The sequence below is a fragment of the Streptomyces sp. CB02261 genome (assembly GCF_001905665.1).
Taxonomy (GTDB): Bacteria; Actinomycetota; Actinomycetes; order Streptomycetales; family Streptomycetaceae; genus Streptomyces.
Window position 1 is genome coordinate 228,789 of sequence record NZ_LIVX01000012.1, and the last position, 55,030, is coordinate 283,818.

Annotated in this window: 59 protein-coding genes and 2 pseudogenes (1 of these 61 running past the window's edge); 35 read left to right on the forward strand and 26 right to left on the reverse strand. The window is 70.0% G+C overall.

The features are described 5' to 3' along the window. The 3 genes in view from AMK29_RS31920 to AMK29_RS31930 are tightly spaced (at most 26 nt apart) and all read right to left on the reverse strand, a layout consistent with a single transcriptional unit that may run on beyond the window. Positions 1-539, reverse strand: partial view of a PLP-dependent cysteine synthase family protein gene (locus tag AMK29_RS31920; RefSeq protein ID WP_073819525.1) — the 5' portion only. 397 nt of this gene lie to the left of the window's left edge; only the first 539 of its 936 coding nucleotides appear in the window; its start codon is at positions 537-539; its stop codon lies beyond the left edge, outside the window. A gap of 26 nt (positions 540-565) precedes the next feature. Beyond that, a complete protein-coding gene (locus tag AMK29_RS31925; RefSeq protein WP_443334089.1) occupies positions 566-1,390 on the reverse strand; it encodes an HpcH/HpaI aldolase family protein in 825 nt (274 codons plus the stop codon). Positions 1,391-1,395: 5 nt separating this feature from the next. Next, a complete protein-coding gene (locus tag AMK29_RS31930; protein ID WP_073819526.1) occupies positions 1,396-2,256 on the reverse strand; it encodes a TauD/TfdA dioxygenase family protein in 861 nt (286 codons plus the stop codon). 183 nt (positions 2,257-2,439) lie between these two features. On the opposite strand from AMK29_RS31930, the gene AMK29_RS37500 reads away from it, so the two are divergent. From AMK29_RS37500 to AMK29_RS31950, 4 genes are read left to right on the forward strand one after another with little or no spacing between them, the layout of a single operon-like run. Then, entirely contained in the window at positions 2,440-2,853 is a 414-nt protein-coding gene (locus AMK29_RS37500; protein WP_241845786.1) for a tautomerase family protein, read from the forward strand. After that, positions 2,850-4,160, forward strand: coding sequence for an MFS transporter (locus AMK29_RS31940; RefSeq protein WP_073819528.1), 1,311 nt, complete (start codon positions 2,850-2,852; stop codon positions 4,158-4,160). Before AMK29_RS37500 ends, AMK29_RS31940 begins: the two co-directional genes overlap by 4 nt. A 1-nt stretch (position 4,161) precedes the next feature. Then, a complete protein-coding gene (metK, locus tag AMK29_RS31945; RefSeq protein WP_073819529.1) occupies positions 4,162-5,385 on the forward strand; it encodes a methionine adenosyltransferase in 1,224 nt (407 codons plus the stop codon). A gap of 48 nt (positions 5,386-5,433) precedes the next feature. After that, positions 5,434-5,820: a hypothetical protein gene (locus tag AMK29_RS31950; RefSeq protein ID WP_073819530.1), complete on the forward strand. Its 387-nt coding sequence runs from the start codon at positions 5,434-5,436 to the stop codon at positions 5,818-5,820. Positions 5,821-5,888: 68 nt separating this feature from the next. Here AMK29_RS31950 and AMK29_RS31955 read toward each other — a convergent pair whose 3' ends face one another. The 5 genes from AMK29_RS31955 to AMK29_RS31975 all read right to left on the reverse strand — a co-directional run bounded on the left by AMK29_RS31955 (position 5,889) and on the right by AMK29_RS31975 (position 9,786). After that, entirely contained in the window at positions 5,889-6,899 is a 1,011-nt protein-coding gene (locus AMK29_RS31955; RefSeq protein WP_073819531.1) for a hypothetical protein, read from the reverse strand. A gap of 361 nt (positions 6,900-7,260) precedes the next feature. Next, positions 7,261-7,566 (reverse strand): hypothetical protein, encoded by a 306-nt coding sequence (locus AMK29_RS37505; RefSeq protein WP_241845787.1) that lies wholly within the window; start codon positions 7,564-7,566, stop codon positions 7,261-7,263. Next, a complete protein-coding gene (locus AMK29_RS31965; RefSeq protein WP_073819532.1) occupies positions 7,563-8,555 on the reverse strand; it encodes an oxidoreductase in 993 nt (330 codons plus the stop codon). Before AMK29_RS31965 ends, AMK29_RS37505 begins: the two co-directional genes overlap by 4 nt. Positions 8,556-8,660: 105 nt before the next feature. Further along, positions 8,661-9,212 carry a carboxymuconolactone decarboxylase family protein gene (locus tag AMK29_RS31970; RefSeq protein ID WP_073819533.1) on the reverse strand — a complete coding sequence of 184 codons (552 nt, stop codon included), beginning with the start codon at positions 9,210-9,212 and terminating at the stop codon, positions 8,661-8,663. 298 nt (positions 9,213-9,510) lie between these two features. Further along, the gene (locus AMK29_RS31975) at positions 9,511-9,786 is read right to left on the reverse strand and encodes a hypothetical protein (RefSeq protein ID WP_073819534.1); all 276 of its coding nucleotides are present in this window, start codon (positions 9,784-9,786) and stop codon (positions 9,511-9,513) included. A gap of 110 nt (positions 9,787-9,896) precedes the next feature. On the opposite strand from AMK29_RS31975, the gene AMK29_RS31980 reads away from it, so the two are divergent. Beyond that, positions 9,897-10,877, forward strand: a complete 981-nt coding sequence (locus tag AMK29_RS31980) for a hypothetical protein (protein WP_073819535.1) — start codon at positions 9,897-9,899, stop codon at positions 10,875-10,877. Positions 10,878-11,070: 193 nt separating this feature from the next. On the opposite strand, the gene AMK29_RS31985 is transcribed toward AMK29_RS31980, so the two are convergent. Then, a complete protein-coding gene (locus AMK29_RS31985) occupies positions 11,071-11,361 on the reverse strand; it encodes a hypothetical protein (protein WP_073819536.1) in 291 nt (96 codons plus the stop codon). Positions 11,362-11,468: 107 nt separating this feature from the next. Between AMK29_RS31985 and rsgA (AMK29_RS38030) the strand changes: the two genes are divergently transcribed. The 3 genes from rsgA (AMK29_RS38030) (at position 11,469) to AMK29_RS32000 (ending at position 14,096) form a co-directional block, all read left to right on the forward strand. After that, the gene (gene rsgA, locus AMK29_RS38030) at positions 11,469-12,041 is read left to right on the forward strand and encodes a GTPase RsgA (RefSeq protein WP_079197214.1); all 573 of its coding nucleotides are present in this window, start codon (positions 11,469-11,471) and stop codon (positions 12,039-12,041) included. A gap of 195 nt (positions 12,042-12,236) precedes the next feature. Beyond that, positions 12,237-12,773, forward strand: coding sequence for a carboxymuconolactone decarboxylase family protein (locus AMK29_RS31995; RefSeq protein WP_073819538.1), 537 nt, complete (start codon positions 12,237-12,239; stop codon positions 12,771-12,773). 24 nt (positions 12,774-12,797) lie between these two features. After that, positions 12,798-14,096 carry an MFS transporter gene (locus AMK29_RS32000; RefSeq protein ID WP_073819539.1) on the forward strand — a complete coding sequence of 433 codons (1,299 nt, stop codon included), beginning with the start codon at positions 12,798-12,800 and terminating at the stop codon, positions 14,094-14,096. 64 nt (positions 14,097-14,160) lie between these two features. On the opposite strand, the gene AMK29_RS32005 is transcribed toward AMK29_RS32000, so the two are convergent. Then, positions 14,161-15,777, reverse strand: coding sequence for a multicopper oxidase family protein (locus tag AMK29_RS32005; RefSeq protein WP_198942370.1), 1,617 nt, complete (start codon positions 15,775-15,777; stop codon positions 14,161-14,163). A 191-nt stretch (positions 15,778-15,968) separates the two neighbouring features. Between AMK29_RS32005 and AMK29_RS32010 the strand changes: the two genes are divergently transcribed. From AMK29_RS32010 to AMK29_RS32025, 3 genes and pseudogenes are all read left to right on the forward strand, one after another. After that, positions 15,969-16,265, forward strand: a complete 297-nt coding sequence (locus AMK29_RS32010; protein WP_073819541.1) for a hypothetical protein — start codon at positions 15,969-15,971, stop codon at positions 16,263-16,265. A 136-nt stretch (positions 16,266-16,401) separates the two neighbouring features. Continuing rightward, positions 16,402-16,989, forward strand: a pseudogene (locus AMK29_RS32015) (SOS response-associated peptidase); the annotation flags it as partial. A gap of 756 nt (positions 16,990-17,745) precedes the next feature. After that, positions 17,746-18,003, forward strand: a complete 258-nt coding sequence (locus AMK29_RS32025; protein ID WP_073819543.1) for a hypothetical protein — start codon at positions 17,746-17,748, stop codon at positions 18,001-18,003. Positions 18,004-18,146: 143 nt separating this feature from the next. On the opposite strand, the gene AMK29_RS36600 is transcribed toward AMK29_RS32025, so the two are convergent. After that, positions 18,147-18,305 (reverse strand): hypothetical protein, encoded by a 159-nt coding sequence (locus AMK29_RS36600; RefSeq protein WP_158071370.1) that lies wholly within the window; start codon positions 18,303-18,305, stop codon positions 18,147-18,149. A 193-nt stretch (positions 18,306-18,498) separates the two neighbouring features. Here AMK29_RS36600 and AMK29_RS32030 point away from each other — a divergent pair, with 193 nt between their 5' ends. Further along, positions 18,499-19,221, forward strand: a complete 723-nt coding sequence (locus AMK29_RS32030) for a hypothetical protein (protein WP_073819544.1) — start codon at positions 18,499-18,501, stop codon at positions 19,219-19,221. A 145-nt stretch (positions 19,222-19,366) separates the two neighbouring features. Beyond that, complete coding sequence (locus AMK29_RS32035; protein ID WP_073819545.1) at positions 19,367-19,564, forward strand: DUF6207 family protein; 198 nt, start codon at positions 19,367-19,369, stop codon at positions 19,562-19,564. Positions 19,565-20,437: 873 nt separating this feature from the next. Here the strand turns inward: AMK29_RS32035 and AMK29_RS32040 are convergent. Further along, positions 20,438-20,959, reverse strand: coding sequence for a pyridoxamine 5'-phosphate oxidase family protein (locus tag AMK29_RS32040; RefSeq protein WP_073819546.1), 522 nt, complete (start codon positions 20,957-20,959; stop codon positions 20,438-20,440). Between the two features lie 535 nt (positions 20,960-21,494). Here AMK29_RS32040 and AMK29_RS32045 point away from each other — a divergent pair. After that, positions 21,495-23,492, forward strand: coding sequence for a hypothetical protein (locus AMK29_RS32045; RefSeq protein WP_073819547.1), 1,998 nt, complete (start codon positions 21,495-21,497; stop codon positions 23,490-23,492). Between the two features lie 15 nt (positions 23,493-23,507). Here the strand turns inward: AMK29_RS32045 and AMK29_RS32050 are convergent. Together AMK29_RS32050 and AMK29_RS32060 are read right to left on the reverse strand one after the other, a co-directional pair. Next, a protein-coding gene (locus tag AMK29_RS32050) for an IS5 family transposase (RefSeq protein WP_443334090.1) occupies positions 23,508-24,358 on the reverse strand; the annotation gives its coding sequence in 2 pieces (ribosomal slippage) (positions 23,508-24,019 and positions 24,019-24,358; 852 coding nt in all). 428 nt (positions 24,359-24,786) lie between these two features. Beyond that, positions 24,787-25,254, reverse strand: a complete 468-nt coding sequence (locus tag AMK29_RS32060) for a hypothetical protein (protein WP_073819549.1) — start codon at positions 25,252-25,254, stop codon at positions 24,787-24,789. 346 nt (positions 25,255-25,600) lie between these two features. On the opposite strand from AMK29_RS32060, the gene AMK29_RS36605 reads away from it, so the two are divergent. The 4 genes from AMK29_RS36605 to AMK29_RS32075 all read left to right on the forward strand — a co-directional run bounded on the left by AMK29_RS36605 (position 25,601) and on the right by AMK29_RS32075 (position 28,872). Further along, positions 25,601-25,765 (forward strand): hypothetical protein, encoded by a 165-nt coding sequence (locus AMK29_RS36605; protein WP_158071371.1) that lies wholly within the window; start codon positions 25,601-25,603, stop codon positions 25,763-25,765. A 127-nt stretch (positions 25,766-25,892) separates the two neighbouring features. Further along, entirely contained in the window at positions 25,893-26,933 is a 1,041-nt protein-coding gene (gene rsgA / locus AMK29_RS32065) for a ribosome small subunit-dependent GTPase A (protein WP_073819550.1), read from the forward strand. A gap of 92 nt (positions 26,934-27,025) precedes the next feature. Continuing rightward, positions 27,026-27,565 (forward strand): carboxymuconolactone decarboxylase family protein, encoded by a 540-nt coding sequence (locus AMK29_RS32070; protein WP_073819551.1) that lies wholly within the window; start codon positions 27,026-27,028, stop codon positions 27,563-27,565. 17 nt (positions 27,566-27,582) lie between these two features. Further along, entirely contained in the window at positions 27,583-28,872 is a 1,290-nt protein-coding gene (locus tag AMK29_RS32075; protein WP_073819552.1) for an MFS transporter, read from the forward strand. Positions 28,873-28,938: 66 nt separating this feature from the next. Here the strand turns inward: AMK29_RS32075 and AMK29_RS32080 are convergent, their stop codons facing one another. The 3 genes from AMK29_RS32080 to AMK29_RS32090 form a co-directional block, all read right to left on the reverse strand. Next, positions 28,939-29,226 (reverse strand): DUF4287 domain-containing protein, encoded by a 288-nt coding sequence (locus AMK29_RS32080; protein WP_073819553.1) that lies wholly within the window; start codon positions 29,224-29,226, stop codon positions 28,939-28,941. 103 nt (positions 29,227-29,329) lie between these two features. Next, positions 29,330-29,893, reverse strand: a complete 564-nt coding sequence (locus tag AMK29_RS32085; protein WP_073819554.1) for a carboxymuconolactone decarboxylase family protein — start codon at positions 29,891-29,893, stop codon at positions 29,330-29,332. A gap of 17 nt (positions 29,894-29,910) precedes the next feature. Next, positions 29,911-30,906 (reverse strand): hypothetical protein, encoded by a 996-nt coding sequence (locus tag AMK29_RS32090; protein ID WP_073819555.1) that lies wholly within the window; start codon positions 30,904-30,906, stop codon positions 29,911-29,913. Between the two features lie 600 nt (positions 30,907-31,506). Here AMK29_RS32090 and AMK29_RS36610 point away from each other — a divergent pair. Together AMK29_RS36610 and AMK29_RS32100 are read left to right on the forward strand one after the other, a co-directional pair. After that, positions 31,507-31,680, forward strand: coding sequence for a hypothetical protein (locus AMK29_RS36610; RefSeq protein ID WP_158071372.1), 174 nt, complete (start codon positions 31,507-31,509; stop codon positions 31,678-31,680). A gap of 204 nt (positions 31,681-31,884) precedes the next feature. Continuing rightward, on the forward strand, positions 31,885-32,280 hold the full coding sequence (locus tag AMK29_RS32100) for a hypothetical protein (protein WP_073819557.1): 396 nt from the start codon (positions 31,885-31,887) through the stop codon (positions 32,278-32,280). A gap of 284 nt (positions 32,281-32,564) precedes the next feature. Here the strand turns inward: AMK29_RS32100 and AMK29_RS32105 are convergent, their stop codons facing one another. Then, a complete protein-coding gene (locus tag AMK29_RS32105) occupies positions 32,565-32,819 on the reverse strand; it encodes a hypothetical protein (protein ID WP_143202967.1) in 255 nt (84 codons plus the stop codon). Between the two features lie 161 nt (positions 32,820-32,980). Between AMK29_RS32105 and AMK29_RS32110 the strand changes: the two genes are divergently transcribed. From AMK29_RS32110 to AMK29_RS36900, 3 genes are all read left to right on the forward strand, one after another. Further along, positions 32,981-33,805, forward strand: coding sequence for a hypothetical protein (locus AMK29_RS32110; RefSeq protein WP_073819559.1), 825 nt, complete (start codon positions 32,981-32,983; stop codon positions 33,803-33,805). Then, positions 33,802-34,887 carry an integrase gene (locus tag AMK29_RS32115; RefSeq protein ID WP_241845789.1) on the forward strand — a complete coding sequence of 362 codons (1,086 nt, stop codon included), beginning with the start codon at positions 33,802-33,804 and terminating at the stop codon, positions 34,885-34,887. The genes AMK29_RS32110 and AMK29_RS32115 overlap by 4 nt, the downstream gene beginning before the upstream one ends. A 412-nt stretch (positions 34,888-35,299) precedes the next feature. After that, positions 35,300-35,512 (forward strand): hypothetical protein, encoded by a 213-nt coding sequence (locus tag AMK29_RS36900; protein ID WP_073819560.1) that lies wholly within the window; start codon positions 35,300-35,302, stop codon positions 35,510-35,512. A gap of 201 nt (positions 35,513-35,713) precedes the next feature. On the opposite strand, the gene AMK29_RS32125 is transcribed toward AMK29_RS36900, so the two are convergent. Then, on the reverse strand, positions 35,714-36,181 hold the full coding sequence (locus AMK29_RS32125) for a lamin tail domain-containing protein (RefSeq protein WP_073819561.1): 468 nt from the start codon (positions 36,179-36,181) through the stop codon (positions 35,714-35,716). A 563-nt stretch (positions 36,182-36,744) separates the two neighbouring features. Here AMK29_RS32125 and AMK29_RS32130 point away from each other — a divergent pair. Next, a complete protein-coding gene (locus tag AMK29_RS32130; protein WP_241845790.1) occupies positions 36,745-37,077 on the forward strand; it encodes a hypothetical protein in 333 nt (110 codons plus the stop codon). Between the two features lie 12 nt (positions 37,078-37,089). Here AMK29_RS32130 and AMK29_RS36865 read toward each other — a convergent pair whose 3' ends face one another. Further along, on the reverse strand, positions 37,090-37,395 hold the full coding sequence (locus tag AMK29_RS36865; RefSeq protein ID WP_241845791.1) for a hypothetical protein: 306 nt from the start codon (positions 37,393-37,395) through the stop codon (positions 37,090-37,092). 27 nt (positions 37,396-37,422) lie between these two features. Further along, positions 37,423-38,046: pseudogene (locus tag AMK29_RS37510) on the reverse strand (transposase); the annotation flags it as partial. 520 nt (positions 38,047-38,566) lie between these two features. Between AMK29_RS37510 and AMK29_RS32140 the strand changes: the two are divergent. Beyond that, the gene (locus AMK29_RS32140) at positions 38,567-39,613 is read left to right on the forward strand and encodes a hypothetical protein (protein ID WP_073819562.1); all 1,047 of its coding nucleotides are present in this window, start codon (positions 38,567-38,569) and stop codon (positions 39,611-39,613) included. A gap of 171 nt (positions 39,614-39,784) precedes the next feature. On the opposite strand, the gene AMK29_RS38035 is transcribed toward AMK29_RS32140, so the two are convergent. Then, on the reverse strand, positions 39,785-39,907 hold the full coding sequence (locus AMK29_RS38035; protein ID WP_443334086.1) for a hypothetical protein: 123 nt from the start codon (positions 39,905-39,907) through the stop codon (positions 39,785-39,787). A gap of 604 nt (positions 39,908-40,511) precedes the next feature. Between AMK29_RS38035 and ku the strand changes: the two genes are divergently transcribed. Then, entirely contained in the window at positions 40,512-41,438 is a 927-nt protein-coding gene (gene ku / locus AMK29_RS32150) for a non-homologous end joining protein Ku (RefSeq protein WP_073819563.1), read from the forward strand. Here ku and AMK29_RS32155 read toward each other — a convergent pair. Further along, positions 41,435-41,812 carry a DUF6233 domain-containing protein gene (locus tag AMK29_RS32155; protein ID WP_241845792.1) on the reverse strand — a complete coding sequence of 126 codons (378 nt, stop codon included), beginning with the start codon at positions 41,810-41,812 and terminating at the stop codon, positions 41,435-41,437. The two genes, ku and AMK29_RS32155, sit on opposite strands and share 4 nt — an antisense overlap. 396 nt (positions 41,813-42,208) lie before the next feature. After that, on the reverse strand, positions 42,209-42,604 hold the full coding sequence (locus AMK29_RS32165; RefSeq protein ID WP_073819565.1) for a hypothetical protein: 396 nt from the start codon (positions 42,602-42,604) through the stop codon (positions 42,209-42,211). 272 nt (positions 42,605-42,876) lie between these two features. On the opposite strand from AMK29_RS32165, the gene AMK29_RS32170 reads away from it, so the two are divergent. The 5 genes from AMK29_RS32170 (at position 42,877) to AMK29_RS32190 (ending at position 46,706) form a co-directional block, all read left to right on the forward strand. Then, positions 42,877-43,134 carry a hypothetical protein gene (locus AMK29_RS32170; RefSeq protein ID WP_073819566.1) on the forward strand — a complete coding sequence of 86 codons (258 nt, stop codon included), beginning with the start codon at positions 42,877-42,879 and terminating at the stop codon, positions 43,132-43,134. Between the two features lie 798 nt (positions 43,135-43,932). Continuing rightward, positions 43,933-44,148, forward strand: a complete 216-nt coding sequence (locus tag AMK29_RS32175) for a hypothetical protein (RefSeq protein ID WP_143202968.1) — start codon at positions 43,933-43,935, stop codon at positions 44,146-44,148. Positions 44,149-44,163: 15 nt separating this feature from the next. Beyond that, entirely contained in the window at positions 44,164-45,135 is a 972-nt protein-coding gene (locus AMK29_RS32180) for a helix-turn-helix domain-containing protein (protein WP_073819568.1), read from the forward strand. 187 nt (positions 45,136-45,322) lie between these two features. Beyond that, positions 45,323-45,856 (forward strand): hypothetical protein, encoded by a 534-nt coding sequence (locus AMK29_RS32185; protein ID WP_073819569.1) that lies wholly within the window; start codon positions 45,323-45,325, stop codon positions 45,854-45,856. Positions 45,857-46,010: 154 nt separating this feature from the next. After that, entirely contained in the window at positions 46,011-46,706 is a 696-nt protein-coding gene (locus AMK29_RS32190; RefSeq protein WP_073819570.1) for an HNH endonuclease family protein, read from the forward strand. A gap of 315 nt (positions 46,707-47,021) precedes the next feature. Here AMK29_RS32190 and AMK29_RS32195 read toward each other — a convergent pair whose 3' ends face one another. After that, complete coding sequence (locus AMK29_RS32195) at positions 47,022-47,276, reverse strand: hypothetical protein (RefSeq protein WP_241845793.1); 255 nt, start codon at positions 47,274-47,276, stop codon at positions 47,022-47,024. A 564-nt stretch (positions 47,277-47,840) separates the two neighbouring features. Here AMK29_RS32195 and AMK29_RS32200 point away from each other — a divergent pair. The 3 genes from AMK29_RS32200 (at position 47,841) to AMK29_RS32210 (ending at position 52,505) form a co-directional block, all read left to right on the forward strand. After that, entirely contained in the window at positions 47,841-48,527 is a 687-nt protein-coding gene (locus AMK29_RS32200) for a hypothetical protein (protein ID WP_073819571.1), read from the forward strand. Further along, positions 48,524-50,473, forward strand: coding sequence for a hypothetical protein (locus AMK29_RS32205; RefSeq protein WP_073819572.1), 1,950 nt, complete (start codon positions 48,524-48,526; stop codon positions 50,471-50,473). Before AMK29_RS32200 ends, AMK29_RS32205 begins: the two co-directional genes overlap by 4 nt. Before the next feature lie 61 nt (positions 50,474-50,534). After that, positions 50,535-52,505, forward strand: a complete 1,971-nt coding sequence (locus AMK29_RS32210; protein WP_073819573.1) for a hypothetical protein — start codon at positions 50,535-50,537, stop codon at positions 52,503-52,505. A 48-nt stretch (positions 52,506-52,553) separates the two neighbouring features. Here the strand turns inward: AMK29_RS32210 and AMK29_RS38040 are convergent, their stop codons facing one another. Then, positions 52,554-52,763: a helicase associated domain-containing protein gene (locus tag AMK29_RS38040; RefSeq protein ID WP_443334091.1), complete on the reverse strand. Its 210-nt coding sequence runs from the start codon at positions 52,761-52,763 to the stop codon at positions 52,554-52,556. Positions 52,764-53,498: 735 nt separating this feature from the next. Here AMK29_RS38040 and AMK29_RS32220 point away from each other — a divergent pair. Then, positions 53,499-54,764, forward strand: a complete 1,266-nt coding sequence (locus AMK29_RS32220) for a PIN domain-containing protein (protein ID WP_073819574.1) — start codon at positions 53,499-53,501, stop codon at positions 54,762-54,764. The last annotated feature ends 266 nt before the right edge of the window (positions 54,765-55,030 follow it).

Sequence of the window (55,030 nt, forward strand, 5' to 3'; positions counted from 1 at the left end):
ACGTCGATCCGGTCGCCGAGGGCCTGCCAGATCTCCGGTCCGGTGGTCGCGTAGTGCGCCGCCGGATTGGCCGGGTTGCGGTCCTGGTGCGGCACCCACGAGCCGGGCACGGTCCGCTGCAGCTCCTCGGCGTACGCCCAGGCGGCCATCAGCCCGTCCCCGGCCGGCACGAGGTGCACCTCGGCGCCCAACTCGCGCAGGATCAGGCGGCGCTCCTCGGTGGCGTTGTCGGGCATCACGATGACACAGCGGTGGCCGCGCCGGGCGCACAGCGCGGCCAGCGAGATGCCGGTGCTGCCCGACGAGCACTCGATGACGGTGCCGCCGGTCGGCGGCAGCAGCCCGGCCTCCTCCGCCGCCCGCATCATGAACAGCGCGGCCCGGTCCTTCACACTGGACAGAGGGTTGGCCGTCTCCAGTTTGGCCAACAGCCGCACCGACGCGCCGAGTCCGGGCAGCGGCACGTCGAGCAGCGGCGTCCGCCCGACCAGGTCGTCCACCGACCTGGCCGGTGTCCGCGTGCTGAGTTCTGTCGTCACGGTTTCCCCTCTCCGGTCCCGCGCGGTCAGACCGTGCCGAGGCCGCGGGCCGCGGCCAGATGCGTGGCGGCGGCCTGCTGAAGGTGGGTGATGTCGCTGGAGACGGTGGCGAAGGTGAACCCCTCGGCGAGCCGCTTCGCGGCGTTCTCGCCGTCCAGAACGTGGATGCCGCAGGCGATGCCGTTGCGCCGGGCCGCGTCCGTGATCCGCACCAGCGCCGCCTCCAACGCGTCCGCCGCCGCCGGGTCGCCGAAGAAGCGCGCGCCGAGCGCCGCCGACAGGTCGGCGGGACCGACGTACACCGCGTCCAGGCCCTCGGTGGCGCAGATGACTTCCAAGTCGTCCAGCGCGGCCGCCGTCTCGATCATCACGATGCAGGCGACCTGCTCGTCGATTCCGGCCGGCACAGAGCCGAGCCGCACCTCGGCCCGGACCGGACCGCCCAGGCTGCGGGTTCCCACTGGATGGTGCCGGCAGGCCCGGACCACGGTCCTGGTCTGCTCGGCGCTCTCCACCATGGGGACGATCACGGCACGCGCCCCGGTGTCCAGGGCGACGCCGATTGCGACCGGGTCGGGCGACGGCACCCGGATCACCCCGGCAGACCTGCCACGGGCGTCGACCGCCAGCATCGCCGACTGCCAGCCGGGCTGGTGCAGCACACCGTGCTGACCGTCGACGCCGATGTAGTCGTAGCCGAGACCGGCGATCCGCTCGGTCCCGGCAGGGTTGTCCAGGGCGATCCAGTAGCCGACCAGCGGCTCCCGGCGGCGCAGCCGCGCAGCGAACTCCTCGGGCCCGGGCGCGGACACGGGCGCGTCGCCGGGCCCGGCGGGTGCGGTCGCGAGCACGGTGCTCACTCGCCCTCCCGCAGGGCGTAGCTGCGCTTGCCGTCGAGACCGACCGGCACGTCACCGTCGATGGACACCCGGTGCAGCACCCGCGGGTGACGGTCGTAGTCGTTGACCGCGTAGTGCTGGGTGCTGCGGTTGTCGAAGATCAGCACGTCGCCGGGGCGCCAGGACCACCGCGCGGTGTTCTCCGGGCGCCGCACGTACGACTGCAGCACGTCGATGATCGGCCGCGACTCGCGAGGGGTCATCCCGACCAGCCACTGCGCGAAACCGCCGAGGAACAGGCTCGGTTCACCGGACTCCGGATGCACCCGCACCACCGGGTGCGCGCTCTCGAACCGGCGGGCCAAGAACGCCTCCCTGACCCTCTCACCGCGCTCGGTGCCGAGCCGCGGCTGCTCCGCGTGATTGGTGTGCACGGCCCACAGGCCGTCCGCTATCGCGCGCAGCTCCGCCGGCAGGTCCCGGTACCCGGCGGCCGCGTTCGCGACCATCGTGTCCCCGCCGTAGGGCGGCAGCACCACGCTGCGCAGGCTCGTGCCCAGCGACGGGGCAGTGGTGAAGCTGACGTCGGTGTGCCAGTGGTCGGCACGCTGGTCCTCCCCGTCGACCGGGATCACCTGAGGGGTGCCGTCGATTGTCCGCATCATCGGGTGCGGGGCGGTGAGCGGGCCGAACCTCGCTGCAAAGTCGAGCTGGTGGGCGTCGGTCATGTCCTGGTCACGGAAGAACAGGACCTTGTGCTCCAGGAACGCGTCGTGGATCTGCCGGAAGACGGCGTCCGACAGCTCGGTGGAGAGGTCGACGCCCATCACCTCCGCGCCGATCCGGCCGCCGATCCTGCGTAGGTCGAAGAGGGACACCAGCATTCCTTCCGAACGGGTCGGGAGCCCAGTGCTCCCGTGACGGGCGGGGCCGCGCGGGCACCGGGCGCGACAGGCCGTCCCGTCACGGGAGAACACCCGGCGGCGGTCGGACGGGACCGGCCGGGGCAGGACGGCGCTGATCACACCACGGCTGGAAATCGACGGCAAGACATCCTGGAATTGGACCGCGACTTCACCAACTCGATGTCTTCGACCACGGAAAAATGGCCCGGGAAAATCCACGACTTGTTCAAGTCGTTCCGCTTGTCCGGCCGCCGCTTGCCGACCCGCCGGCGACGGGAGATTCTCGAGCCGCCGCGCCTGTGCTCGCACCCTGGAAACGTATTCCGCGCTCTTTGCCTTCTTCTGCAGAAAAGGACCGCTGACATGCCGGTGATCACCGTCAACTGGTGGCAGGGCAACGACCGAGAGAGCCGCAGAGACCTGGTGGCCGGCATCACCGATGTCTTCACCCGGATCTCCGGATGCCCCGACGAAGCCGTCACCGTGATCATCCGGGACGTGGCCCCCGATCACTGGGGCAAGGGCGGCCAACTTGCCGACGAGATCCGCCCGCCGCGGAGCCTGCGATGAGTACGACAGAGGCGAAGAAGGCGACGGACGACGCGCGGACCGCCCTCACCCTGCGCTCCCTGCACCCCAACATTCGCCTCCGCCTCGGCGTCGGCTTCGTCCAGCGGCTGCTCTCGATCATGCTGATGCCGCTGCTCGTCATCCACCTCGCGGGCCTGTACGGCGCCGCCGTCGCGGGCGCCCTCACGGTCTGCGTGGCGGCGGCGGGCATCGCGGCCAACTTCCTCGGCGGCCACCTGGCCGACGTCCACGGCAGGCGCCCGGTCATGGTGGCCGGCGAACTCGGCGCCACCATCACCTTCGCCCTCCTCGCCCTCGCCAACTCGCCCTGGTGGAGCTCAGGTCTCGCGACCTTCGGACTGTTCCTGCTGAACACCTGCTGCTCGCAGCTGGCCACACCGGCGGCCGACGCGATGATGGTGGACGTCTCGACCCCCGAGAACCGCCCGCTCGTCTACACGATCAACTACTGGTCCATCAACCTGGCCTTTACTGTCGGCGCGCTGCTCGGCGGCTTCCTGTACGACGGGCACTTCCTCCAGCTGCTGACCGGCGCAGCCGCCCTCTGCCTGCTGACCACGGCGGTGATGTGGCGGTGCATCAGCGAGACCGCGCCCAGCACCGGCGCCCCCGGCGCGTCCGGCCCGGTCGCGATGGTCCGCGGCTACCTCGCCGTCGCCCGCGACCGGGTCTTCCTGCGGCAGCTGGCCGCCGCCACGCTGATCGCGGCCGTCGAGATGCAGATCGGCTACTACATCGCCGTCCGGCTCGCCGACGAGTTCCCCCGCCAGACCCTCCTCACCCTCGGGTCCTTCGGCCTCGACGTCGACGGCACGGCGATCCTCGGCGTCCTGCGCGCGGTCAACGCCGCCCTGGTCGTGGCCCTCATCCTCGCCGCCAAGACCCTCCTCGGGCGGGTCGGTGAACGCACCCGGCTGTACGGCGGTATCGCCGTCTTCATCGTCGGTTACATGACCTGGGCCGTCAGCAACTCCGGTTGGGTACTGATCGCCGCCGCCGTGCTGCTCACCGTCGGTGAGATCGCCAGCGTCCCGGTTCGCCAGGCCCTGCTGGCCGACCTCATCGACCCCGAGGCCCGCACCAAGTACATGGCCGCCTACGCCCTCAACGCACGCGTCGGCCTCCTCGTCGCCGCACTGTGCGTCACGCTCGGGGCCTTCGTCCCCGCCATCGGCATGAGCCTGCTCTACGCCACCGCGGGCGTCGCCGCGCTGCTCCTGTACCGGTCCCTCCTCGGGGTGCGCACCGCCCGCGAGGCCGAGACGAACCTTGTGAAGGCTGCCTGACATGACCCGCACTGCGACCAGACGTCTGTTCACCTCGGAGTCCGTCACCGAGGGCCATCCCGACAAGATCGCCGACCGGATCAGCGACACCATCCTCGACGCGCTGCTCGCCCAGGACCCGCAGGCCCGGGTGGCCGTCGAGACGCTGATCACCACCGGTCAGGTGCACATCGCGGGCGAGGTCACCACCACCGCGTACGCGCCGATCGCGCAGCTGGTGCGCGAGGCGATCCTGGAGATCGGCTACGACTCCTCCGTGAAGGGCTTCGACGGAGCGTCCTGCGGCGTCTCGGTCTCCATCGGCGCCCAGTCCCCGGACATCGCGCAGGGCGTCGACACCGCGCACGAGGCCCGCGTAGAGGGCGCCGAGGACGCGCTCGCATCCCAGGGCGCGGGCGACCAGGGTCTGATGTTCGGCTACGCGTCGGACGAGACCCTGAACCTTATGCCGCTCCCCATCGAGCTGGCCCACCGGCTCTCCCGACGGCTGACCGAGGTCCGCAAGAACGGCACCATCCCCTACCTGCGGCCCGACGGCAAGACCCAGGTCACCATCGAGTACGACGGCGACAAGGCCGTCCGCCTGGACACGGTGGTGGTCTCCTCGCAGCACGCCTCCGACATCGACCTCGACACGCTGCTCACCCCGGACATCCGCCGGTACGTGGTCGAACACGTCCTCGGAGAGCTCGCCGAGGACGGCATCAAGCTCGAGATCGAGGGCTACCGGCTGCTGGTGAACCCGACCGGCCGGTTCGAGATCGGTGGCCCGATGGGCGACGCCGGCCTGACCGGCCGCAAGATCATCATCGACACCTACGGCGGCATGGCCCGTCACGGTGGCGGCGCGTTCTCCGGCAAGGACCCGTCCAAGGTCGACCGCTCGGCCGCCTACGCGATGCGCTGGGTCGCCAAGAACGTGGTCGCCGCCGGCCTCGCCTCACGCTGCGAGGTCCAGGTCGCCTACGCGATCGGCAAGGCCGAGCCGGTGGGCCTCTTCGTCGAGACCTTCGGCACCGAGGAGGTCCCGCTTCACCTCATCGAACAGGCCATCACCAAGGTCTTCGACCTCCGCCCCGCCGCGATCGTCCGCGACCTCGACCTGCTCCGCCCGATCTACGCCCAGACCGCCGCCTACGGCCACTTCGGCCGCGAGCTGCCGGACTTCACCTGGGAGCGCACCGACCGCGCCGACGCCCTGCGCACCGTGGCCGGACTCGGCTGACACCCAGCCACGGCACCACCCGCCCACCCACCTCATGAGAGGACCATCATGGCCGCCCCTGTTCCCACCCACCTCAGCAACCCTTTCTTCCTGGAGCCCGCCGCCACCGACCGCGCCCGCGGCCACGTTGAGGCGCTCATCGCGGAATTCCGCACGGGCGCCTGGGCGCCGACCCCGATGGAGAGCAGGGTCGCCGAGCTGCTCCTCGCCTCCACCGAAGGCGACGGCATGCTCACCGCCCGCCGCGTCCGCGCCGCCCTGTGGGAGGGCAATCTGGCGATGACGTACGAGAACGACGGCCGCTTCGCCCAGCTCCTCGCGGACCTCGTGCCGGTCCTGGACGAGCCCGAGCTCACCTCGCTCGACATCGTCGACGCGGCGGGCGAACTGGTCGCCGCTATCGCCTCGACCAGCTCCGCGTCCCTCGCCGCCTGAGCGGGCGCGGTACGCGAAAGGCCCGGCCGGATTCCCCGGCCGGGCCTTTCGCGTGTCCGGCGGGCCGGTCAGGCCGCCCAGGGTGCCAGCGGATACCAGATCAGGTCGCGTCGGGCCAGCATCCGCACGTCCCAGTAGAGGATCATGAACACACCGGCCGCGATGAAGGCCGCCGCCATCAGCGCCGACGCCCGGCTCGGCCGCTGGGTCAGCCACCGGTGCAGCCGGTCCCCGAAGAAGCCGGTCACCAGCAGGAACACCAGTGCCATCACCAGGATGTTGCCGAGGCTCTGCAGCGCGAACTCCAGTCCTGCGTACAACGAGTTGTGGCTCGCGGCGGCATCCCGGAACAGCTGACGGAACAGCGGGAACGGCCGCCCGATGAGGAACGCGCCGATCAGTCCGCCCATGAACAGCATCGGGGCGTCCGGCAGCACCCGGGTCAGCCGCGCCAGCGGATCGCGCACCACACCAAGGGCGGCGAGGCCGAGGTACGTCATGACCGCGCCGAGCAGCCCGTAGACAATCATCGCCTGGATCAGCCGCCCGGAGAACCCGCCGCCCCCCTGGCTCTCGTCGAACTGCGGCATGCCCGTACCGAGCATGCCCACGAACATGCCATACACCGCCGACACCACGACCGCGCCGAGCGCGAGCCGGCTGAGCGGCCGCAGCGCGGCGGCCATCCGGCCCCGCCGGGAGGTGGCCTGGGCGCCGGTCAGCGGGGCGAGCGCGCTGAACACGGCCACGTTGCACGCGGTGAACGTCCCCGCGATCCCGGTTACCAGAGCGAACACGAGCCCGGCGAGCGCGCCCGCGATCGGGGTGCCCTTGGCGGGGTGCCCGAGCAGCGTGTCCGCGATGGTGTCGCCGATGGTCTTGTCGACGAACTTCGCCGACCACACCACGGTGAGCGCGAAGCCGAACAGTGCGCTGACGCCGATCACCAGGGCACGGCGACGCGGCACATGACCGTTGAAGAAGAACGAGGAGCTGCGAGTACCGGAGCCGGACTTCTCGGCCGGCCGCTCCTGCGGCCGGGACCGGACCGGAGCGGGCCGCTGCGCGGTCTGCGCCATGGCGGGTCGCCTTTCCAGACGTGGGGTGGGTGGGGTGTGTCGTGGCGTCACGCTAGGCCCACCTCACCCCCGCAAACCGTTCCGAAGACGTACGCGGCACGATGGAAGAGGCCGGATCCCGATTTAGGGAAGTCGCCCCGGATGAACGCGCTTTCGGCAGCAGGGAGGGTGCGTGGCGCCCCGGCCGGACGCAGGCCGGGGGGCACCCCGGGCCATCAGGCTGCGGCACCTCGTGCCATACACCGAGGAGAATCCGGCCCGCCGACCGAGGCCCGGCCAGCGGGCCACACCACCCGGCCACCTGCCGACCCGTTCGCTCCGCGTTCGGTAGCCGGTCCGCGGCGCCGCGCGCCCCGCCCTGCTACCAAGGCCCGTGAGCGGCGTACCGCGCGTACGCGGCGGCTTCGGCCGCGCGGGCCGAGGCGGCCTCCGTACTCGGCTCCACCCGCCACGCCGCGCCGGTGACATCCGGCAGCTCCATGTCGAAGCTGCGCCACATCCAGGCCCAGGCCGCCACCGGCCGGAACCGCTCGGGCCGTTCGATGCCCGCACCGACCCCGGCCGCGACACCGACCCCGGCCGCGACACCCACCTCGGCCGTCACGCTCTCCTCGGCCGCACGTCGGCTCTCCACGACCGTCGGAGCAACGCCCACGTTCGCGCTCATGCCCGCGCACCCGTCACCGGGCACACCGCGACGGCGGGCGCGGACGCCGTCTCCGCCGCTGAGGCGGGCGTTTCGAGGACCGCGGGTTCGCACACGTACCGAACCCCGGTCAGCTCCTCCGACAGCGTCCACAACCGCCCCCGCTCCGCCCCGCTCCGCGCCGCCCGGCTGGAGCGGGCGGGCTCGGGCGCGCCGCGGCCACCGAACCGCTCCGAGGGGCCGAGGTACGCGCCCCCGTGCACCGCTGGATCGACGGCTGCACGCAGCGACGGCAGGGCCGCCGCCTCGACCGGCTGGGCCAGCCACCGCATCCCAGCGGCGGCCAGCGGCCGTGCCAGGGCGGGCGGATCGCCGTGCCACAGGGCGGTCGGTGAGAGCCCGGGATGCGCGGCGACCGACACGGTGGCCGCGCCCGCCACGGCGAGCCGACGCTGCAACTCCCGCGCGAACATCAGATTCGCCAGCTTCGACCGCCCGTACGCGGCCATCGACCGACGCCCGGTCGAGGACCGGGCCGCCGCCTCGTCCAGGCGGCCGAAGCCGACCCGGTGGGCGAGGCTCGCGACCGTGACCACCCGGGATCCGGGCACCGAGGTCATCAGATCGAGCAACAGCCCGGTGAGCGCGAAGTGCCCGAGATGGTTGACGCCCAGGTGCGCCTCGAAGCCGTCCTTGGTACGCCGGTACGACGGGAACATCACCCCGGCGTTGTTGACCAGCAGGTCGAGCCGCCGGTGACGCCCGCGGACGAGCCCGGCCGCCTGCCGCACCGAGGTGAGCGACGCCAGGTCCAGCGGGACGACCTCGGTGCTGCCGTCAATGCGCTCGGCTGCAGAGCTGCCCCGCTCGGTGTCGCGACAGGCTAGGACGACATGCGCCCCGTGTGCCGCGAGAACCCGGGCGGTCTCGAAGCCGATGCCGGCGGAGGCACCGGTGACCAGCGCGGTCCTGCCGCTCTGGTCGGGAATGTGCGTGGTGGTCCACCCCATGACGCCTCCTCGGACGATGAACGAACAGGACAGGACGGGACATGACAGAACTGACCGGGACTGGGCCGGGCTGGGCCGGCTTGGGTGGGGAACAGCTCGCCTGGGTCACCCCGCCGAAGCGGCGGCCCCGTACCCGTGCTCGACGATCAGCTCAGCCGCGAAGTCGTAGTACGCCGGGTCCGCCGGAACATCGGTGGCGAGCCCGTTCACGTACCGGTTGAACATCGAGAACGCGGCGGTGATCAGCACTGTGTCGTGCAGATGAGTGTCGGTCGCGCCCTCCGCCCGGGCCGCCGCGATCGCCTCGTCGGAGACCGGCGCGGCCTTCGCCTGCACCTCGGCCGCGACCTTGAGCAGGGCCTTGAGCAGCGGAGAGACCGGTGCGGTAGTGACGTCGGCGAGCACCGCGGCGACGAGCTCTGCGCCGCCTTTGAGCTGCGCGGCGGCGAACGCGCTGTGCGAGTCGGCGCAGAAGTCGGTGCGGTTCAGGTGGGAGACATACGCGGCGATCAGCTCACGCTCGCCGCGGGAGAGCGGCGAGGGGCCGCTGCGCAGCAGCGTCTCGGCGACGGCGGACAGCACCCTGCCCGTATCGGGGCGCTGCGCCATCAGCCCGCTGATGCCGGGAAGGTCGTTTGTGATCTCGATGTGGGGCACTGGTGGGTCCTCGTTGTCTCGGCGGCGGCACGGAACGCCCCATCGTCGGGAGCGGCGGCCCGGGCGGCCAACTCCTGGCGTGCGGACCTCACCTCGCGCCGAGGTCCGTAGCTCCGCACACAGGGAGAGGCGTCCGGCCGTCCGCCAATCCAAGAATGAGGACGTGGCAAGGAACAGCTATCGCAACGCGGAGACTTCGGCAGGTGGTCGTACCGGTACGACCGCGCCGCGCCGCCCTGCCCCGGGGGCCCAGCCCCGCAAGGTCTGCCTCGGCCGGCCCGCCTCGTACCGCCCGCTCTCAGACGGCGGCGGGCTGCACCAGCCGCCAGCCATGCAGCACCGGAGAGCCCGCCAGGGCCCGCTGACACACCGCGCGGCACCGCCGGACGGCGTGCGCGCCGTCCGGGGCCAGCAGGAACGCCGCCCCCCGGGCACCGGCCCGACTGGTGTGCACCCGGACGTGCTCCACGCCGTCGTCAGGCTCGCACACTGCCCACAAGGCGGCCAGCAGAGCGTCGTGGGACGTCTCGGGCGCATCCGGCGACTTGGTGAACGCGAACTCGACGAGGTGCACGCACCGAGTGTGCCGCACCTACCCGGCCCGGTCCCAGGGCCCGGCCCGGCCACGAACATGCCGTGGCACACATGTGCCCGGCACCCACAGATGACTCAGGGGGGTCTCGGATGCTGGAGGTTCTCGGACTGGATCCGGGCACGGAGGCCGTCTACCGGCTGATGCTGGCGCACCCGGCCTGGGGCGTGGACCGGATGGCCGCGGCCCTGGACACTGACAGGTGCGCGGTCACCCAGTCCCTCGACACCCTCGCCGACCTCGCGCTGCTGCGTACGGCGACGGCGGACGACGCACCGGTCCAGGAACGGCTGGTGCCGCCCCGGGCCGGACTCGGCGCCCTGTTGGAACGCAGGCAGTCGGAACTCGCCCGTAGGCAATCGGAGATCGACGCGACCCGGGCCGCGGTCGCCGACCTGCTCACGGACTACACGGCGCTGGGTCGGGAGCCGCTGCCCGACGGCGGGACGGAGCGCTTCGCCGGTGCTGAGGCCGTCCGCAGGACACAGGCCGACCTCGCCGCCTGCGCGACCGACGAGTTCCTCGCCCTGGCACCCGCCCCGGCGGTGGACATCGACACCGACGACCCGTGGCGGCTCGATCTGCCCCTCCTGCAGGAGACGGCGACACGCGGGGTACGGGTACGGATCCTGGCCACGGGCCCCACCGAGGGCCTGCGGCGCCTGACTGCGGCGGGGGCGGAAATCCGGGTCCTGCCGTCGCTGCCGGTGCGGCTGAGCCTCGCGGACGGATCGGACGCGGCCTTGCCGCTCGACCCGACCGCACCGCGGGACGGCGTCGTGCTGCTGCGCGAACCGGGGGCGCTGGCCGGCCTGCGGGCGCTGTTCCAGCAGCTGTGGGACGCGGCCGAACCGCTATCGGGAACGCCCATGCCCGCCGCGACGGGCTGTACCCCCCAGGAACGGGCCCTGCTTCGCCACCTCGCGGACGGGCTGACCGACGGCGCAGCCGCCCGGTGCCTCGGCATCTCGCTGCGCAGCGAACGCCGGCTCATCTCCCAGCTGTCCGAGCGGTTCGGCGCCCGCAGCCGTTTCCAGCTCGGCCTCGAAGCCGCCCGCAGCGGCCTGGTCTGACACAACGATGCCAGGCAATTCTATGCCATCGAAAATTGCTGACAACACTCTTGAAGCCGTGCCAGAGTAATTTCCAGAACGGACCGGAAAGTAGAAGAATCCCTGCCGGACGGACCCGCTCAGTTCCAACTGAATTCCCCCTCTTGCCGCACCCGACTGCTGAGGGAACGGCTGCCCTGAGGATCCAAAGAAATCAAACGGAAAGGAAACGTCTTCCATAGAGAACGGCAAGAACCTGGTCATGGAGAACCTCGAGGGCGACAACTTCGACTTCGAGGCCGAGTTCGATCCGCGCCAGAGCGTCGGCCACTGATGCCCGCACCGTAACGCGGCCGGTAGCCCCGAGCGGGGGCACCGGCCGCGTCGGCCGTTTCCCCGAACGAGCAATGAGCTGGATGAGCATCGATACGAAGAGCTGGAAGGCGTTCTCGGCGGCCCACGCCCCGGACCTCACCCGCACCGCCTTCCTCCCCAGCCTGGTCACGGACCCCGAACACCTCGCCCGACTGACCGACGACAGCCTGCGCACGGCCACCCGGAACGCACCCGGCGAGCTGCGCCTGCGGGCCTTCCGCCCGGGCGCTTTCGACCATCCAAGAGCGCCACCGCCGACGACGGCGGAACGCGGAGCGCCGCCGCTGCCCCAGCCCCAGGACCCCCGTCCTACCCGGCAGCGTCCGCACCGGCGAAGGCCTCGACACCCTCCGCGCGCACCTCGGCCCCGGCACGACCGCCGTGATGCTCGGCCCGTCGGGCGCTGGCAAGGCCTCGCTGCTCAACGCCCCCGAAGGCACCAGCGAGACGGCCGCGAGCGTCGGCAGGTCCGGCGGCCGGCACACCACGACCACCCCCGCCTGCACCTGCTGGCCCCTGGCGGGGCCCTTCTGGACACCCCCGGGTATCCGCTCCCTCGAAGGCGCTGCGGACTGTTTGCTGTTGACGACGTGTTCACCGACATTGCCGCCCTCGCCCCGCACTGCCGCCACACCGACCGCGGCCACCACGGCGACCTGGGCTGCGCCAGCTAGGAGGCCGCCCGCACCGGCACGCTTGCCACCGCTCGGCCGGCCACCTGGCGCAAGCTCCAGGGCGAGATCGCCTACCGCAGACGCCGCGAGGACCCGGCGGAGATGGCCGACACCCGCCGCCAGCGGAAGGCCGTGAGCAAGCAGGCCCCCGCAACCGCCCCTGACCCCACCGGCCGACCCCACTCCACCCACACCCCGCCAGGCTCGGATCACCTCCCCCACCGACGGGGCCTCATCAACGCAGCTGCGCAAGCAGGAAGTTGGCGAGCACCGCCCCCCCTTGACCAGGATGAGGCCGCGACCTCTGTCCCGAGCAGCTAAGGACCCACCGGTGCCGCACATCACCCTCGCCAACGACCTCCCGGGCATCCGCGGTCTGATGACCGACCGTCCCGACACGGCCATCCCCCTCAACGACCTCGCGGACACCCTGCTGCGCGGCCCGTCGCCCCTCACCCGGGGCGAACGTGAACTGATCGCCGCATACGTCTCCGAGCTCAACGCCACCCGCTTCTGCGCCGACACCCATGGTGCGGCGGCCGCAGCCCAACTCGAAGGCGGCACGGCGCTAGTCAAGGCAGTGCAGCACGACCCCGACACCGCCGACATCACCCCCCTCGTAAGGGCGCTGCTCCGTGTCGCCGCCGAGGTCCAGGCCGAGGCCGTGCCGGTGACCGACGCGGCGATCGCCGCCGCCCGCGCCGCCGGTGCCACCGACACCCACCTGCACGACACGGTGCTCATCGCCGCCGCCTTCTGCATGTACAACCGCTACGTCAGCGGCCTGGCGACCGCCCTGCCAACCACCCCCGACTACTACGACGAGGCCGGTCGGCGCATCACCACCCACGGCTACGCCGCCGTCTGACCGCCGACCGAGAAACGGCCCACCATGTCTGCGAACCCTCCGAAGAAGGACCACCGCCGCGCGGTCGCCGCCACCGTCGTCGGCAACTTCATCGAATCCTTCGACTGGCTCGGCTACGGCCTGTTCGCGCCGCTGTTCGCCGCTCAGTTCTTCCCCTCTGACAACGCCCTCACCTCCCTCCTCGGCGTCTTCGCCGTCCTCGGCGTCGGCGTCCTCATGCGCCCGCTCGGTGGCATCCTCCTCGGCCGCTACGCCGACCGCCGCGGCCGCCGCCCCGCTCTCATGCTCGCCATCTCCCTCATGGCGGGCGGATCGCTCCTCATCGGCCTCACCCCGGGCCACGCCCACATAGGCCTGCTCGCTCCCGTAATGTTGCTCCTCGCCCGCATGGCGCAGGGCATCTCCCACGGCGGCGAATGGCCCGCGGCGACCACCTACCTCATGGAGGTCGCCCCCGATCACCGCAAGTCCACCTACGGCAGCCTGTTCTCGCTCACCACCTGCGCGGGCGCGTTCACCGCCTCCCTCCTCGGCGGCATCCTCACCGCCGCCCTCGGCCCGGCCACGATGGCCGACTGGGGCTGGCGGGTGCCGTTCCTCGTCGGCGGCCTGCTCGGCCTTGTCCTGCTCATCCTGCGCAGCCGCCTCGCCGAGACCGAGGTCTTCGAACGCGAAGTCCGCACCCGCCGCGACCGCGGCTCGCTGCGCCAGGTCCTGTCCACCCACCGCCGCCAGGTGCTGCTCGCCGTCCTGCTGGTCGCGGGCAGCGGCGCCGTCGGCGGCACCTGGCCGTCGGTCGTCCCCGCGCTCGGTGGCCGCCTCGCCGCGCCCGGCACCATGCTCTGGGCCGTGGTAACCGCCACGGCGCTGATGATGGTCCTCAACGTGCCGATCGGCCTGCTCGCCGACAAGATCGGCGCCACCCGCCTCCTGGTCGGCTCGGGCGTGCTGTTCTCCGTGACCGGCTCCGTCTCGTACCTGACGATGACCGGCACGTTCACCAGCCTGCTCTTCGCGTACGGCTCCGGCGTGGTCTACCTGGTCTGCGTGACCACGGTCCTGCCCAAGCTGCTCACCGAGATCTTCCCGGCGCGGAACCGGGCCCTGGGCGTCGGCCTGCCGAACGCCGTCACCGGCGCCGTCCTCGGCGCCATCGGCCCCGCCGCCGCGACCTACGCCGCCGAGCAGGACGCCGACGGCTGGTTCATCGCGGGGGTCATGGCCGCGGTGCTGCTGTCGATCCCAGCCACCCTGCTGGCCCGCCGCACGCCCCGCCCCGCCACACCCGCCCTCGACCGCTCGGGCCTCACGCTCGTACGGTGAGACACCGGTCCCGGCCCTCGACGAGGGGACCGGGACCGACAACGGCACCGCCTCCGGCGCCGCGTCAGACGATCTCCATCTGCGCCATCATCCCGATGTCGCTGTGCTCCTGCAGATGGCAGTGGTACAGGTAACGGCCCTTGTAGCCGCTGAACGTGGCCTGCACCCGCACCGTCTCACCCGGCCGCACCAGCACCGTGTCCTTCAGCCCGTTCTCGCCCGGCAGCGGCGGCTTGCCGTCCCGGTCGAGCACCCGGAACGGCACCAGGTGCATGTGGAAGGTGTGGTTGACCGGGCCGAACGGAGTGTCGGCGGGATCGGTGTTCGTGACCCGCCATATCTCGGTAGTGCCCTCCCCGATCCGAGTGTCGACCCGGTTCGGGTCGAACGTCTTGTCGTTGATGGCGAACTCCTCGCCCGACGGCGAGAACGACAGCTTCACATCCCGTTCGACCGTCGCGGCCGGCAGCGCGGGCAGTTCACGCAGCCGTCCCGGAACCCGGCTGGAGTCGAAGGCCCGACGGGTCACGTCGAACCGCATTACCGGCTCGTTGGCGCCGCCGAACACATCGTTGAGGACCAGCTTGCTACCGACGGCCTGTGCCGAGAAGTCCACCACGATCTCGACCCGCTCACCCGGCACGATCATGATCTTCTTTCGGGGCAGCGGCTCCGGCAGCAGCCCGCCGTCTGAGGCGATCTGCACCATGTCCAGACCGCCCAGGTCCAGCTCGATGGTGCGGTGCAGCGTTGCGTTGAGCACCCGGAACCGGTACTTGCGCGCGTCCACCGGGAAGTAGGGCTTCTGCCGCCCGTTGACGTGCAGCGTCGTCGGCAGTGGGCTCGGCTCGAAGATCATGCCGCCGTTCTCGTCGAAACGCGCGTCACGGATCATGATCGGCACGTCGTACGCGCCCCGGGGCAGCCTCAGCGCCGCCTCGTCCCGGCCCTCGATCAGATAGAACCCGGCCAGCCCCCGGTACACGTGCTCGGCTTCCCTGGAACACGTGTGGTCGTGGTACCAGAGCGTCGCGCCCTGCTGCCGGTTCGGGTAGTCGAAGACCCGGGACGTGCCCGGCTCGAGCAGATCCATCGGAAAGCCATCGCTGCCCGGCGGCACGTGCCCGCCGTGCAGGTGCACAGTCGCCGCCCGGTCGAGCCGGTTGACGTACCGTACTTTCACCCGACGACCGGCCTTGGCGCGGATCGTCGGGCCGATGAACTGCCCACCGAAGGTGAGCACCGGTGTGGGACGGCCCGGGAAGAACTCCGCCTTCGCGTGCTGCATCGGCAGCTCGTACATATCGGTGTCACCGAACGACGACACCGGCCTGAGCACCCGCGGCACCGGCAGTTTCTCCGAGAACGCCGTGTAGGGCGGAGGCGTACTGGTGCCCGCCGTCGGCTCGGCCGTCACCGTCGCCGCCCCGCCCCCGTGATGAGCGTGAGGGTCGGAGACCGCAGCGGCCGACGTGCCTGCCTCGGCACCCACCGCGCTCTGTCCCCACCACAGCAGCGCGCCACCCGCGGTCGCCACACCGCCGCCCATCGCCAGCAACCGCCTTCTGTTCAGCATCTGTTCCCCAATTCGGTGCGAGCCGGAAGAGGCGACCGTCCGGCCCGCCGGCAACACCCGCAAGGAAGAGCCACCCATTCCTGGGCCGAACGGAAATCCGCTCATCGATCCTGGTGGCGACCAGCCTCGCCGGGCATCTTCACGTGTGCTGCGTCCGGCGCCATGGCAAGGGGGCTTTGGCGGCACGCAGCCGCCGGAGCCCCACAGGACACCTCCTGCCGCGCCGTCACCGCGAACCGCGCCGACTGTGCCAAGTCGGGCCTCCACCCCGCCCTGCCGCCTGGCACGATGGCCCCATGACCCTGCCACGCCCCCGCGGATCGTTCCTCTCGATCGGCTCGAAGGAATCGATCCTCTCCATCGGCTCCGTCGGCTCCGTCCTGTCCATCGGCTCCGTAGGCAGTGTCCTCTCGATCGGCTCGGTGGGCAGCGTCCTGTCCGCCGGCTCGATCGGTTCCGCCTTCTCCCTCCTCTCCACCGCCTCCTGGCTGAGCACGGGCTCCCTGCTCTCCGCTCAGTCCCGCTGGTCGGTCCTCTGCGTGCGCGCCCACCACGGCTTCCGCACCGCGAACCGAGCGCGGCCTCAAGCCTGAGCAGGCCCAGGCTCCCGAGAGCCGGCCGCCCCGTGCGACACCCTGCCGGGGCCGGCCGGGGGCGGCGGACGCCGATGTCCTCAGTGGCTCGCCTTTTTGCACGTGACTGCGACAGGTTCCGTGACCCAGTGGCTTCATGTGTGGCCGCTACACCTCGACCCGTGGTCCCGAGGACCTGGCCCAGCTCTTCCAGGTCACCGACTGGAGCCCTGTTGAGACGCTGGCGCCCAGATGGAACGTCGCGCCGACCGACGAGGTCTACGCGGTCCTCGAACGCACCGCTCGGGACGACGGCGACGGGGTACTACGTCAGCTGCGGGCGCTGCGCTGGGGCCTGGTGCCGTCGTGGGCGAAGGACCCGAAGGTCGGCTCCTGGATGATCAACGCCCGCGTCGAGACCGTGCACGAGAAGCCCGCCTACCGAGGCGCCTTCGCCAAACGCCGCTGCCTGCTGCCCGCCGACGGCTTCTACGAATGGGAGCCGGCGAAGGACGAGGCGACGGGCAAGACCTACAAGCAGCCGTACTTCATCCACCCCGCCGACGGTCAGGTGATGGCCATGGCGGGACTCTATGAGTACTGGCGCAGCCCTGACATCACCAGCGACGACGACCCCGACGCCTGGCTGACGACCTGCACGATCATCACCACCGAGGCCACCGACGCGGCCGGCCGCGTACACCCCCGCATGCCATTCGCCCTCACCCCGGATCACTACGACGCCTGACTCGACCCGAGCGACCGTGGCCCCCGCTTTGCCGGCTTCTCCCGCTCGTTCAGCGGCGGCAGGTGGCGCGGGGGCCCAGGCCCTCTTCGTCGTGCCAATCAGGATCAAGTCCTGGATTTACTTCTCCGGGGCGAGGTCGGCGAGCTCGCCGTCGATCGCCTGCTGCCTGAAACGGGGTGCGCCGTACGCGTAGCCGCCCTGCCGCCCTTGATGGTGCGGCTGTCGCAGGCGCTTGCGGATGAGGCTGCGGTCGAGCTGGTGCCACCCACAGGTGCCCCGTCTTCCGCTATATCCCTGGCGGACGACGGGGCACCTCCATGTGAGGCCCGGAGGGAAGCCTTCGGCCCGCACCCCCGAAGACGCTGAGGTGCGGGCCGAGGACCAGGGCGTACCCCGCCAAGTCAGCCTGATCATCGTCCGCAACGACGAGCGCAACGCCGCCGCCAGCCACCTGGGTGCAGGCCGTCGAAGACCTCACCACGAAGCAGGACGTCGTCATCATCGCCGGCGACCCCACCTCTTCCGAAGCCCGCAGCCTCCACCTCACCAAGGCATGGGCGGCCACCAGCTTCCACGAGGACGAGGACGAAGACCCCGAGGCCATCGCCCTTGCCTTGCCGACATCGCCGGCAAGTAGCACAACGACGGAGGACCGGGCGCGCCGCCCGCGCCCTCAGCACCCGGCGTGCCCAGCCCGTTCCCCGTTCGGGGCCCGCGCCGTGACCCGCGGATGCCTGGACACGTTCTCCGGCCATGCGAAAGATCATCACGTGCGGCCTGCTGGCCGCCGCGGCCCTCTCCGCCGCCACGCCCGCCTTCGCCGACAACGACAGCAACTTCGGCAGCGGGGTCAAAGCCGCGAACAACTGGAACTTCACCGCCGCCGCCGTGTGCCTCCAGGAACTCGCCGTCGTACCCGCCCTGAGCGACTGGACCGGCAACCACCAGAACAACTGCGCCAACGGCAACGTCATCGACCACGCCACCGGCACCTTGCCCCTGGGGCACTGACCAGCAGCACCCCTACGAAGAGCCCCGCCGGAGGCCCGAACCTCCGGCTGGGTGAGCCCTACGTCCCGAGACTCAGGCACAGGCGCCGTCCGAGGCGTCCCACGGACGTAGGTCTGGGGGGCGCGGTTGCGTTTCTGGTCCGGCTACGGGGCGGGGGTGTAGTGGACGACGGTGGTCTCGCAGGCCTCCGCGTACACCTTCAGGGCGTCGGCCTCGGCCTGGTCCGCGGCCAGGCCCCAGCGCAGCTTCGTGGCCGTCCACTCGCCGATGTAGCGGCACTGCGCCTCGGGCAGCGGCGGCATCCATTCGGCCGGGTCCCGGTCGGCCTTGGCCCGGTTCGACCACCATGTGGATCATTCCGCCGACACCTGCCCTGGGCCGGGGACCAGAGCGCCTGGAGCAGCAGAGCGGCCGAGAGCCCGTACCCGCCCTCGAGGCCGGCGGGAGTGCCGAATCGGCTGACAGCTCCACCGGCCCGGACCTAGCGTTTCCGGTATGACCGAGATTCCCGATGTCCTCTCGCCGCGCGATGAAGCCCGGCTGGAACTCTCCTCGCGGGCCCGGATGCTCGCCGAACGGGCCGCCGCCCTGGTCCCGGTCGCGGTCGACCCCAAGCCCGGGGACCTGATCACCCAAGCGACCACGCTTCAGGCGCTGGTTCAGGACCTGCTTCGCGCAGCCGTCGTGGCAGAGCGGGAGCAGGGCCTGACCCCGGCCCGGATCGAGGAATTCACCGGGCGCCGGACCTGGAACGAGGCCGTACTGCAGTGGGCGCGCGACCTCCGGCGCAACCGCAGCGGCATGCCCGCCCCGGCGCTCGCCGAGAGCCTCGACGCATGGGCCGCGGAACAGACCCCCGGCACGCCCCGCCCGGTCACCGACGGGCTGGACGCGACCCGCTTCCCCGGCTCGGTGCAGTACGAGGCACATCAGCGGGCCCGCGCCGAGCACCTCCACACGGCCCTGGCCAAAGCCGTTCAGGAGCGCGCGGACGCGTGGGAGGACCTCAACGCGCTGGCCGACGACGATGACGCCGGCGTCGACCATCCCGTCAACGTACGGGTCGTCGCCGTGTGCAGGAACCTGGCCGAGATCTACCGGGACCTCGCCCTGGCCGAACCCACCTTCTGCCACGAATACGAGGCCGAGGCCCACAACTTCAGCCGCGCGGCAGACCGCTTCGCCGAGCACGGGCCGCTCGGCTACCCGGCAGAGTAGAACCGCTCACGATCGTCCTCTCACGGGACCGTCCGCCGGGCGGCCGCGACCTCGACGCGGGTCAAAGCCGCGCGGAGCTCGACCCGTCCAGGTGGTCCGGGCGGTGCTCCCGACTCCACCACCGTCAAGGAGCGTTCTGGCGGGCATGGAACCGATTGACCCCATTCACGTCAGCGAGCCCGGCCTGATCGTCCTGGACCTCACCGCCACCGACGAAGCGACCCTCCAGGCAGCCGTCGAGCAACTCGGCCGGCACTGGGCGACCTCCGGGACACCACGGGTCCGGCGCGTCCCCGGAGAGCCGGGTGTGACCGCACGGCTCTACGCCGACCTGCGCCGCTGACCCACAAGCCGCCTCTGCGGTCGGCTGTGCGCCAGCCCCGGGCTGGTCCCGGGCGGGCCCCGGCTTGTGCGGGCTGCTTGGTCGGACAGCCGGGTGTGGGTCGTGGGATCGGGGGCATGCGGGTGGTGAGCGCGTGGGACCGCTCTGGATATGCAGGGCCTGCCGACCCCCCTTCCGGCGGGCTCTTGGGTGGATGAACGGCCCGTACCGGGTGACGGTGCGGGCCGTTCGGCGCGTGTGCCGGGCGGCGCCGGATTGTGGAGCGGTAGCCCCCCGCCCCGCCTTCCCGGTATGCCTCGAGGTCCTCGTACGGGTTGCGGGGCTTGCCCATACCCGCGGCACCGGCCGTATTCAAGGCTTGCCCAGGGCCGCCCGAGGCTTGCCCTACCGAGAGAAGCACCAGGTCAGAAGTCCGCGAACTATTGAATGAGGTGTCCCCGCGGCCAAGAGTGCCGAGGAGTTGCGCGGCTAACCCCTTATCCCTTGAAAGCGCGGATCGCCGCGTCGACCGACCGGCCATCCCACACTCAACCAGGGGGACATCCATGTCCGACTCGACCCAGCAGCCCACCGAGCAGTCCGTTGCGCAGCCCGTCCAGCAGCCCGCCCGGGAGCGGGCCGCGGAGCCCGCTGTGGCTTTTCTACGTCGCCACGGAGCGGTGATCCTGCTCGCCCTGTTGTTCCTCGGCTACGTCCTGCACGACCGCCCGCCCTGCGCGAGACCATCGGCGCCCTCGCTACCGCGGCCTCGCCCGGCATCGCGCTGATGGCCCTGACCCTGCTCCGCCGCCGGTAGCCGGCCCCCATACCCGCGACCAGGGGGCGCGCCACCACGCGTGCCTCCGTCGCGGGTCGTGGGCGACGGGCCCGGCGTCACGTGCCGGTGAGCTTGTCGAAATCGGGGGCGTAGGCGGTCATCCAGTGCGGGTTAAGCCGGTAGTAGACGACCTCGCGGTTCCAGTCGAAGGCGTCGTCGTCGCCGTAGAAGTCCTTCAGGTAGGCGAGGAGTTCTTGCCAGTCGGCCGTGGTCTCGGCGTCCTCGGGGTTCAGCTCCTCCACCGTGCCGTGGGTGAACACGCCGAGATCCTCGCCGCGCATGTGCGCGACGCTGGCGGCCGGACGGGCCGCGAGATGACGGGCCTTGGCGGCGTTGCGCGACGTGCCGAAGTGCCACCGGCCGTGCAGGAAGTGCCCGTCGGCGCCGCTGATCCGCGGTTCGCCCTTTGCGGTCACCGTGGAGAGGGCGAGCGTGCACATGCCGGTGAGGACCCCGGTGAGCTGCGCCGCCGTAATGGTGGAGCCCTCGACAATGGAGCGGAGGTGTGCGGTCGAGCCGGAGAGTGAGGAGTCGAGGAGGGACTGGAGCTTGTCGAGTTCTTCTGGGGTTTCGCGCATACGTCCATCGTCGGCCGTAAACCCGACACCCTTTGTCGTCATTGATGAAGCAGCGGCGAGGTTGCTCCGCGCGCGCCCGGGTACCCCTTCGCCCCAGTGCTAGGAGGGGCACTTCCGCTAGGCAGTTTCGTTTGGATCAGCGGGCGAGTTTCGATGCCGTTGGTGATCTTGAATTGGGTATCTACCGTGCTGCGCAGCAGATCTCCGCTTCGCGTGGCCCTGACGGCGTGTTGACCGACTCGGATGGTCCTCAGGATCGGAAGCTGGCATTGCGGCAGGCAGTGTCGGGCTCGGAGCCGGAACCGCGTGATCGCCCTCAAGATCGCCGAAACCATTCAAGATGCGCGCCAGGGACAGCTGGGGCTTGCGTCCCCCGTATGGGTGCATCTCTCATCTTTCCGGGTTGACGCCGTGTATCCGATGGAACATTGCACGTGAACCAGGGTGCGGAGCCGGTGTGGAGTCCCAGGCGATCACCGGTTCGCTTTCCCGTGGGTTCCCGCTCGCGGGACCACCGAGGAAAAGGCCCGCATCGATGGCGACGAACGACGATCAGGCAGAGGCACGGGACATCGCAGGCGGGGTACGCGACCTGCTGCGCGGGACCGGGTCACGCGCGGACGGCAAATGGGTGCGGGGGCTGCGGCAGGCCCGGGAGAGCAACGTGCTGTTCGGGGTGGCCCTGCACGCCGCGGAACGCCGCAACCAGGGTCTGGGCCTGAACAGTCTGGAGCGGGACCTGCTGGACGCGCTCGGCACGATCCTCACCGACGCGGAACTCGCCGCCGCCGGCTCGGAGTACCGGGCGGCGGTGTCCGACCTCGGAGAGGTGGCGGTGCTGCCCAAGGTCGTCACCGACAAGCCGGTGGCCCAGGGATTTACCGTCGAAGACCTGAAAGCGCATCTGCCCAGGATCCGCGCGCAGAACGCCGGGCGGGCGAACTGCGCGGTCGTGGACCTGGGCGCGGTGAGCGCGGGGGCGCCGATGGACAGCCCCGGGTTCGAGGCGGCGGTGGGCGACGTCGGTTTCGGCACCACCGTGGTGGTGGGCCCACCGCAGGTGGAGGCGGACACCGGCCCGGAGTATCCCGCCTACAGCGCCAAGTTCCAGTTCGAGAGCTTCACCTGTCGGCGCGCGGTCGGCGACCAGTGGGGTGGCCGGGACGAGATCTACTGGACGGCCGGCTTGCGTTCGGACAAGCACGTCGCCCCGGCGTACAAGTCCTTGGAGTTCGGGGCGGTCAAGGAGGGCCAGACCCGCGCCTTCGCCAACATCGACAAGGTGGTGTTCGATGCGGAGGCCGCCAAGTTCGTGGCCGGGACGGTCATGGTGTGGGAGGCCGACGAGAGCCCGTCCGCGTTCTACCGGGCGCTGATGGGGTTCATCGACGCGTGGATGAACAAGCCCGTCTGGATGGAGATCACCCTCGGCATCATCACGGCCACTCCCGGCGCCGGCTACGCGGGCGTGGTCATGGACGTCATGGACTACGCGTTCCGGATCATCGTGGATCTGAACGAGGCGTTCCGCAACGACGACGACCTGTCCTGCCAGCGCACGTTCTTCTTCGACCGCAACGCGCTGGTGACCATGTACAACAAACGGGACTTCGACTGGGACTTCAACGGCGACGGACGCCACACCCTGCGGGTGAAGTACGCCGGCGAGCGACCGGTGTTCCCCACGGGAGCCCTGAAGTACCTCACCGTCGACGACGGCGCGACCTTTTGGAGCGCCCCGGTGTCCTTGGGCTGGAGAAGCGCCTCACCCGCGTCCCTGGTCTCCTTCGGCGGCAAACTCCACTGCATGTACGTCCGCCCGGGCGACCGCGCGGTGATGTGGAGCAGCATGGCCAACGGTGTCTGGGCCGTACCTGTGCGGGTGAACTCCTGGTCCAGCGACTTCGTGCCGGGCCTGGTCGCCTGGAGGGGCAGGCTGTACGCGACGGTCATCGCGCTGAACGGCGACGTGCTTCTGAGCACCTGGGCCGGCAGTGGGACGGCGTGGAGCACCACCATTCACCTCGCCGGGACGGCCAAGTCCGACCGGGCCGCGTCGATGTCCGCGAAGGACGACTACATCTATGCCACGTACTACACGTACAACTGGCAGGGCTCCTACAGAGGGGGACAGATCGTCTACTCCTCCGACGGGCAAACCTGGAACCAGCTCAGCCCGTGGCCCGCCGCCCACAAGACCGCCCACAGGGCGTCCATGACCACCCACGGCGACAGGAACTGGTTTGCCTACCGCGAGCACGACGGAGTCAACTCGGTCGCCGAAATGCTCGGCATCGTCAGTGACTACGTGCCCCCGCCGTCGGGCTGGAACACACCGGAAGGCCCCACCCTCGCCACCCACAAAGGCAAGGTCTGGCTCGTCGTCCGCGGCCACTCGGGGCACATCCACGCCCTGAACACCCCCGACCGCAACAGCCCTTGGGTCCGCATGCCGAACGCCGACGTCGGCGCGATGGAAGGCGAACCCGGCGTCGCCTCCCACAACGGCCGCCTCTACGCGATGTACCGCTAGGCAATCTCGTTTGGATCAGCGGGCGGACCAGAGGAAGATGCCTGCGATGTGGAGTCCGGCGAGGTAGATGGTGGCGGTCTTCTCGTAGCGGGTGGCGATGTCGCGCCACTGCTTGAGGCGGTTGATGCACCGCTCGACGGTGTTGCGCTGCTTGTATGCCTCGCGGTCGAAGGCGGGCGGCCTGCCGCCGAGGCTGCCGCGCCGCAGCCGGTTCGCGCGTTGGTCCGCCGGAATCGGGATCACTGTGCGGATACCGCGTGCGCGCAGGTGGTCGCGGATCGCACGCGAGGAGTACGCCTTGTCGGCCAGGACCACGTCGGGCCTGGTGCGAGGCCGTCCGCGCGGTCGGGGGACGCGCAGGCGAGCCATCACCGCGGTGAAGGCGGGAGCATCGCCCGCCTGGCCCGCGGTCAGCACGAAGGCCAGCGGCCGGCACCGGCCGTCCGCGGCGAGGTGGATCTTCGTGGTCAGCCCGCCGCGGGAGCGTCCGATGGCGTGGTCGGCGGGCTCGCCGGCCGGGGCCCCTTTTTGCGGGCCCCGGCCGCGTGCTGGTGCGCACGAACGATCGTGGAGTCCACCGACACGGCCCAGTCGAGGTCCTCGTCAGTTTCCGCCTGGGCCATGAGAGCGGTGAACACCCGCTCCCACGTGCCGTCGAGAGCCCACATCCGCAGCCGGTTGTAGACGCCCCGCCAGTTGCCGTACCTCTCCGGCAAGTGCACCCATTGCGAACCGGTCCGGAACTTGAACGCGATTGCGTCGATCACCTCACGGTGATCACGCCACCGGCCACCGCGCTTCGGCGTCCGGTCCGGCAGCAACGGCTCAATCCGCGCCCACTGCGCGTCAGTCAACGACACACCCAGACCAACGAGCAGAAGATCCAAACGAAACTGCCTAGGTCCTGTCTGACAAGGATCTTGGAGGGCTTGGCGGAGCCGGGGGCATACGTTTCGGATTGCGAGCACGGTGCGACCGCCAGGGCCATGAACAGATCCTGTTCCTCTGGAGTCATCGCTTGACCACCTCACCAGCGGCACCACCCAGCTGAATTTGCACGGCGAGTTCCGGGTGTCGTGCTCACGGCGACTTCGTGTCCCGGGAAACAGCAGGCGTGCTCCGCCAAGAACCCGGACCTGCGGCTGAAGAAGCCGGGCAGCCAGGAACCCCGCCGATGACCCGCTGCCCGAGTACGTCACCCGCCTCACCACCGACAACCCGCTCCCCGCGCTGCGCCGTATCGATGCCACGCCGATCGGCTCAAGCTCGAGCAACAGTTGAAGGTGAGCTGACTTCAGCTCTCGCCGCGGTGGTTGAGGCTGATTCTGGCGGTATTGCGGATCCGTTTGGTGCGGCCGGCTTCGGCGAGGATCTCGATGGCCTCGGTGTTCGTCCCGGCGGCGGTCTTGAGCTGGAGCCAGTTGGATGACGCGAGCAGGTTCTCCGACTGCCAGGGCAGCTTGAGCGTGATGGTGCGGAACAGTGACCACTCCCGCAGGCGCTGAGCCAGGAAGGGGTGGTCGATCGTGGCCTGGGTCATCGCCTGCGCCCACCCCTCGTAGGCGGGACCGAGGTGAAGGCCGGCTGCTCGACGATCCAGGTGCCGCAGCACAGCAGACTGCGCCATTGTCAGGTCTGGATCGGTGAGCACGCGGTTGACCAGGCTAGCTTCGCTCGCGTCGGCAACGTGCCCCAGCTTTTCGAGGTAGGCCGCGAATCGGACGTGCTCGTCCGGGTTCTGCAGGATGTCGTGGACGTTCATGCGACCTGCTCCTCGCGCTCGACCAGGACGTGCATAGTGCACCGGTGCGGACCAGGGACACCAGGTGCTGCTCTCCGATCCAGCGTTCGATCCGCCTGGCTGGGGGCCAGCACGCGACGCAAGCACCACCGATCCGCCGCCCGCGGCCTTCGCCGCGTTGCGGACCGCGCCGGCGACCGCGCCGGCGTGGCTTTGAGCTGCAGATGCGTGTGTTCGGGATCATGAGTACCCCCTCGAAGCGCTTCCGTCTGATCGTTGCCCTGATCGTTTCGACCGTGGGTCAGGCCGTCGACGGCTACGGCGTCCCGGCCCAGGAGCGCGACTGTCGGATGGCTGGGTGTGGGTGGTGGGATCGGGGGCATGTGGGGACCGCATAGGCGCGTATGTCTACTTCACCCACCGCACCTGGAGCACCGACTGGGGCGGCGGCCTCGCCCTCATCGACGAGGAGTCCCGCGCCGACGCCGCCGACGGCACCGCCCTGTCCACAGCGCCACCCACCCGACGCTGATCCTGCCGCGTCCCAACCGTCTGGTCATCTTCCGCGCTCACACCATGCACGCCGTCCAGCGTGTCGATCCGACCGCCGGAGACCGGCTGCGCCGCACCTGGACCGGCTTCATCACCGAGGACTCCCCATGACCGACACGCTCACCGCCCCGGCCGCCCTCGCCCGGCTCGGCTGGACCGACACCGACACCCCGTACACCTCCGGCACCACCACCGCCGCCCGGGTCGTCGTCCACCACGGCACCGTCTGCGACGTCCTGCGCCCCGAACCCGACGGCACCCTCACGGCGCACACCGCGCCCATCACCCCCACCCTGCCCGTAACCCCCGTCGCCGGCGACTGGGTCGAGCTCGGCGCCGACGGCCGCGTCCACGCCGTCGCCCCCCGCCGCGCCGTCCTCACCCGGTCCGGAGCCGGTCATAACCGCCAGATCCTCGCGGCCAACATCGACACCGTCCTCGTCGTCGTCCCGCTCGCCGGTGGCCTCAACGCCGCCATGGTCGAGCGCCTCTGCGTCATGGCCTGGGACAGCGGTGCCCAGCCCGTCCTCGTCCTGACCAAGAGCGACACCACCGACGACGCTGGCGCCGAGGACACCGAAACCGCCGAACTCCTCAGCCCCGGCGTTCCCGTGATCCCCGTCAGCGTCCTGACCGGCCACGGCCTCGACACCCTCCGCTGCCACCTCGGCCCCGGCACGACCGCGGTCATGCTCGGCCCCTCAGGCGCGGGCAAGACCTCCCTGCTCAACGCCCTCGAAGGCACCACTGAAGCGGTCGCCGCCGTGGGCCGCAGCGGAGGCCGCCACACCACCACCGCCCGCCGTCTCCACCTCCTCGCCTCGGGCGGAGTCCTCCTCGACATCCCCGGCATCCGCTCCCTGGAGGTCGCCGCGGGCCCCGAGGCCGTCGACGACGTCTTCACCCACATCGCCGCCCTCGCCGCCCACTGCCGGTACGGCGACTGCGGCCACGACAGCGACGGCGGCTGCGCCGTCACGGAGGCCGTCGGCATCGGCGCGCTCTCCCCGGACCGCCTCGCCACCTGGCGCAAGCTCCAGGGCGAGATCGCCTACCGCCGCCGCCGCGAGGACCCCGCCGAGATGGCCGACATGCGCCGCCAGTGGAAGGCCGTCAGTAAGCAGGCCCGCCGCAACGGCCGCCGCTGAACGGCAACACAGGACCGCACACAGGAAGTTGGCCGACCGCTCCCAAGCTGCCAACGATGAGGCGACGACACCTCCCAACCGAAGGACGACCCGTGCCGCACATCCGGATCGCCAACGATCTCCCGGGCATCAGGGGACTGATGACCGACCGTCCCGACACGGCAGCCCCGCTCAACGCCATCGCCGACACCCTGCTGCGCGGCGACTCGCCCCTCACCCGCGGTGAACGCGAACTGATCGCCGCGTACGTGTCGGAGCTCAACGCCACCCGCTTCTGCGCCGACACCCACGGCGCGGCGGCCGCCGCCCAGCTCGACGGCGGCATCGACCTGGTCAAGGCCGTCCAGCACGACGCCGACGCCGCCCCGCTCACCCCCCTGCTGCGGGCCCTCCTCCGCATAGCCGCCGAGGTCCAGGCACAGGCCGCTCCCGTTCGCGACGAGACCATCTCCGCCGCCCGCGCCGAGGGCGCCACCGACACCCACATCCACGACACCGTGCTCATCGCGGCCGCCTTCTGCATGTACAACCGCTACGTCAGCGGCCTGGCCACCGTGCTGCCCACCGAGCCCGGCTACTACGAGGAGGCGGGCAGGCGGATCACCGCCCACGGCTACGCCGCCGCGGTCTGAAGGAGAAACGGCCCATCATGTCTGCGCACTCCCCGAAGAAGGCCCACCGCAGAGCGGTCACCGCCACCGTCATCGGCAATTTCATCGAGTCCTTCGACTGGCTCGGCTACGGCCTCTTCGCGCCCCTGTTCGCCGCCCAGTTCTTCCCCTCCGGGAACTCCCTCACCTCCATCCTCGGAGTCTTCGCGGTCCTCGGCGTCGGTGTCCTCATGCGCCCCCTCGGCGGCATCCTCCTCGGCCGCTACGCCGACCGCCGCGGCCGCCGACCCGCCCTCATGCTGGCCGTCTCCCTCATGGCGGGCGGCTCGCTCCTCATCGGCGTCACCCCCTCCTACGCGCACATCGGCATCCTCGCCCCCGTGCTGCTGCTCGTGGCCCGCATGGCGCAGGGCGTCTCCCACGGCGGTGAATGGCCCGCCGCCGCCGCGTACCTGATGGAGGTCGCCCCCGAGAAGCGCAAGGCCACGTACGGCAGCCTGTTCTCCCTCACCACCTGCGCCGGCGCCTTCAGCGCCTCCCTCCTTGGCGGCGGCCTGACCGCCGCCCTCGGGCCCGCCGCCATGGCCGACTGGGGCTGGCGCGTGCCGTTCCTCGTCGGCGGTGTCCTCGGCCTGATCCTGCTGGTGCTGCGCACCCGGCTCGCCGAGACCGAGGTCTTCCAGCGCCAGGCCCAGGGCCGCCGCGACCGCGGCTCGCTCCGTCAGGTCCTCGTCGCCCACCGCCGCAACGTCCTGCTGGCTGTCCTGTTCGTCGCCGGAACCGGCGCCGTCGGCGGCACGTGGACCGCGGTCGTCCCCGCGATCGGAGGCCGCCTCGCACCACCCGGAACGATGTTCTGGGTCGTCGTGACCGCCACCGCGCTGATGATGACGCTGAACGTGCCGATCGGCCTGCTCGCCGACAAGATAGGCGTCGCCCGCCTCCTCGTCGCGGCCAGCGTCCTGTTCGCCGTCGCCGGATCCGTCTCGTACCTCACGATGACCGGCACCTTCGCCAGCCTGCTGTTCACGTACGGCTCCGGAGTCGTCTACCTGGTCTGCGCGACGACCGTGCTGCCCAAGCTCCTCACCGAGATCTTCCCGACCGAGATCCGGGCCCTCGGCGTGGGCCTTCCCAACGCCGTCACCAGCGCCGTCCTCGGCGGCATCGCCCCGGCTTCCGCCGCCTTCGCCGCCGAACACAACGCCTCCGGCTGGTTCATCGCCGGAGTCATGACCGCCGTCCTCATGTCGATCCCCGCGTCCCTGCTGGCCCGGACCGCGCGTCCCACCGACGCCCGCGTGTCCGAGCAGGTCCTGGCCGCCTGACACACAAGAACGCTCCCCTCCGGGAGGAAGGGGACCCGGCGTTCTTTGTTCGTGGCACGTACGACCTCAGGGGCGGTTGTTCTTCCCCTCGAGCCACAGCGTGTCGGAGTCGTCGGCGTGGGTACCACCCGAGCCGACGTGCTTGTCCGAGATCTGCGCGCCGTTCTTGAAGACGTGCACGAGCGCCATCCCATGGCCCCGGCCCAGACCGTAGTCCTCCTTGAGCCACTCGAGGACCGGGCCCGCCTTCAGCTTCGGACCTTCGAAGCCGCGCTCCTTGGCCAGGTCGATGAACTGCCGGGGCGTCAGGCCCGTCTTGTCCTCGATGTTGTCCAGATACGCCTGAAACGACATGTGCTCCTCACTTCCCCATTCGTTGGCACCGGTCGGGGCGCCTCCAACAAGCCTGCACGCGTGCGCGGCGAGGACCGGGCTCCCGCCCGGCCCTCGCCGCGACTTAGGCACGTCGGACGGACACGGGACGGCCCTGCGGAAGGTATCCGTCCGCCACCAGCGTCGCCCCGATCCCGTCGTAGATCTCCGGATCCTCCGGAGTGGTCGCCGCCAGCCCGTCGACGTACCGGTTGAACATGCAGAACGCGGCCGCGATGAGGACCGTGTCGTGAACGGCCTCGTCGTCCGCGCCCGCGGCCCGGGCGACGGCGATGTCCTGCTCCGTCACCTCACGGGCATTCCCCTGAACCTTGGCGGCGATCGCCAGCAAGGCCCGCATCCGCTCGCTCACCGGCGCCGTCGCCGGATCACGCTGGACGGCCTGCACGAGCGCGTAGTCACCGCCGAACGCGTGCGCGGCGGCCGCCGTGTGCGACCCCGTGCAGTAAGGAGTGCCATTGAGATACGACACATACGCGGCGATCAGCTCCCGCTCGGCCACGGTCAGCGGCGACGCGCCGCGCAACAGCTGCTCGGCGAGCTCACTGAGCGTGCGGCCCGAGGCCGGCCTGGCTGCCATCAGCCCGCGGATCCCCGGCACCGGCGCCGGGACGGCAATGTGCGGCACGGTTTCTGCTCCCCGTCCTACTTGTTGAACCAGGGGGCGGACGTCGGGTCCGTCGACAGCTGGTTCAGGACGAGGTTCGCGACCTTCTGCTCACCCGTCGCGGACGGGTGCACCCCGTCGGACTCCAGGTCCGAGCACGCCCACTCCAGACCGTCGCTGCGGCCCGGCGCCCCGCCGGCCACACCGTCCGCGCCCAGACCGTCCGCCCACATGTAGGGGCCCCACGACAGCCACGGCGCGACGCCACCCGGACCGTACGTCAGGTCCGAGGCACCGTTGATCTGGTCCTGGATCAGCTTTTTGACCGCAAAGCCCTGCTGGTAGGCACCCGCGCTGCGCGCCGGGTTGTAGGTGTAGATGCGGCTCGCGACATAGCCGAGCGCCAGGTTCGGGTACTTCGCGCGCGCGTTGCGGGAGATCGTGGCGAGCGAGTTGCGCAGGTTCTGCGCGCCCTGCGGGAACGCTCCGAGGTTGTCCCCGATGTATTGCTCCTTGAGCCACATCGCCTGCACCTGAGCCGGGGTCACCCCGGCGCTCGACAGCCGGGAGGCGAGCACGGACCACGTCGTGTCCACCGGGTTCGCCCAGGCGCTGGCGTCCTTGCCGCCCTGCGCGCCGTCGACCATCACGAGCTTGCCGTTCAGGTTCGCGTACGCCTTCGACGTCGCGATGAACTTCTGGAACTCCTGCGTGGTGTTGGACATGCCGATCGAGATCAGCACGACCTTGCCGTTCACCAGGTCGACCTGCCCGGAGGCGTTGCGCGGCAGCACCTGGTTCTGCGCGATGTTCACGCCGGCGGTCGTGTGCGCGGTCGGCCGCACATTGCTGCCATTCGGGTAGAGACCACCGGTCAGGCCGTTGTACGTACCCGTACCCAGGTCGTTCAGCGGAACAAGGCCGCTGTGCGTGTACGTGCAGTCCGTCGCCGCGGACACAGGCTGCGGGATCAGGACGACACCAAACGCGGTGGCGGCGGCCGTCAGGTAGACGCCAAGACGTCCGGGCTTCATGACTGCTCCTTCGGCAGAACAACGATCAGGCCGGTCGGCCCGCGCCGATAGTCGCCATCCGGCCAACCGCTCTGCACCTCCTGCCGTGCGCTCCCTGCGCTCACGATCGCTTTGCCGCAAGGCACCTGAACGCCCCTGAACACACCCAGACCTGCGGCATATTCCAGCCACCCACCATCGGAACCCACACGAACAAGACTCGGCTCGCCCTGCCCGGACATATGCTGCGTCGAGCGGCGTACCCCGCCGCTCTCCGCGACCCCGTCCCCCCGTAACGAGGTTGCGCCCCAGGGGCCCCGGCAGTGCTGACACCTGCCGGGGCCCTGTCACCTCCTCTGCCCGCGGACTGCGCTGTCCACCGTCCTCGGCCGCGCCTCGGCGCCGGCAGCTGCTGCAAGCGCTGGAAACCTTCCAGAGGCGAATCAGTTGTAGCTGAACCGTCCGGACAACCAGCACGACAAGCCCACGCGGGACAACCTCCTGGATCTTCAGGACCACCACCTGGTGAGGATGGAATCGGTCCGAGAGGACCAGCGGCAGGTGTGGGCGCTGACCCGGCGAGGTCAGGGCGAGGCGAAACCCACATCGAGGGGCACGTCCATGTCCACGACCACGCTCCTGGTCCTGCTGCTCCTGCCCGCCGTCGGCTTGCTCGGCCTGGCCGTGCCCGGCTACCTCGTCTGGCGCCACCCCCGCCTCGGCATCCCCCTGAGGGTCGCCTGTGCGTTCGGCGCCCTGTACGTCGCCGCCGTCCTCGGCCTCGCCGACCTGTAGAGCCGACTCCCCGGCAGCGGGGCCAAAGGCCGTACGTCTGCGACAGCCGCTCTGGGGCGGGCAAGCCCTACCGGGCCCCCCCGCCCCATGAGGGTTGCACCGAAGGTTGCCCCCACAGTTGTCTGCACAGGTGCACTAGGGGCTGCCGGCGCCGGCCCTCGACGACCTTTCGGTGTTCTGAGGGCTTCTTGGCATCATCTCGGCGTGGCCCCAGTTCTTCCCCGCACGGTCCGAGCCGTCGACACCGCTCAGCTTCTGGAGCTGGCCCAGGAGGCTGCGATGCACAGCTTCAGCCAGCGGCTCCCGGTCGACTGGCTCCGAGAGCACCTGGCCGCAGAGGCGACGCACTACCTGCTCCCGACACTCGTGCAGCGGCTCACGCACCGTCCCGAGACGCCGCTGCAGTGGAGGTGCCGGCAACTGCTGACCGTCAGCACCGGTGAACAGGTCTGGGGTCTCCTCGACGTCCTCCCTGACACCTTCGACAGGATCCCGGAGACCCTGGACATGGAGTCCAAGAAGAGGATCGGCAGCCGCATCGAGCGAGCAGTGACGGTGCGTGAGTGGGTGGAACGGATGGCGTCCGATGCAGGTTCGTGAAGCTCCGAGGAGCGTGGCAGGCTGCTGGATAGCCTGGGGAAGTGACGCCGATCTGGGGCAGCCGTCGGCGGACTTGTCGTGTGGGCAGCGAGAACCCTCAGACACCGCCTGGGCGGCGACCTACAGACCTCTACCCCCTTCCGGGTCTCCTTTGGTCATCCGGTGTGATGATCGCGCCTCAGATCGTCGTACAGCGCCTCCGGTTCGCCTCCACCCAGGTGTGCGGGACAGGCCCCGGTGCCGTGAAGCGGACGCAGTACGGTCGGGGTCGCCCCTGCACTGCCTCAACACATGGTCAGCTGCTCATGCTCAGGCAGGTCGAGATGCACGATCCGGTCGGTGGGAAGGACGTCGGCGAGTTCGCGTGCTTCCTGGGCGCTGCGGGTCAGGATCAGCTCTTTCGCGACGTCGGGGCAGGAAGCGATCAGGTCAGGGCAGGGGCGTACGACGCAGTACAGCGTCCGGCGCCTGCCCGGCACGTAGAGGGGGACGCCGCGGGCGTACTGCGGCCACATCATCGGCTTCTCCGGTGTCTCCACCCGAACACTCGACGCGGACGCGGCGGTGAGGCCAGCGCGGGCGCGGCGTGGTCGTCATGACGGAACGGTAGCGGCGGGCGGTATCGCGTCGGATAAGCTCCCCTTATCCGACGCGACAAACCGTGTATTTCGACGGCTCAGCACAAGGGGTGGGGCGGCCGATGCCGACTGCGGGCAGAACCGAGAAGAACCGTCTGGCGCCGCGCGCCGACACGAGACGCGACCTCCTGCTGTTCAGCGGCAACGAGTGCGCCTGGAAGACCTGTTCCGTGCGGCTGATGAACGAGGACGGTGGATGGGTCGGGGAGATGGCCCACATCCGGGGCGCCGAACCCGGAAGCGCACGCCACGACCCTGCCCTGAGCAAGGAGGAGCTTCGGGCGGACGAGAACCTCGTACTGCTGTGCGCCAACCACCACCAGCGCATCGACGATCCGCGCAGCAGCAAGCGGTACAGCGTGGAGTTCCTGCAGCAGATGAAGCGGGAGCACGAGGGGCGCTACCGGAAGGCGGTGGCCGCGGCCGAGGACGAGATCAGCGACCTGACTCGGGAGAACACGGTCATCCCCTGCGTCGACCTGCAGCGGGTCGAGCCCAACTTCGAAGAAGAGGATCGAGAGTACTTCGTCCCCTGCGTCAACGAATTCGCCGACCGGCTCCGCGAGGTGACCAAGCCCGCCCGCGGCCTGCTGGCCGTCGTGATCTCCCGGCCCACTGTAATCGATGCTCCGGAAGCGGCCCGCCGTATCGGGCGGGACAGGGCGACGGTGTACGAGCTCGTCAGGGAACTGGAAGCGGCCGGCCTCGCCTACATCGACACCGAATGGTTCGGGGACGAGATCCCCGAAGGCGTGATCGTCCGCCCCCTGTGCGAGGACTGGCCCGAGTTCTGGGACGTCCTTCGCGACCACATGGCCGGCCGGGACGACGCCACCGTGGAGGACGTCATCGTCGGTCTTGACTTCTCCCTGCTGGACCGACCGTGACGGCCGAACTGGGCCTCCTGCCCTCGCCGACGGACCCGGCCGCCGCCGAGCGTCAGGCGCTCATCGTGCGGTGGGCCGAACGCCACGGCGTCGACGCCGCCCGGCGCCTGGCCGAAGCCGAGGACCTGGCCGACGCGGTCGCCGCCGAGATCACCCCGGACAACACCGTCGATACCTACGGCAAGAGCTGGCGGGTGTGGGAACGGTTCTGCGCCGCCGCCAGCCTGCCGCAGCTGGAGGGCAGCCGGGGCGCGCTGGTGGCGTTCGTGGCATGGATGCTGCGCGAGGGCCAGCAGAACGGCCAGGGATACGCGGCCACCTCGGCCTCCACCCACCTGGCGGCCGCCGTGGTCGGACTGCGCGAGCGAGGCGTGAAGGTCTCCGGTGACGACCAGGCCGGGGCCCGCGCCGCCTTGGCGGGTCTGGCGGTCAAGCTCCTGCAGGCCGGGGAACGGCGCGGCCGCGGCCAGGCGGCCGGCGCCGACATCGACGGACTGCGGGCTGTCGCCCGCGCCTGCCCCGACACCCTCACCGGCGACCGCGACAAGGCCCTGGTGCTCACCGGCTTCCACTACGCCAGCCGCTCCCAGGACCCGGCCGGACTGCTGACCGGCGACGTCATCCTGCACCCGCGCGGCCTGGTCGTCGCCGTGCTCACCGGCAAGACCAAGCACTCGGTCCGCAACGCCAAGATCCGCTACGCCGACGATCCCGAGATCTGCCCGGTGCGGGCCTGGACCGTCTACCGCACTCGGCTGGTCGCCGAGCACGGCCCGCAGTGGGCCGACCCGTCGACGCCGGCGTTCGTCAGCATCGACCGGTGGGGCCACGTCACCGGCGGCGGCATGGTGCCCGAATCCGTCACCCGCGCTATCAAGCGCATCTCGATGAGGGCCGGGGTGCCGATCGCCTGGACCGGGCACTCCCTGCGCATCGGCCTTGCCTCCGTCGCCCGCCGTGCGGGCCGCGACGGCATCGCCATCGCCGACCAGGGCGGCTGGGCCCGCCACTCGCGCTCGATGCTCGGCTACATGCAGCGCGACGACGGCTGGGACGACAACGCTTCCGCCGGTCTCGCCTGACGCGGCCATCCCCGCCTCGGTCGGACCCGTTAGACCCAGCGGTCCGGCCGGGGCGGACGCGTGTCCGCAGCCCTCACCGGCCGGACCCCCTGTTAGATGCGTTAGGTCTGACAGGGCCAACCAGGGCTGACGTGCAGCTACGGCCGTCCTGCGGCGGCACCTTCGGCCCCGTGCGCGCTGGGCGTTCCCCCACGCCGTGGCCATCTCGACGAGCTCGTCCTCGGGACGCTCGGCGAGGTGCCGGTAGGCGCAGTAGGGGATCGAATGCGCCGAGACCGGCCCGGACTCGCAGCCCGGGATCCGGCACAGCTCGGTGAGGTAGTCGTCCTGGGAGAGGACCATCTCGAAGCGGCGGCCGCCGCAAGCCACGATCAGGGAGTGGAAGCCGTCGCGGGACTCCAGCTCCAGCTCGGTGGACCTGCTGGCGGGCGCAAGTGAGCCAAGGAGCAGCAGGACGACCTCCCCGGGGGCGCAGCTCACCTCGGTGGAGAAGAACATGAGCGTCCTGCGGAAGAACGGAATCCTCGCCTCCACTGGCAAGGGGCGTGCGAACCGGGTCTACAACATCCTTAGGCCAGAACTCCTCCAGGCAGTTGCCCACGGCCACGCCCTCGAGGCCGACTGATCTCGCGCAGTCCCCGCTGCCGCTCGGGGCTGCGGGGCATGGCGGACGCCGTCGCCGCCTCGATCAAGGAACGGCGGGCTGCCCCGGCCGCAGGATGTCGGGGCCGAGGCAGCCCGCCTCTGGCGCATCCCGGCCGGCAGCATGCCGGTGCCCCGGCTCCGCGGTGGACGCGCGGGAGGCCGGGGCACGGGCGGGGTGGGGTCAGCGGTGGTGGTGGCGGCCCCAGGACTCGGTGTCGATGGTGCGGCCGCGGTCGTCGCGGAGGGTCGCGGTGTCGGAGTGGTTGTCCCAGATGTAGTTGCGGCGGTCCTGGAAGAGGTCGGTGCGGGTGTCTCGGCCTTCGCCGGTGTGGATGCGGATGGTGGAGCGGCCGGCGAGGCGGACGTCGTTGAAGCGGTAGCGGTGGCCGTCCTCGTCCTTGAGGGTCCAGCCGTCGAGGTTGATGCCGTGGCGGGTGTTGTTGGTGATCTCGACCCACTCGGCGTTCAGCGACCGGTTGGTGCGGTTGTCGCGTCCGGGGCTGTCGGCCTGGACGCGGCTGATCTCCACCTTCGGTGTCCGGTGGCGGTCGCCGTCGTGGGCGGAGGCCGGAAGGGCGACGATGGACACCATGGCGCCGGCCGCGAGGACGGTCGCGGCGATACGGCGGGCGGTCGAAGAAGCAGACATGGGTGATGTCTCCTCAAAAACTCTGCCTCACCAGCCGATACGGCTGGTGAGGGCGGTGCGGGTCCCGGTCCGGTGTGGGCCGAGGACCCGAACTCTGCAGCCCCGCCGGCCCAGCCGGAATACCGCCCGGGCCCTGTTACCGGATACGGGCATTTCCGTAACTGACGGCTGTATCGGACACGGATACGCAGCGACGTGGCCCTGACATTCACTGACAACTACACCCACCCGTTCAGCGATCAACCACAAGCCCTTCCGCACGTCGGCGCACCATCGGCCGCGCCACCCCGCGCACTCCGCCATCAGCGTGACCAGCCCCAGTAACAGCCGTTCTGCACCTTTCTTCGCGCGTCAGGCCATCCTTCGCACACGAAGACGACGGGGAGCCCGCCCCGCCCTGCGCCTCGGTGATGCTCCTATTGATCGTCAAGCCTTGAGGCTCGGGTGAGCCGTATTGTTGCCGGGTGCGGTACTTGGCGGAGTCGTTCATTCTTGGGGCCTTGCGGCGGGGCCGGTCGGTCGAGCAGTTCCTTGGGCCGTGTGGCTCGGGAGAGCGCCCTGGTGTGCGCTATGTCGAGGTTCGTGCGACGAGGGGGCCGTTTGAGGTCTATCTCCACGCGGTCGAGGACGTCGGCAGCGAGAGTTTCTTGGACCTGGGCGAGTTTCCGCCGTTCGATCCAGACGACGAAGCCGGCGAGTTCGGTCGGCTTTTGGGCATGGCTGGGGACCCGCTGGCCGCGCTGGACGTCGCCGAGCAGCGCGCTGGAGCCGAGCGGGGCCGGTGGGTCAACGAGGGCGTCGTCCAGGACGAGTACGGCGACTTCGTTCGTGCCGGTCGGCCGGTGGGTGTCTCCGCTGACGGTCGGCGGTGGCCGAACGTGCCGGACGCTGTATGACCTCGCGTGTGATCAAGCGGCGTTGAGCCAGTCCCGGTAGGTGCTGGCGAGTTCGTCGTCGCGGCGAAGGCCGCGTTCGAGGCTGGAGATGGAGGTCGGCCAGAGTCCGAAGTGGCGGGCGGCAGCGGTGAGCGTGATGTTCTTGGACTGCCGCAGGGGCCGCAGGTCCGCGATGGCGTGGACGGTGACCGTGGTGGTCAGGCAGCGGAACATCTCCCGGACGATGGCCCGCTTTAGGAGCCGGATGATCTCCTTCTTCGTCCGGCCGGCGGCAGTCTGACGAGCGACGTACTCCCGGGTGCGGGTGTCGCCGGCCATGCGGACCAGAGCAATGTGGTAAAGGGCCGCGTTGGCGCCCCGGTCACCGCCGCGCGAGAGACGGTGCCCGTTGGTTTTGCCGCTGGAGGCGGGAACCGGTGCAGCTCCGCACAGAGCGGCGAAGGAAGCCTCCGTCCGCATGCGCTCGGGATTGCCACCCGCCGTGACCAGCAGCTGGGCGGCGGTGTCGGGACCAACCCCGTAGGCAGCCCTCAGGCCGGGGTTGTGGGCGGTGACCTCACGGTCCAGGGCCTTGATCAGCTCTTCGTGCTCGGCGGTCAGTTCCTTGACGCGCCGGGCGAGGCTCTTGAGTGCGGAGAGGACGGCGACGTGGAGCGCGTCACCGGCCGGCCGCAGCCGGGTCAGGACATCGGTGCGGTCCGTCCCGTTCAGGTGCCTGAATCTGGCGCGGATGGTCTCGGGCGCGGTGAAGAGGATGTGGGTGATCTGGTTCAGGGCGGCGGTGCGTGCCTTGACGGCGGAGCGGGCGGCGTTGTGCAGGGCACGTATGCCGGCGACGGTGGCGTCTTTGGGTGTGCTGGAGGCCCGTCCTGACAGGGCCGCGCGAGCGGCGGCGTAGGCGTCGATGGGGTCGGACTTGCCGATGCGGCGGCGTTCGGCCCGGTCGGGCCGGTTGACCTCGACGACCAGGTGCCCGTGTGAGCGGGCGGCCTGGTGAAGCCGGCTCCGTAGGACGAAGTGCCTTCCACGCCGACAGCGTTACCTGGCCGTGCGCGTTCAGGAATGCCAGAGCCGCCGCGTATCCCGCGGCGGTCGTAGTGAACTCGGCGTCCGCGAGATGACCGCCGTTGTCGCTGATGACCGCGACGTGGAGGGTGTCGGCATGGGAGTCGACCCCGCCGAAAATGTACTGGTCCGCGGTGTCCGCTGCGACCGCTGATGTCATGCCGATGACGCCTTCCAGTCGGTGGCGGCACCGGCCGGGGGCGCAGACAGGACATTGAGGAGGCTTCCGGCCAGGCTCCTATCAGGTCATGTTCCGCCCGGCCGGAGCCATGAGAACAGGTTCCGGTGGTCGGACAGAACAGCTTGAGGACAACCCAGCAGGGCGTCAGTCAGTGCCCGAGCCACGACCACCGGAACCTAAGTAGCAGCATCAATGTCAGTACCGTTCACTACGCTTCAGCCAGTACGTGGTGAAGGGGACGAAATGGCCAGCAACAAGATCGATCAGCGTGCGATCGAGAAGCACGTGAAGGAGATCAACAAGGCGTACGAGCGGGCCTTCAAGAAGTACCCGATTACCGTGCCTCTGGCCAGCAGGGGATTCACTCCCTCGGCCGGAACCTCCGGTGCGGGTGTAGGCATCGAGCAGGACCCGCAGCTGGTTCGCTACCTGATGTGGCTGGGTGAGTTGCCCGACAGCCGGTTCGGGGAACAGGCCGACTACGCCGAGTACTCGGGCACGCCTCTGGAAGACGTTGCGGTCCTGGCAGCCGAACTGGAGCGGGACGGCCTGGTCGATGCCATGGGTTCCTTCGGCTCGCCCGACTCCCACATGGTGACCGCCGACGGACGAGTAGAACTGCGACGCCTCGCCCGACTGCGCAGCTCACCCGCCGCCCGGCACCGCTACGCCACCGACGCCTTCCTGCGCTGGTTGTACGCCACTGCACACGATCAGCGCCCCGTCGACCCGGTCGACTTCCTGAACACCGTCGAATCGCACTACGCCGGCGGCGAGCTCTCCGTCGCCGAGCTGCACTACGCCCTGGCACGCCTCATCCACCCCGGGCTCGTCGAAGACACCGGCACCGAGCCCAAGACCGTAGCCATCACCATTGATGGCATCGACTGCGTACTGTCTGGAGCAACCGTGAGCGACTACCTCAACCGAACCCACCCCGGCGACTACTACAGCATCACCGGCACCAACGTCGTCGCCGGATCCCAGGGCAAAGTCGAGCAGCACAACCACAACCACGCCTTCAACCCCGGAGTCATGCGCGAGTTCGCAGCCCTGGTCCAGCAGCTCGCCCCGACCTACGGCCTCGATCCTGTGCAGCAGGCCGAGCTCATCCGCGACGCTGAAGTCCTCGATGAGGAAGCCAGCAGCGAGACCGCCCAGCCCGGACGCGTCCGCGCGGCGTACGACACCGTTATGGGACGACTGACCGAGATCGGGGTCGCGTCGGCCGCCCTGACCACGACCCTGCAGCAAGGCCAGCAGGCGTACACCGCGGTCTTCGGCGGGTAGAAGCCGCGCGTCGGCGCAGGGCGGCCGCAGTGAAGACAGGCCATCAGCAGCGGCACCTCCTGCCAACCGGACGGAGAACGGCAAGAGGCCCCCGGCAGCGCCGGGGCCTCTTGCCGTGGACGGTGCCGGCCAGGGCAGGGAAGTTCGTCTGCCACTGGAGGGAGTCCATGCTCAGCGCGGCGTCTTGAGCGAGGCGAGGCTGGTGACAATCCAGTTCTGGGTGAGGCTGTAGCCATGCTCCCGGTACTCGACCACCGGTACCAGGCACTCCAGCTTGTCGGCGTCGCAGGCCACGTCGCCGCCGGCTCCGGCCGCCGACGACCAAGCGACGGGACTCCGCGTACTTACCACCCTCGGGCCGTCACTCACCACCGACCTCATCACCGCAGGTCACAACCCGGCGAGCGCGAGCCCACAGCGCGCCTACGGACTGCCGCGCCTCGTCCGCCTCGCCGACTTCGTCGTGCCGTCACCGGCCGCGTCTCTTCCCGTACGGCCTGGCTCCTGTGGAAACCGCCTTCAGTGATCCCGGTAGGGTCCCACCCGTTCAGTGATCAACCACAAGCCCTACCGCACGTCGGCGCACGATCGGCTGCGCCACCCTGCGCACTCCGCCATCAGCGTGACCGGCCCCAGTAACAGCCGTTCTGCACCTTTCTTCGCGCGTCAGGCCATTCTTCGCACACGAAGACGACGCGACGCAGCCTGTCCCGCCTGCGCCCCGGTGTCAGTGCCTCGTGTGATCCTGCACAGGCCCGGCGGCGCCCATCCTTGAAGCCGATGCCGCCGCCGGGCCCACCTCCGCAACCGCGTCACCGAGTAGCACTGGGGGCGTGCGATCACGGGCCGGGTCTGCCTAGCCTGGGGGCACGTCCAGGGGGGTCCTGGAGGAGTGCGGATGCCCCGTCCACTGTGGTCCGGAGCGGTGTCGTTCGGGCTGGTCACGGTCCCGTGCAAGTTGGAGGCTGCCGTCGAGCGGCATGACGTGTCGCTGCGGCAGATCCACGTGGAGGACGGGGGCCGCGTCCGGTACCGCAAAACGTGCTCGATCGATGACCGGGAGCTGCGCGAGGACGAGATCGGCAAGGGATACGAGGTCAGCAAGGACCACGTCATCCCGATCACGGACCAGGACCTGGCGGACATGCCGCTGCCCACCGCGAAGGCGATCGAGATCGTGGCGTTCGTCGACCGGTCCTCGGTCGATCCGGTGCAGTTCGGCGCCGGCTCCTACTATCTGTCCGCCGACGGCCAGGTAGCCGCGAAACCGTACGTCCTGCTGCGGAAGGCGCTGGAGCGCAACGAGAAGGTGGCGGTCGCGAAGTACGCGTTGCGGGGCCGTGAGCGCCTGGGCCTGCTCCGCCCCATGGGCGACGCGCTGCTGCTGTCCGGGCTGCACTGGGGAGATGAGATCCGTTCCTCCGACGAGGTCACCCCGCCCGAGACCGCGCTCACCGAGGAGGAGATCGCGAGCGCGCTCGCACTCTTGGACACGATGACCGTCGACTCGATCACCGAGCTGGATGTCACCGACCACTACACCGAGGCGTTCCACGAGGTGATCGCGGCGAAAGCCGAGCACCGGGCACCGAAGCCCGTCGAGGCTGAGGCGGCGCCGGCCGGGCAGGTGGTCGACCTGATGGCCGCGCTTGAGGCATCGGTGGCCGACGCCCGCGAACGCCGGGGCGAGACGGGCGGGGGTGAGGCGACGGTGCACGAGATGCCCACGCCGAAGAAGAAGGCGGCGGCCAAGAAGACGCCCGCGAAGAAGACGGCCGCCAAGAAGACCACGGCGAAGAAGACCGCCCGAAAGCGCGCCTCCTAGGGCTTCCCGCCCGAGCGCCCCTGACGTGCTGGAGGCTTGTCGATTCCGAGGCTTCCCCAGGGGGCGCACAGTTCGCACATCTCCAGCCCGGGGAACTCCTCGAACGTCATCCGTACCTCCTCCTTGCTGAGGAGGCTGGGCATGTTCTTGGCGATCGAGCAGTTCCCGCGATGCAGCACCGGATGCCCTTCGACCGCGCGGGACGGCAGCACCTTCCACGACATCTCCCGGCGGGCGACCTCCCGGCGCCGGCGCTCCTGCTCCTGCTGGGCTTCCAGCTCCCGGATCGTCCGGTCGGCCTGGTCCAGTTGCCACCGGAGCCAGTCCCGCAGCGTCCGCTGCTTCTCCAGCCGGTCGGCTATCGGCATCTCCATGGCGGGCACCCGCTCACGCCGCCTCGGCCACGCCCGTGACGGCGGCCATGACGTCCTCGTGGCTCTTGAGCGCCATCCTGGCCGCGATCAGCTCGGGGCCGCGTTCCGGCTTGCTCCAGTACGCGTGTGTGGAGACCGCGACCGACAACTCCCGCACGAGGTCCCACAGCCGCTTTTCCTCGGCGGCCTGCTCCGGGGTGTAGCCGGGGGACGGCTCACGCCCGCCGGCCACCTCGCCGGTATGCGGGTGCACGGTGCCGGGCCAGCCGGGCAGGGGCTCCACCGACCAGGGCAGGGCACGGCACAAGGCCTGGTACTCGGCGCGGGCCTGATGGNCGCAGCGTCCGCTGCTTCTCCAGCCGGTCGGCTATCGGCATCTCCATGGCGGGCACCCGCTCACGCCGCCTCGGCCACGCCCGTGACGGCGGCCATGACGTCCTCGTGGCTCTTGAGCGCCATCCTGGCCGCGATCAGTTCGGGGCCGCGTTCCGGCTTGCTCCAGTACGGGTGTGTGGAGACCGCGATGGACAGTTCGCGTACGAGGTCCCACAGGCGCTTTTCCTCGGCGGCCTGCTCCGGGGTGTAGCCGGGGGACGGCTCACGCCCGCCGCTCACCTCGCCGGTATGCGGGTGAACGGTGCCGGGCCAGCCGGGCAGGGGCTCCACCGACCACGGCAGGGCCCGGCACAGCGCCTGGTACTCGGCGCGGGCCTGATGAAGCCTGGCCTGGAGGCTCTTCAGATCCTCGGGGAAGCCGTAGGGGTCCTTCTTCGCGGTGCCGTTGTCGCTCACCCCAGAAACGTACCTCTGTTCGATTTCTGGAAGCCAGCCACCACACACACCCGACCGCGACCACCCTCCAGCGCCCCCGAACCAGACCCACGGCGACACTCCGCCCCACCGGCCCCCCTCGCCCCCAGACAGGCGACGCACGGCCGTCACCCGGCCTCCCGCGCTCCACACCCCACGGGGTCCAGACACGGCGCGCACCGCCCTCAGAACGCCGCAAGAGCCCGTCCGCCGGGAGCCGATGCCCCGACGGCCCCCTGGCTCGTTGAACCCAGGTGACTTCCCTCTTCGCTCTCGACCACGCCGCATACCTCCAGCCCCGCTGCTCCCTGTGCTGGCGCACCGGCCCGGCCACCGCCCTGGACACCCCCGCGGACTCCCTGCACGCCGCCGCCCGCGAACACCTCACCCACGCCCACCCCGGCGCCCCCGACGACGCGGTCGAGATCGAGCCCGGCCGCGCCGTCATCGGCTGGGACGGCATCGAGCCCCCGCACGAGTGGCACAACCGCGTCTTCCCACCCACCTGGTGACCACCTCGGCCACGCCCGTACGGCGGCTCTCGTCGCTCTTCAGCGCCCCCAGAACGCATTGCGCCCCCGTACCCGGGGATCGCTGGGTACGGGGGCGCTAGGGAAGCGGATCAACGACCAGTCGGCCCTACCTCCCATGCGGCACGGTAGTCGCCCGGCGGGACTGCGCTGTGCGGCGCGTCCTTCGTTGGAGGGGTTCCGGCACGCGGATGAGTGACAGCCGTGCGGCGCAGGTGACGAGGGGGGCATCAGTTCGCCTCTGGGCCGGCCCGGCGGGGCATCCGGAGGTGGACCGACGGCGCGGTCAGGCGTTGCTCGAGCGGAGGGTGGTCGCATCCCGGAGGATGCGCCACCCTCGTCGTGGGCTTGCGCGCTGGAAGACGCGACCTGCCCGATCCCTGTTTCGTGGTGCAGCCACAACGCCAGGGGATCCCGGGCAAGGCCCGGGACGGCGCTCTCCGAGAGTGTCACCGCCATGCCGTCTAGGCAACGTCTCTCTGGCCGGAATTGAATCAACTCCGCAGGTTTATGCCGCCTGAGCAGGCATTCTCATTTTCGGGGCCTCTCCCCCGGCCATAAGTTCGGCCCCGTGCGGCGGTGCCGCCTAGTCGGTTGCGAATCAACTGCGCGTGCGAGACGCGAACGGATTGTGATCGCCGGATTACTGGTGAGAAGATCCGACAGGTCCGGCGTTCAGGGTCTGGAAGCCCTGCCGGACTCCGTTTTGGTGCAGCCGCATCAGTCGCGCGTCCTCCTGGAGGCGCGACTGATGCTGACCGACAACAAGGGGAGTACCTCATGCGCTCTATCGAATCGGCCGGGATGCCCAGCCCCCGCAGCCGCCCTCTGACCGGCGGCGAGATCGTCATCGTGGTCGTCGTCATGGTCCTGGCGGCCGTGCTCACCATCGCCGGACTGCCGATGTTCGGCATCGCCGAGCTGCTCGGCGGCACGGCGGCTGTCGTCCTTGGCCTGATGCGCTCCGGCGCCCGGGGCGCCGGGCCGGCACAGTAGAAGCGACGCTTCATCATGGGACGGGGTGAGAACGCCGTTGCCGCCGGTACCCGCCAGTTAGAAGCGCTGGCGCTGTGGCTCCGGGCCCAGCGCGACCGCGAGGGAATCACCTACGCGGTCATGGTCAGGCGCATCAACCACGAATACACCGCGTCCGTGTTCTCACGAGCGGCCAGCGGGCAGTCCGTGCCCACTCGCCAAGTCGTCGAAGCCTACGCCCGCGCCTGCAACGCCGAGCCGGCCGAGGCCCGGCGACTGTGGAAAGCCGCCCGCTACGCCCAGCGCCGGCAGGGAGACGACGAATTCCAGGACCTGGCCGACAAACTCGGCCGGGCCCTGTCCCACCCCAAGGTCATCGAGACCGAGGGCCAACTACGCCGCGCCATGGTGCAGCTCCGGGCCAGGGACGGCCAGCCTTCACTCGCGGAGCTGCAGAAGCGGGCCGGCCTGACCCCCGACGGAAGGCCCCGGCTGCCCAAGAGCAGCCTCGGCGCGGTACTCAGAGGCGATGCTGTGCCCACCCGTCACCACATCATCGCTTTCGCGGAGGCGATGGGGCTGTCGCGCCGCAAGGTCGAGGACTGGGGAAAGGCGTGGGACCGAGTGGTCGGCGGGTCGGGCCCGCACGCCCCAGTCCTGCCCCGGCAGCCCAGCCGTCCCCCAGCGCGCTCAGATCTACCGGGCGCGGTCGGACCAGGCGGGCGGCCGGCGGCCCCGACCCGCCCGCCCTGGCCCATCGACACGTTTGTTCAGCCACACGCCGCCGGCCTTATGAACTTCTACACCCTAGCGATGACGGAGGACATCATGGCCCTGCAGATCAGCCCACCCTCTCTTCACCCGGCGAACAACCGCCGCAAGTACGCCCGCGGCCCCCAGCCCCCCCTGCCCCCCGCCGGCCACACCGGCTCAGGGCTGCCCATCCGGGACCCCCGCCGCTACACCCCACCGGTGCCCGGCCACCGCGGCTTGCTCCTGCCGGGGTGACCGCCCCCGAGACACGTCGGCGTGCAGAGTAGAGGGGGGCAGGCGAACCCCGCCCCCAGGCCGCCTCTTCCTCCGCCCTAGGCCTTGCGGGGGCGGCGCTTGTTGCCGTGGGCGACAACCAGAACCCCTCCTTGGCCGACCTCCGTCGACCCGCCGCCCGGCGCCGCACCGGGTGGTAGAACCAGGCATGGAACCGATCACCTCCAGCGTCGCCACCGCAGGCATCAAGACCGCTGTCAGCCCGCTCAGCGCCCTGATAAGCCGCTACCAGCCCGCTGGTGTTCCCCGGCTCGGCAGCAAGGAGGACCGGGCGGGCGCTTACCGCCGACTTCTGGACGCCTCCACCCGTGCCTTCGCCTACCAGTACCAGTTCTCCAACCTGCGCCGTGAAGCCGGATGGTCCGCGAACAAGCTGCTCGTCGCACAGATGCCCACGATGTGGGAGATCAGCAGCGAACTGATCAGCGCGCTCAACGGCGTACGCCTGTGCGGCAGCGTCCAGGTCATCGACGCTGCGGAGAACCTCGTCACGGCCGTCGGCGACCTGAACATGAACGAGAAGAGGAAGGCTCGATTCCAGCTCCAGGCCGAAGCGCTCGTCACCGCCCAGAAGATCTTCTTGGACGCCTGCCGAGAGGAACTCTCCTACAACGCCCGTTGGTATCAGATCCTGCGCAAGCGCAAGGAGAGGCGCTTCCTTCGGCGCCAGACATCCAGCTGACGAGGACTCGGCCAGGGTGGCGCGGGAATAGGGAGATAGACGTCCTACGCCTTGTCTGTGCCTAGGCGGACCTGAACGTTTCTCCGGTGAACCTGCTCGCCCACCCGGGCGAGGCAGGCGAGAAGGTGGTGGCCGGGCACTGACACAGGCCGGTATGCCAGCTCTCGTGATCAAGAACATGGCTCGCGGCCTCGCCGCGCTCTCCCTTGCCCTGACTCCGCTCGCCGTCCCGGCCTCAACCCATGCCTCCGCGCCTGCCATGGCCGCGGCGCAGACGTTCCCGCTCAGCTACGCGATCGGTCAGATCCCGGTCGCCGAGGAGAGCCGCGCCGGGTACACCCGGGACAAGTTCCGGCACTGGAACACCGGGCTGGACCCCGCGGACGGCTGTAACACCCGCTCTGAGGTTCTTCTCGCCGAGGCGAGTGAGGCACCGTCGGTCGCGGCGGGTTGCAAGCTGGGCGAGGGGGAGTGGCTGTCGTACTACGACGAGCAGGAGGTCACCGACCCGGGCAAGCTCGACATCGACCACATGGTCCCGCTTGCCGAGGCCTGGGACTCCGGCGCCTCTGCTTGGGACGCGAAGCGGCGTGAGGCGTACGCCAACGACCAGGACGCGGCCAGCAGCCTGGTCGCGGTGACCGCGCGGACGAACCGTCAGAAGGCGGACCAGGACCCGGCGACGTGGATGCCGCCGGCCCCGGGCGCGACCTGCCGCTACCTCGCCGAGTGGACGGCGACCAAGCTCCGCTGGGGCCTGGCCGCCGACCAGAGTGAGATCGATGCCATCAACGTCTACGCCGGCGGCCCGTGCGAGGCCACTGTCGTCCACTACACCCCGGCCCCGTAGGACTCCGCCGAACGCATCGTGCCGCCCGCGACCGGGGTCACCGGGTACGGGCGGCACGTGGGAGGCGTACCAACGACCAGTCGGCCCGACCTCCCACGGCTCACGTAGCGGCCTGGCGGGGCGCCGCTGCTGCCCTTGTCCCTCGGAGGAGCGGTTCCGCCACGCGGAGGAGTGACCCGGCCCTGGTGCGGGTGACGACCGTCTGGGACGACGCGCAGTGGAGGGAGTGGCGCGGCGGCCCCGCCCACCAGTTCCACGCCGCCTGACGGATGCGGTGGGGCCGGGTGCAGCATGGGCACCCGGTCCCACCGCCGGTCAGCCGATCAGCTTGTGCAGCAGGGGAACGCTGCCCCCAGCGGCCACCAGGCCCGCCGCGACAGCTGAGGGCACGGACTTGTCGTGGAGGAACATGAGGCTGCCCATGACGAGGCCGATGATGACAGCCGCCAGGAACACCACGGCGGCGTGCACCGACAACAGCGGGGTCTCCGACGGCGTCCCTGCGCTGGCAGGGCCGGGCGGTTCGGGCCGGCCGGGTATGGGGGAGTGCGGGTGCGGGTCCCGAGGCATCGGGAGTCTCCTACGAGGCGGAGGAACAGAGACGGCGAACACCTGTGGTGGTGTCGTCCGCGTGGGGGTGGCGCGCGCCTCGCGGTCGGCGGTCCTGCTGCGGCTCTCTGGAGAGCGTCCCTGCGGGGCTTCGGCCCAGCCCAGGGCGGGCGTGTTCAGCGTAGCGGCGATCGGCGCGGGTGTTGCCCCGGGTGTCTGGCGGGTGGTCATCGGTATTGCCTCCGGCGTGAGTTCGACATGGCGGGCGGGACAGTGGCAGGACTCAGGTGCTTGCGTCTCGTCCTGGCGGGCACGGCTCCTTCACCCCGTAGGGCCGGAGGCCGGGACCCGGACAGCAGCGACCGGGAGGAAAGGTCCCGGGGTACGACGAAGGCCCGGACGCCTGGTCCGGGCCTTGCGCTGTCGAAGGTGGTCTAGCGAGTCGACTGCCAGTAAGGGATTCGGCAACCTTCCGGCCACTCGTGCTCTGACCGGGTGGCGGTGTTTGAGCGGTTACACAGAGCTGTCGTTGTGTGCTACTTGTGGGATCTTGCGTCCAGCGGGGGCTGGGGAGGGGAAGATCAGGTGGCGGATACCGGGGTGCGCCGGGCGTCGCGCGCGCAGGATGCGGTGCGGCTGCTGTTCCTGCTGGATCGCTGCGGTGCACCGTGCGGGGGTGACCAGGTAAATGATGAGCCGCAGGGAGCGGTCGCGGTGGTCCGGGGGCAGAAGCGGCTGCAGGCGTTGGATTTCTGGCTGCGGAATCCCGACTACCTGGCCGATGAGCTACTCAACCAGGTCGAGGCAGGGAAACTCGACGACACCGCGTTGGCGCTGGAGCGAGCCGACGCCCTACTGCAGGGTGACGAGCCGGAGATCTCTCGCTATCCGATGGTGCGCTGGCGATTCGGCGCGTGGGAGGCACTGGACGATGCCTTGGGCCTTTTGTACGCGCACGGTTTGATCGACATCGTGCCGGTGGGCGAGCCGCCGGCGAAGGTGGACCGGTGGGACTACTACCTGTTGCCGCCGGGCCGGGAGATGGCAGTCGAGTTGCGGACCGCTGCCGCAGATCTGGCCTGGTACGACGAGCGGGCCGTGGTGGTGCTGGCGGTGGCGGGGCATAGCAGCGGCAGCCAGCTGAAGGCTCTGCAGTACGCGCAGGCCGAGTACGAGCGCACGGTGTGGAAGGCGAGCATCAGCGGTATCACCGACCGGGTGCGTGAGCGGCTCGCGCAGGTCATGAAGCAGAGGGTGGGAGCGGGCGGATGAGTGACTTCGTCGAGACAGTGGCCCGCCGGGCTGGCATCGACAGCGAGCAGGCGGGAGAGACCCTGGCGCGGCACGGAGTGCGGGAGAGTGGTGTTCTGCCTCGGCCGCATCAGCTACTGATCAAGCGTCTGGCGTTCACCGGGGAGAAGAGCGGCAAGTCCACCGGCACAGTCAACTTCTCCTGGGACCTGGAACCGGGCCTGTGGGGCGTGACGGCGGATAACTTGCGCGGCAAGAGCAGCGTCCTGGAGATCATCTGGTGGTGCCTGCGCGGTACCGGCGCTCTCCAGGCCGACGTGAGGAACTGGATCCACCATGTCCGTCTGGATGCCCAAGTCGACGGCGAGGCGTTCACGGTGCGCGTCGACAACACCGGCGGCCAGCTGACTGGAACCCTGGCCGTCGGCGTCCAGCAACACGTCACGTCCTTCGCCGATGAGACGGAATTCGCGTCGGTAATGGGTGCCTTCATGATGGACCGGCTGGGGTTGGAGTTTCTGCGCGGCTGGCGCAAGGACACCCCCGCCCGCTCCGGCGCCGACTCCGATAGCCGAGACGGCCAGGTCGTGGTGACGTCCTGGCCGGCCTTCAGCCACGCGCTGCTGTGCCGCAACCGCGAGAGCGACGCTTTGTTGGGAGAAACAGCAGGCGGCGGCACGATGGTGAGCCTGCTGCAGATGTTCGTCGGCCTGCCATGGACGACGACCCGCCGTGATGCCAAAGCAGCCCTCGACCTGGTGCAGCAGTCCCTGCGAGGCCAGCGCCGGCGCGCCCAGCAGGACCTCACCGCCCGTGGATCGACCCTGCAAGATCTGGAAGAGCAGCTTGACCAGGCCCGCCAGCGAGCTGCTCAGATCGCGGCGGCGCCGAGCCTGGAGGACGCCGCCGAAGCGGTTGAGCAGGCTGGCGCCCGCCTGACCGAACTGATCGCCCAGCACACCGAAGCCGTACAGCAGATGCACCAGACCCGCCAGGCCGAGGAAGAGATCCACGAAACCCTCGTCCTGGACCAAGCCCGTCTGCGAGACCTACGGGAGACCGCGGTCGCTCAGCGCTTCTTCGGCGCACTGAAACCAACCTGCTGCCCGCGCTGCTCCACCACCCTGGACCAGCTACCCCACGCTGGTTTGGACGAGACGCACTGCCGCATCTGCGGGTCCGCCCCGGCGGAAATACCCGCTGACCCGTCCGCAGCCGATGAGCTGGCCGCCACCGTCGACACCCTCAAGAAGGCCCACTCCCACGCTAAGACCGTGGCCCAGCAGGCTGCCAAGACCGCCGCTGGCATTGAGGCGGCCCTCGCGCAAACCCGCGCCGATCTGGCCGCAGCCCAAGCAGCCATGCCTCGCGAGTCCGCACTGCGTGCCCACCTGGAAGTCGCCCGTCTCGAAGGCAAACTCGCCGAGCGGCAGGCGGCGAATCAGCATGCCCGCCGGCCGGACGGGATGTCGGCAGAGGAACAGGTACTGGAGGCGGCGGCGAAGGAAGCCGACAAGCGTGCCAAGGACGCCTCGACCGCACTGTTGGGTGCCGTGAGTGAGGAGATCTGCCGCCTAGGCATTCGGCTCGGCATGAAGGAACTTCAGGCCATCAAGCTGCTGGGCAACGGCAAACTCGAGGTCACCAAGGGTGGTAGCAAGACCACCTTCACGGCCGTCACACCTGGCGAACAGGTGCGCCTCCGCATCGCCACCCTGCTCGCGCTGCTGCGCGTCGGCAAGGAAACCGGCGTGGGCCGCCATCCCGGCCTGCTCCTGCTCGACTCCGCTGGCGCACAGGAGACCATCGACGTCGACGTGGCGGAAGTCCTCAGCCAGCTCAAGGACATCTGCGAGGAGACAGCCGGTCTGCAAGTCATCACGGCCACGGCCAAACGTGACCTGGCCACTGCGGCTATTCCTGCCGACCGCCTGCGCGTCGCGGGACCGGGCGCCCCCGTGTGGTAGCCAGCTCGTTAAGCTAACCGACCGTCCATCACCGCCCGTCCATCGAGAAAGGCCACCCTCCGTGACCCCACTCGAGATACTCCTTGCCCAGGACGGCGATCCACCTACTCTCACTGACCTCGGCGGCGAGGACACCTTCTGGCAGCAGGCCCATACCCTGGCCGCCTCACCACTGTGGTTCCGAGCCGCTGAGACACTTCTGGTCGAATGGGACACCCTCCACTATCCCGACCAGGCAGCCACCTTCGTCACGCAGGCCCTGACCACGACCACCAGCCCTGCGGCCGCCGACGACCTCCTCGACCAGCTCGTCGAGCACCCCGGCTACCTCCAACGCGCGAGTGCCCAGCTCAACACCCTCGCCCTCGAACGCAGCCGTCACCACAGCACCCCCCTGGAAGCCGAACTCGCTGGCATCTTCCTCGAAGCCGCCCTGCGCCTCGCTCTTCCGGGAACTACCAAGCGTTACGGACTCTTGGACCGCCTCGTCGACCCCGACGCCATAGCGGCTCCCGGCGCGTACGCCCGTCGCGTCGTCCGTGCCCTGGGCACCGCCTACGAGCAATGGCGAGACAGCGACCTCCTCATCGCGCTGCAGCGCTTTTCTCGCAGCACCGTCCACGGCGACGCCGCCTACGAGCTCGCCATGTGCCACCTCGCCGACGCAGCCAATGCCCCCGACCGCGCCACCCTGCTGGACGCCTTCGACACCGCTCGCGGACTTCTTCAGCAAGCCATCGACGCCGACGAGGACCGCCCCGACGCCACCGCCTTCCTCGCCGCTCTCGACGCCGTTCTCGCATTCGACACCGGCGACACCACAACCCTGGCCGCCGCCACCGGCCAGCTGCGCCGCTCTCTCACTGAACACGCCGTGTGGTTGACCGGCACCCGCACTCACTGGCGCGCCGGCCGCTACGACACCGAAACTGCCTGGTACACCCTCAGCTGCAGCCTTGAACATGCCGATGCCCACCTGGACCAACCTCTGACCGCCTGGCCTAACCAGACCATCCAGCACGTTCTCACCGCCTACACCGCGCACCGCAGCGTCCGTCTTCAGCCAGCCGAAGCCGCGCCGGGCCTCCAAGTCCTGGTCGCCCCGCGCATCGAGAAGGCTTTTGCCAGCCGCCAAGGCCTACTGCTGCACCTACGGGGGATGGTCGCCGATGCCCCCGATGACTGGGATGCTCACGCTGCCCATCAACTTCTCCAAGCCATCGACGACCGTCTACAAGCCGACGCCCCCCAGGCGCAACCAGGAGCCCCGGGAAAAGCCGCAGCGGCGGCCTCCTACCCAGAGCTGGCCGCCGAACTCGGTAGCCAGCTCCTCGCCAGCCTGCCCACGCACATGCTCACCAGCCTCCAGGCCAGCTACGCGGACTGGGAAGCCGCCCTGGTCAGAAAGCTGCCGATCGCCCAGCAGCACATCCACAACGACATCATCGCCGTCCTGCAGGGATGCGACGACTTCCAGCACCCCACCGTCCGGCAGCACTTCACCCACCTGGTCGTCCAGTCCATCCGCTTCCTGCACAGCAGGACCAATCGCGCCCGCGCCCACCACACACCGCGCTTCGCCTACCTCTTCGCCCCCGCGCCCGGCGAGAAGCTTCCCCTGGAGGAAACAGTCCAGGAAGACCTCCACGACTACCTGGACGGCAACCTGCAGGACGCCGACATCGAAGTCACCGACCGTAGTGGAGGTCGCGCCGACATCGAAGTCCGCTTCCCCGGCTTTAACACCGTCATCGAATGCAAGCGCACAAAAGGTAGAACCACGCGCCAGGGACTAAGGCGCTACCTCGGCCAGACAGTCGCCTATCAGGCCGGTGGCATCACCTTGGGCATGCTGGTCGTCCTCGACCTGACACCCAAACCAAGCTGGATCCCCAACATCCGCGACGACATGTGGGCAGACCACATTCCGTCACCAGTTCCAGAACAACGAGACCGGTGGGCTGTCGTTGTCCGCGTCCCGGGAAACAGAACATCTCCTTACGACATGACCACGCCGGCCCCAGCTCAGTAAAAATGATGCGGGCCTGAGAGCCCTCTCGAATGGCGGCGACCGATCCAACTATGCCCAGCGCATCCCGATCGCGGACAGCTGCTCCACCCGCTCCGGCGACAGCGTCGCGGCCCGGCTGCGCTGGTTCCCGATCCACGCCCCGAGCCGGAGCTCCCGCTCCGCCTGGTCCTCGCCGACGACGATCCGTTCGACGTGCTTCCTCGGCACCCGCAGGTGCCCCTCGCGCTCGAAGAACTGGCGGGTGGCCTCGTTGTTCAGTGCCCACTGTCGGCCTGCGTACGAGGCGGGTGCGGCTTCTCGTCCTCGGTCGCGGGTGTGATCCCGAGGACCTGCTCACGCATTCACTGCTGCACGGTCGTCAGGTGGTCCCACCCGTGCCGGACCGAGCGCACCCACCGCCCGAGGTCCTCGCCGAGCTGCTCGCGCCGCTCGTCAGACAGCGCCCCGGCCGATGACTCAACCGGCAGGCCCTCGGACAGCTGCTGGGGTCTGTCAATCGAAACGATTTACAGTCCCCCCTGGCGGTGACCCATCACAGGACGCTTACCGAACGGGCCGCAGCTCTCGCGGTCGCGGTCGACCGCAAGCCTGGCGACCTGACCGCACAAGCGACAGCACTGCAGGCGCGGGTGAGGAACTGCTGAGCGCGGCCGTCGCGGCGGAGCAGGAGCGGGGCCTGTCGTCGGTCCGGATCCAGGTTCACTGGGAGACGGCCCTGGAACGAGGCCGTACTGCACTCGCCGCGTGACGGCCGCCGCAACCACAGCGGCATGCCCGGCCCCAGGAGCAGGAGCAGGCTCCGCCCGAGCAGAAGGCCGGCGGAACCTGGCTCTCTCGCTTCCGCTACGACGAGCCCGGCACCCCGCCCGCCTGCACCTTGATGCTGCGGGATGCCGACAGAGCTCTACAGCCATGATCTGTCAACTCGGCTGCGCACGGGCTGGCCCGGGTGTTAGTCGTTGCTCTACACATCGCGAGAGCTAGGGCAACGGCATGATCATTCTGGACACGTGCGTCATACGGGGCATGCGCCTCGACGGCAGCGACGTGGAGGTCCTCCGCGCCATCGTGGCGACAGGTACGGAGCGCGTCAGCGCTCCCTCGATGGCCGTAGAGGAGCTCGCGGCGCAGAAGGCCATCGATTACCTCGAGGCGCACCGCGCGGCGGCCCGTGCGCTGCGACAGCTCGGGCACAAGAGCTCTCGGACGGAGCCGAAGCTCGAGGAGCCGGACGCGGAGGGCGTGCGGCAGATGTGGCGGAGGAAGTACGACTTCCTGCAGGTGCTCCCGACGAGAGGCGACGCCGCCCTCGAGGGCCTCTATCGGGAGGCCAACGTTCTTCCCCCTGCCGGCACGAAGGGCGACGGCGACAAGCAGGTGAAGGTCGGCGCCCGGGACGTCGCGATCTGGCTCACGGCCGTGGAGTACGCCCGGGAGCACCCCGACGAAACGGTCTACTTCGTGAGCGAGAACCATAAGGACTTCACGAAGGGCGGCACCGGCTACCCGGCGCCGATGGACAGCGACGTCGAGGGTCTCGGCGATCGCTTCGTTCACCTGACGAACCTGGGCGAGCTGCTGGAGACCGTCGCCCCGAAGCAGTACGCCGAGGAGGGGTACGTTCACGCCCTGCTCAGGTTCCACACGGACTATGTCGCCCGCCGAGCTCGTAAGACCTGGCGGTCCAGGCCCAACGCCTTCGAGGTCAGGACCCGCGAGGGTGACGCGATGGCGGCCCGCTGGTGGGCATTCCCCGACGACGTCCGGGTGCAGCTCCTCGACGTACGGGACAGCGCGGCTTACAAGCTCGGCACCCACAGCTGGATCGTGACGACCGCGCGCTGGGAGTTCGTTGGCTTGGCCATGACCACGTCGTCGCTCCAGCAGGGCGCATGCTTGTGGGAGACGCGCATCCTGTTTCCGGTGGCGGAAGGGGACGAGCCGACACCGAGGATCATGGCGTCCTGGCCGGCAGTGCCCGTCGAGGATGCTTTGACCGTCGACTGGCCGCCGCTCTTGAACACCTGGGAGTACATGCAGCGTGTCCAGGAGGTCGCCGCAGCCGAAGGCCGCAAGGCGACATGGGTCGAGCTGCTGACGGGGATGCTGCTCGCGTTCCCGCTGTTGCAGCAGGGCGCCGACGCGGACCTGTCGCAGTACCCGGCGGTACTGCCGTCGCTCGTCCCCCGGGAGCTCTCTTCGTTCCAGCTCGAACAGGTTGACGGGCAGTCTGAGGAAGACGAGTCGGACGAGGACTGATACCGGGGTCAGGCTGGCGGGCGCACGGGCAAAGCGTTCGGGCTCTTGCGGGCCCCCGAGAAATGCGTCTACCCCGGGGGCCCGCCTCTGTCCTAGCTGACGGCCTCGCCCCGTACTCCGCGGGGGATGTCGCTGCGGTGTCGCTCGCCGGACGCACGGGGGCGCGGCGGGCCAGGGCGGCGGCCACGGCCGGGCCGTAGCCGAGTGCTGACTCTCACTTCAGCGCTTGAGTGTTTTCTCGTTCTGGTGTCCAGGGAATACGGACC

Excerpts from the sequence above, each read along its gene's own strand:
- AMK29_RS31940 (WP_073819528.1), top strand. The coding sequence starts at position 2,850 with ATGAGTACGACAGAGGCGAAGAAGGCGACGGACGACGCGCGGACCGCC.
- metK (WP_073819529.1), top strand. The coding sequence starts at position 4,162 with ATGACCCGCACTGCGACCAGACGTCTGTTCACCTCGGAGTCCGTCACC.
- AMK29_RS31950 (WP_073819530.1), top strand. The coding sequence starts at position 5,434 with ATGGCCGCCCCTGTTCCCACCCACCTCAGCAACCCTTTCTTCCTGGAG.
- AMK29_RS31955 (WP_073819531.1), bottom strand. The coding sequence starts at position 6,899 with ATGGCGCAGACCGCGCAGCGGCCCGCTCCGGTCCGGTCCCGGCCGCAG.
- AMK29_RS37505 (WP_241845787.1), bottom strand. The coding sequence starts at position 7,566 with ATGAGCGCGAACGTGGGCGTTGCTCCGACGGTCGTGGAGAGCCGACGT.
- AMK29_RS31965 (WP_073819532.1), bottom strand. The coding sequence starts at position 8,555 with ATGGGGTGGACCACCACGCACATTCCCGACCAGAGCGGCAGGACCGCG.
- AMK29_RS31980 (WP_073819535.1), top strand. The coding sequence starts at position 9,897 with ATGCTGGAGGTTCTCGGACTGGATCCGGGCACGGAGGCCGTCTACCGG.
- AMK29_RS32000 (WP_073819539.1), top strand. The coding sequence starts at position 12,798 with ATGTCTGCGAACCCTCCGAAGAAGGACCACCGCCGCGCGGTCGCCGCC.
- AMK29_RS32005 (WP_198942370.1), bottom strand. The coding sequence starts at position 15,777 with ATGAGCGGATTTCCGTTCGGCCCAGGAATGGGTGGCTCTTCCTTGCGG.
- AMK29_RS32010 (WP_073819541.1), top strand. The coding sequence starts at position 15,969 with ATGACCCTGCCACGCCCCCGCGGATCGTTCCTCTCGATCGGCTCGAAG.
- AMK29_RS32025 (WP_073819543.1), top strand. The coding sequence starts at position 17,746 with ATGCGAAAGATCATCACGTGCGGCCTGCTGGCCGCCGCGGCCCTCTCC.
- AMK29_RS36600 (WP_158071370.1), bottom strand. The coding sequence starts at position 18,305 with ATGCCGCCGCTGCCCGAGGCGCAGTGCCGCTACATCGGCGAGTGGACG.
- AMK29_RS32030 (WP_073819544.1), top strand. The coding sequence starts at position 18,499 with ATGACCGAGATTCCCGATGTCCTCTCGCCGCGCGATGAAGCCCGGCTG.
- AMK29_RS32035 (WP_073819545.1), top strand. The coding sequence starts at position 19,367 with ATGGAACCGATTGACCCCATTCACGTCAGCGAGCCCGGCCTGATCGTC.
- AMK29_RS32040 (WP_073819546.1), bottom strand. The coding sequence starts at position 20,959 with ATGCGCGAAACCCCAGAAGAACTCGACAAGCTCCAGTCCCTCCTCGAC.
- AMK29_RS32045 (WP_073819547.1), top strand. The coding sequence starts at position 21,495 with ATGGCGACGAACGACGATCAGGCAGAGGCACGGGACATCGCAGGCGGG.
- AMK29_RS32060 (WP_073819549.1), bottom strand. The coding sequence starts at position 25,254 with ATGAACGTCCACGACATCCTGCAGAACCCGGACGAGCACGTCCGATTC.
- rsgA (WP_073819550.1), top strand. The coding sequence starts at position 25,893 with ATGACCGACACGCTCACCGCCCCGGCCGCCCTCGCCCGGCTCGGCTGG.
- AMK29_RS32075 (WP_073819552.1), top strand. The coding sequence starts at position 27,583 with ATGTCTGCGCACTCCCCGAAGAAGGCCCACCGCAGAGCGGTCACCGCC.
- AMK29_RS32080 (WP_073819553.1), bottom strand. The coding sequence starts at position 29,226 with ATGTCGTTTCAGGCGTATCTGGACAACATCGAGGACAAGACGGGCCTG.
- AMK29_RS32090 (WP_073819555.1), bottom strand. The coding sequence starts at position 30,906 with ATGAAGCCCGGACGTCTTGGCGTCTACCTGACGGCCGCCGCCACCGCG.
- AMK29_RS36610 (WP_158071372.1), top strand. The coding sequence starts at position 31,507 with ATGTCCACGACCACGCTCCTGGTCCTGCTGCTCCTGCCCGCCGTCGGC.
- AMK29_RS32110 (WP_073819559.1), top strand. The coding sequence starts at position 32,981 with ATGCCGACTGCGGGCAGAACCGAGAAGAACCGTCTGGCGCCGCGCGCC.
- AMK29_RS32125 (WP_073819561.1), bottom strand. The coding sequence starts at position 36,181 with ATGTCTGCTTCTTCGACCGCCCGCCGTATCGCCGCGACCGTCCTCGCG.
- AMK29_RS36865 (WP_241845791.1), bottom strand. The coding sequence starts at position 37,395 with ATGGCCGGCGACACCCGCACCCGGGAGTACGTCGCTCGTCAGACTGCC.
- AMK29_RS32140 (WP_073819562.1), top strand. The coding sequence starts at position 38,567 with ATGGCCAGCAACAAGATCGATCAGCGTGCGATCGAGAAGCACGTGAAG.
- ku (WP_073819563.1), top strand. The coding sequence starts at position 40,512 with ATGCCCCGTCCACTGTGGTCCGGAGCGGTGTCGTTCGGGCTGGTCACG.
- AMK29_RS32155 (WP_241845792.1), bottom strand. The coding sequence starts at position 41,812 with ATGGAGATGCCGATAGCCGACCGGCTGGAGAAGCAGCGGACGCTGCGG.
- AMK29_RS32175 (WP_143202968.1), top strand. The coding sequence starts at position 43,933 with ATGCGCTCTATCGAATCGGCCGGGATGCCCAGCCCCCGCAGCCGCCCT.
- AMK29_RS32180 (WP_073819568.1), top strand. The coding sequence starts at position 44,164 with ATGGGACGGGGTGAGAACGCCGTTGCCGCCGGTACCCGCCAGTTAGAA.
- AMK29_RS32185 (WP_073819569.1), top strand. The coding sequence starts at position 45,323 with ATGGAACCGATCACCTCCAGCGTCGCCACCGCAGGCATCAAGACCGCT.
- AMK29_RS32190 (WP_073819570.1), top strand. The coding sequence starts at position 46,011 with ATGCCAGCTCTCGTGATCAAGAACATGGCTCGCGGCCTCGCCGCGCTC.
- AMK29_RS32195 (WP_241845793.1), bottom strand. The coding sequence starts at position 47,276 with ATGCCTCGGGACCCGCACCCGCACTCCCCCATACCCGGCCGGCCCGAA.
- AMK29_RS32205 (WP_073819572.1), top strand. The coding sequence starts at position 48,524 with ATGAGTGACTTCGTCGAGACAGTGGCCCGCCGGGCTGGCATCGACAGC.
- AMK29_RS32220 (WP_073819574.1), top strand. The coding sequence starts at position 53,499 with ATGATCATTCTGGACACGTGCGTCATACGGGGCATGCGCCTCGACGGC.